The organism is Bradyrhizobium sp. JR4.3 (assembly GCF_040547695.1).
Taxonomy (GTDB): domain Bacteria; phylum Pseudomonadota; class Alphaproteobacteria; order Rhizobiales; family Xanthobacteraceae; genus Bradyrhizobium; species Bradyrhizobium canariense.
The window spans coordinates 111,353-169,023 of the sequence record NZ_JBEPQF010000012.1; the positions used below are offsets into that span (position 1 = coordinate 111,353).

The 57,671-nt window shown below is 61.4% G+C and carries 50 protein-coding genes and 1 pseudogene (2 of these 51 running past the window's edge); 41 read left to right on the top strand and 10 right to left on the bottom strand.

The features are described 5' to 3' along the window. From trbE to ABIB91_RS20455, 8 genes are all read left to right on the top strand, one after another. Positions 1 to 80, top strand: the final stretch of a protein-coding gene (trbE, locus tag ABIB91_RS20420; protein ID WP_354164950.1) for a conjugal transfer protein TrbE. 2,362 nt of this gene lie to the left of the window's left edge; 80 of the gene's 2,442 nt are visible here — the last part of the coding sequence; its start codon lies beyond the left edge, outside the window; its stop codon occupies positions 78 to 80. Further along, positions 77 to 808, top strand: a complete 732-nt coding sequence (trbJ, locus tag ABIB91_RS20425; RefSeq protein ID WP_354164953.1) for a P-type conjugative transfer protein TrbJ — start codon at positions 77 to 79, stop codon at positions 806 to 808. The genes trbE and trbJ overlap by 4 nt, the downstream gene beginning before the upstream one ends. Further along, the gene (gene trbK-alt / locus ABIB91_RS20430; protein WP_354164956.1) at positions 808 to 1,164 is read left to right on the top strand and encodes a putative entry exclusion protein TrbK-alt; all 357 of its coding nucleotides are present in this window, start codon (positions 808 to 810) and stop codon (positions 1,162 to 1,164) included. Before trbJ ends, trbK-alt begins: the two co-directional genes overlap by 1 nt. After that, positions 1,161 to 2,390: a P-type conjugative transfer protein TrbL gene (trbL, locus tag ABIB91_RS20435; protein ID WP_354164959.1), complete on the top strand. Its 1,230-nt coding sequence runs from the start codon at positions 1,161 to 1,163 to the stop codon at positions 2,388 to 2,390. Before trbK-alt ends, trbL begins: the two co-directional genes overlap by 4 nt. 100 nt (positions 2,391 to 2,490) lie before the next feature. After that, the gene (trbF, locus tag ABIB91_RS20440; protein WP_354165209.1) at positions 2,491 to 3,174 is read left to right on the top strand and encodes a conjugal transfer protein TrbF; all 684 of its coding nucleotides are present in this window, start codon (positions 2,491 to 2,493) and stop codon (positions 3,172 to 3,174) included. Beyond that, complete coding sequence (gene trbG / locus ABIB91_RS20445; protein WP_502917000.1) at positions 3,171 to 4,205, top strand: P-type conjugative transfer protein TrbG; 1,035 nt, start codon at positions 3,171 to 3,173, stop codon at positions 4,203 to 4,205. Before trbF ends, trbG begins: the two co-directional genes overlap by 4 nt. After that, complete coding sequence (locus tag ABIB91_RS20450) at positions 4,202 to 5,413, top strand: TraB/TrbI/VirB10 family type IV secretion system protein (RefSeq protein WP_354164962.1); 1,212 nt, start codon at positions 4,202 to 4,204, stop codon at positions 5,411 to 5,413. Before trbG ends, ABIB91_RS20450 begins: the two co-directional genes overlap by 4 nt. Positions 5,414 to 5,416: 3 nt before the next feature. Beyond that, the gene (locus tag ABIB91_RS20455) at positions 5,417 to 5,662 is read left to right on the top strand and encodes a DUF2274 domain-containing protein (RefSeq protein ID WP_007594481.1); all 246 of its coding nucleotides are present in this window, start codon (positions 5,417 to 5,419) and stop codon (positions 5,660 to 5,662) included. On the opposite strand, the gene ABIB91_RS20460 is transcribed toward ABIB91_RS20455, so the two are convergent. The 3 genes from ABIB91_RS20460 to ABIB91_RS20470 form a co-directional block, all read right to left on the bottom strand. Continuing rightward, positions 5,629 to 6,588 (bottom strand): LysR family transcriptional regulator, encoded by a 960-nt coding sequence (locus ABIB91_RS20460; protein ID WP_354164965.1) that lies wholly within the window; start codon positions 6,586 to 6,588, stop codon positions 5,629 to 5,631. The genes ABIB91_RS20455 and ABIB91_RS20460 overlap by 34 nt on opposite strands. A gap of 84 nt (positions 6,589 to 6,672) precedes the next feature. After that, entirely contained in the window at positions 6,673 to 7,305 is a 633-nt protein-coding gene (locus ABIB91_RS20465; RefSeq protein ID WP_354164968.1) for an acyl-homoserine-lactone synthase, read from the bottom strand. 87 nt (positions 7,306 to 7,392) lie between these two features. Continuing rightward, positions 7,393 to 8,121 carry a LuxR family transcriptional regulator gene (locus ABIB91_RS20470; RefSeq protein ID WP_354165215.1) on the bottom strand — a complete coding sequence of 243 codons (729 nt, stop codon included), beginning with the start codon at positions 8,119 to 8,121 and terminating at the stop codon, positions 7,393 to 7,395. Positions 8,122 to 8,432: 311 nt separating this feature from the next. Here ABIB91_RS20470 and ABIB91_RS20475 point away from each other — a divergent pair. Continuing rightward, positions 8,433 to 8,681: pseudogene (locus ABIB91_RS20475) on the top strand (oxidoreductase dimerization domain-containing protein); the annotation flags it as partial. Between the two features lie 1,047 nt (positions 8,682 to 9,728). Here ABIB91_RS20475 and ABIB91_RS20480 read toward each other — a convergent pair. From ABIB91_RS20480 to ABIB91_RS20490, 3 genes are read right to left on the bottom strand one after another with little or no spacing between them, the layout of a single operon-like run. After that, positions 9,729 to 10,631, bottom strand: a complete 903-nt coding sequence (locus tag ABIB91_RS20480; RefSeq protein ID WP_007594476.1) for an efflux RND transporter periplasmic adaptor subunit — start codon at positions 10,629 to 10,631, stop codon at positions 9,729 to 9,731. Then, positions 10,628 to 10,846, bottom strand: a complete 219-nt coding sequence (locus tag ABIB91_RS20485) for a DUF1656 domain-containing protein (protein WP_219679320.1) — start codon at positions 10,844 to 10,846, stop codon at positions 10,628 to 10,630. The genes ABIB91_RS20480 and ABIB91_RS20485 overlap by 4 nt, the downstream gene beginning before the upstream one ends. Then, the gene (locus ABIB91_RS20490; RefSeq protein ID WP_354164973.1) at positions 10,843 to 12,912 is read right to left on the bottom strand and encodes an FUSC family protein; all 2,070 of its coding nucleotides are present in this window, start codon (positions 12,910 to 12,912) and stop codon (positions 10,843 to 10,845) included. Before ABIB91_RS20490 ends, ABIB91_RS20485 begins: the two co-directional genes overlap by 4 nt. A 90-nt stretch (positions 12,913 to 13,002) precedes the next feature. Between ABIB91_RS20490 and ABIB91_RS20495 the strand changes: the two genes are divergently transcribed. Next, on the top strand, positions 13,003 to 13,941 hold the full coding sequence (locus ABIB91_RS20495) for an AraC family transcriptional regulator (RefSeq protein ID WP_148754953.1): 939 nt from the start codon (positions 13,003 to 13,005) through the stop codon (positions 13,939 to 13,941). On the opposite strand, the gene ribB is transcribed toward ABIB91_RS20495, so the two are convergent. Both ribB and ABIB91_RS20505 read right to left on the bottom strand, forming a co-directional pair. Further along, entirely contained in the window at positions 13,900 to 14,976 is a 1,077-nt protein-coding gene (gene ribB / locus ABIB91_RS20500) for a 3,4-dihydroxy-2-butanone-4-phosphate synthase (protein ID WP_354165218.1), read from the bottom strand. The two genes, ABIB91_RS20495 and ribB, sit on opposite strands and share 42 nt — an antisense overlap. Before the next feature lie 142 nt (positions 14,977 to 15,118). Then, positions 15,119 to 15,742, bottom strand: coding sequence for an Lrp/AsnC family transcriptional regulator (locus ABIB91_RS20505; RefSeq protein WP_007594470.1), 624 nt, complete (start codon positions 15,740 to 15,742; stop codon positions 15,119 to 15,121). Between the two features lie 610 nt (positions 15,743 to 16,352). Between ABIB91_RS20505 and ABIB91_RS20510 the strand changes: the two genes are divergently transcribed. The 12 genes from ABIB91_RS20510 (at position 16,353) to ABIB91_RS20565 (ending at position 27,682) form a co-directional block, all read left to right on the top strand. Continuing rightward, entirely contained in the window at positions 16,353 to 16,706 is a 354-nt protein-coding gene (locus ABIB91_RS20510; RefSeq protein WP_007594462.1) for a VOC family protein, read from the top strand. Positions 16,707 to 16,862: 156 nt separating this feature from the next. Further along, a complete protein-coding gene (locus ABIB91_RS20515) occupies positions 16,863 to 17,321 on the top strand; it encodes a flavin reductase family protein (protein ID WP_246648545.1) in 459 nt (152 codons plus the stop codon). 113 nt (positions 17,322 to 17,434) lie between these two features. Next, positions 17,435 to 18,304, top strand: a complete 870-nt coding sequence (locus ABIB91_RS20520) for a branched-chain amino acid ABC transporter permease (RefSeq protein WP_148754989.1) — start codon at positions 17,435 to 17,437, stop codon at positions 18,302 to 18,304. Further along, positions 18,288 to 19,319, top strand: a complete 1,032-nt coding sequence (locus tag ABIB91_RS20525; RefSeq protein ID WP_354164981.1) for a branched-chain amino acid ABC transporter permease — start codon at positions 18,288 to 18,290, stop codon at positions 19,317 to 19,319. Before ABIB91_RS20520 ends, ABIB91_RS20525 begins: the two co-directional genes overlap by 17 nt. Next, positions 19,316 to 20,041 carry an ABC transporter ATP-binding protein gene (locus ABIB91_RS20530; RefSeq protein ID WP_007594457.1) on the top strand — a complete coding sequence of 242 codons (726 nt, stop codon included), beginning with the start codon at positions 19,316 to 19,318 and terminating at the stop codon, positions 20,039 to 20,041. The genes ABIB91_RS20525 and ABIB91_RS20530 overlap by 4 nt, the downstream gene beginning before the upstream one ends. After that, positions 20,034 to 20,753 (top strand): ABC transporter ATP-binding protein, encoded by a 720-nt coding sequence (locus ABIB91_RS20535; protein ID WP_007594456.1) that lies wholly within the window; start codon positions 20,034 to 20,036, stop codon positions 20,751 to 20,753. The genes ABIB91_RS20530 and ABIB91_RS20535 overlap by 8 nt, the downstream gene beginning before the upstream one ends. Positions 20,754 to 20,858: 105 nt before the next feature. After that, entirely contained in the window at positions 20,859 to 21,623 is a 765-nt protein-coding gene (locus ABIB91_RS20540) for an enoyl-CoA hydratase/isomerase family protein (protein ID WP_148754957.1), read from the top strand. Positions 21,624 to 21,627: 4 nt separating this feature from the next. Then, positions 21,628 to 22,419: a creatininase family protein gene (locus ABIB91_RS20545; RefSeq protein WP_007594454.1), complete on the top strand. Its 792-nt coding sequence runs from the start codon at positions 21,628 to 21,630 to the stop codon at positions 22,417 to 22,419. Between the two features lie 167 nt (positions 22,420 to 22,586). Continuing rightward, positions 22,587 to 23,720, top strand: coding sequence for an LLM class flavin-dependent oxidoreductase (locus tag ABIB91_RS20550; protein WP_354164986.1), 1,134 nt, complete (start codon positions 22,587 to 22,589; stop codon positions 23,718 to 23,720). A gap of 16 nt (positions 23,721 to 23,736) precedes the next feature. Then, positions 23,737 to 24,516, top strand: a complete 780-nt coding sequence (locus ABIB91_RS20555) for an enoyl-CoA hydratase/isomerase family protein (protein ID WP_007594449.1) — start codon at positions 23,737 to 23,739, stop codon at positions 24,514 to 24,516. A gap of 1 nt (position 24,517) precedes the next feature. Next, the gene (locus ABIB91_RS20560) at positions 24,518 to 26,383 is read left to right on the top strand and encodes an AMP-dependent synthetase/ligase (protein ID WP_007594447.1); all 1,866 of its coding nucleotides are present in this window, start codon (positions 24,518 to 24,520) and stop codon (positions 26,381 to 26,383) included. Between the two features lie 75 nt (positions 26,384 to 26,458). Next, a complete protein-coding gene (locus ABIB91_RS20565; RefSeq protein ID WP_354164989.1) occupies positions 26,459 to 27,682 on the top strand; it encodes an ABC transporter substrate-binding protein in 1,224 nt (407 codons plus the stop codon). Positions 27,683 to 27,754: 72 nt separating this feature from the next. Here ABIB91_RS20565 and ABIB91_RS20570 read toward each other — a convergent pair whose 3' ends face one another. Further along, positions 27,755 to 28,576 carry an AraC family transcriptional regulator gene (locus ABIB91_RS20570; protein ID WP_148754990.1) on the bottom strand — a complete coding sequence of 274 codons (822 nt, stop codon included), beginning with the start codon at positions 28,574 to 28,576 and terminating at the stop codon, positions 27,755 to 27,757. Positions 28,577 to 28,986: 410 nt separating this feature from the next. Between ABIB91_RS20570 and mdeB the strand changes: the two genes are divergently transcribed. The 8 genes from mdeB to ABIB91_RS20610 all read left to right on the top strand — a co-directional run bounded on the left by mdeB (position 28,987) and on the right by ABIB91_RS20610 (position 43,151). Next, on the top strand, positions 28,987 to 31,665 hold the full coding sequence (mdeB, locus tag ABIB91_RS20575) for an alpha-ketoglutarate dehydrogenase (protein ID WP_354164992.1): 2,679 nt from the start codon (positions 28,987 to 28,989) through the stop codon (positions 31,663 to 31,665). A gap of 17 nt (positions 31,666 to 31,682) precedes the next feature. Next, entirely contained in the window at positions 31,683 to 32,963 is a 1,281-nt protein-coding gene (locus tag ABIB91_RS20580; RefSeq protein WP_354164995.1) for a 2-oxo acid dehydrogenase subunit E2, read from the top strand. A gap of 8 nt (positions 32,964 to 32,971) precedes the next feature. Beyond that, complete coding sequence (gene lpdA / locus ABIB91_RS20585; RefSeq protein WP_354164998.1) at positions 32,972 to 34,684, top strand: dihydrolipoyl dehydrogenase; 1,713 nt, start codon at positions 32,972 to 32,974, stop codon at positions 34,682 to 34,684. A 17-nt stretch (positions 34,685 to 34,701) separates the two neighbouring features. Further along, positions 34,702 to 36,231, top strand: a complete 1,530-nt coding sequence (locus tag ABIB91_RS20590; RefSeq protein ID WP_354165001.1) for an acyl-CoA carboxylase subunit beta — start codon at positions 34,702 to 34,704, stop codon at positions 36,229 to 36,231. Between the two features lie 8 nt (positions 36,232 to 36,239). Beyond that, positions 36,240 to 38,255, top strand: coding sequence for an acetyl-CoA carboxylase biotin carboxylase subunit (locus tag ABIB91_RS20595; RefSeq protein WP_354165004.1), 2,016 nt, complete (start codon positions 36,240 to 36,242; stop codon positions 38,253 to 38,255). A 110-nt stretch (positions 38,256 to 38,365) separates the two neighbouring features. Continuing rightward, positions 38,366 to 40,243 (top strand): methylmalonyl-CoA mutase family protein, encoded by a 1,878-nt coding sequence (locus ABIB91_RS20600; protein ID WP_354165007.1) that lies wholly within the window; start codon positions 38,366 to 38,368, stop codon positions 40,241 to 40,243. 34 nt (positions 40,244 to 40,277) lie between these two features. Further along, a complete protein-coding gene (gene scpA, locus ABIB91_RS20605) occupies positions 40,278 to 42,452 on the top strand; it encodes a methylmalonyl-CoA mutase (RefSeq protein WP_354165221.1) in 2,175 nt (724 codons plus the stop codon). A 123-nt stretch (positions 42,453 to 42,575) separates the two neighbouring features. Beyond that, positions 42,576 to 43,151 (top strand): oxidoreductase dimerization domain-containing protein, encoded by a 576-nt coding sequence (locus ABIB91_RS20610; RefSeq protein WP_354165010.1) that lies wholly within the window; start codon positions 42,576 to 42,578, stop codon positions 43,149 to 43,151. Positions 43,152 to 44,028: 877 nt separating this feature from the next. Here the strand turns inward: ABIB91_RS20610 and ABIB91_RS20615 are convergent. Then, complete coding sequence (locus ABIB91_RS20615; protein ID WP_354165013.1) at positions 44,029 to 44,499, bottom strand: MarR family winged helix-turn-helix transcriptional regulator; 471 nt, start codon at positions 44,497 to 44,499, stop codon at positions 44,029 to 44,031. Positions 44,500 to 44,918: 419 nt separating this feature from the next. Here ABIB91_RS20615 and ABIB91_RS20620 point away from each other — a divergent pair, with 419 nt between their 5' ends. From ABIB91_RS20620 to panB, 11 genes are all read left to right on the top strand, one after another. After that, on the top strand, positions 44,919 to 47,177 hold the full coding sequence (locus tag ABIB91_RS20620; RefSeq protein ID WP_354165016.1) for a xanthine dehydrogenase family protein molybdopterin-binding subunit: 2,259 nt from the start codon (positions 44,919 to 44,921) through the stop codon (positions 47,175 to 47,177). A 4-nt stretch (positions 47,178 to 47,181) separates the two neighbouring features. Then, positions 47,182 to 47,631, top strand: a complete 450-nt coding sequence (locus ABIB91_RS20625; RefSeq protein WP_354236287.1) for an SRPBCC family protein — start codon at positions 47,182 to 47,184, stop codon at positions 47,629 to 47,631. 2 nt (positions 47,632 to 47,633) lie between these two features. Further along, complete coding sequence (locus ABIB91_RS20630) at positions 47,634 to 48,503, top strand: FAD binding domain-containing protein (protein WP_007594422.1); 870 nt, start codon at positions 47,634 to 47,636, stop codon at positions 48,501 to 48,503. A gap of 1 nt (position 48,504) precedes the next feature. After that, entirely contained in the window at positions 48,505 to 49,008 is a 504-nt protein-coding gene (locus tag ABIB91_RS20635; RefSeq protein WP_007594419.1) for a (2Fe-2S)-binding protein, read from the top strand. A gap of 22 nt (positions 49,009 to 49,030) precedes the next feature. After that, a complete protein-coding gene (locus ABIB91_RS20640) occupies positions 49,031 to 50,242 on the top strand; it encodes an FAD-dependent monooxygenase (protein ID WP_354165023.1) in 1,212 nt (403 codons plus the stop codon). A 33-nt stretch (positions 50,243 to 50,275) separates the two neighbouring features. Beyond that, on the top strand, positions 50,276 to 50,992 hold the full coding sequence (locus ABIB91_RS20645; RefSeq protein ID WP_247385000.1) for an isochorismatase family protein: 717 nt from the start codon (positions 50,276 to 50,278) through the stop codon (positions 50,990 to 50,992). Next, entirely contained in the window at positions 50,989 to 51,879 is an 891-nt protein-coding gene (locus ABIB91_RS20650) for an alpha/beta fold hydrolase (protein WP_354165026.1), read from the top strand. The genes ABIB91_RS20645 and ABIB91_RS20650 overlap by 4 nt, the downstream gene beginning before the upstream one ends. Continuing rightward, entirely contained in the window at positions 51,860 to 52,912 is a 1,053-nt protein-coding gene (locus ABIB91_RS20655) for a 2,5-dihydroxypyridine 5,6-dioxygenase NicX family protein (RefSeq protein ID WP_247495137.1), read from the top strand. The genes ABIB91_RS20650 and ABIB91_RS20655 overlap by 20 nt, the downstream gene beginning before the upstream one ends. 114 nt (positions 52,913 to 53,026) lie before the next feature. Continuing rightward, the gene (locus ABIB91_RS20660) at positions 53,027 to 54,376 is read left to right on the top strand and encodes an MFS transporter (RefSeq protein WP_354165030.1); all 1,350 of its coding nucleotides are present in this window, start codon (positions 53,027 to 53,029) and stop codon (positions 54,374 to 54,376) included. Positions 54,377 to 54,731: 355 nt separating this feature from the next. Further along, positions 54,732 to 56,420 carry a methyl-accepting chemotaxis protein gene (locus tag ABIB91_RS20665; RefSeq protein ID WP_354165033.1) on the top strand — a complete coding sequence of 563 codons (1,689 nt, stop codon included), beginning with the start codon at positions 54,732 to 54,734 and terminating at the stop codon, positions 56,418 to 56,420. A 386-nt stretch (positions 56,421 to 56,806) separates the two neighbouring features. Next, positions 56,807 to 57,671 carry the 5' portion of a 3-methyl-2-oxobutanoate hydroxymethyltransferase gene (gene panB, locus ABIB91_RS20670; RefSeq protein ID WP_354165036.1) on the top strand. It continues 8 nt past the right edge of the window, so 865 of the gene's 873 nt are visible here — the first part of the coding sequence; its start codon is at positions 56,807 to 56,809; its stop codon lies beyond the right edge, outside the window.

A 57,671-nucleotide genomic window follows, 5' to 3' on the forward strand; every position in this document is an offset into this window, starting at 1 on the left:
CGGCCTGGCTCCAGCACCGCGGCGTCGCCTGGGCCACGGACCTGATTCCCGGCCTCGTCAATCTGGAGAAGTCGCAATGAGGCGCCCTGGTCTATTCGCCGCCGCTGGCAGCATTGCCCTGACCCTTTGCATCGCGGCGCCCGCAGGAGCGCAGTGGATCGTCTTCGATCCCAACAACTACGTCCAGAACGTACTGACCGCCGCGCGCGAGCTGCAGCAGATCAGCAATCAGATCACCTCGTTGCAGAACGAAGCGCAGATGCTGATCAACCAGGCAAGGAATCTGGCAAGCCTGCCGTACTCCTCGCTGCAGCAACTGCAATCCTCGATCCAGCGGACTCAGCAATTGCTGGCCCAGGCCCAGAGGATCGCCTACGACGTCCAGCAGATCGACCGCGCGTTCTCGACCAGCTATGCGCCGGCGAACGGCAGCCAGTCCAGCCAGTTGCTGATCACCAATGCGCAATCGCGGTGGCAGAATTCTGTCGCGGCGTTGCAGGACGCGCTCCGGGTCCAGGCTGGTGTCGTCGGCAACCTCGATACCAACCGCGTCCAGACATCGGCGCTGGTGACGTCGAGCCAGGGTGCCAGCGGCGCCCTCCAGGCGACCCAGGCCGGCAACCAGATCCTCGCGCTCCAGGCGCAGCAGCTTGCCGATCTCACCGCCACTGTCGCGGCACAGGGCAGGGCGCAGAGCCTTGAGGCGGCGCAGCGCGCAGCAGCCCAGGACCAAGGACGAGAACAGCTCCGGCGATTTCTGACGCCAGGGCAGGGCTATCAATCCCAGGACGTGCGGATGTTCCACTGATGACCGATACAGGCCCATTCAAGGCGTTGTCGCTACTCATTTCAGTCGGGGTGCTGGTGGTCGCAGGCTGCGCAATTCACCTCCGTGGCGGGGAAGAGACCTCTGCGTCGCCAACGGCAGAGCAGACCAAAGACATCGATCGTTCCGAGCTTGCGCGCTGCCGCACCGTCTCCTTCGAAGATGCAGCGGACTATCAGCATTGTCAGAAGGTCTGGGCCCAAAACCGCCGTCGCTTCTTTGTCAGGCGGGACGGTGCTGCCGCTGTAGAAACCGGCGTGACAGCGGTGCCGAAAGATCAGAGCCGGATGCCACAAGGATATCCGCCCGCCCGGGTGCCCGAGGAAGGTAAGCCATGAGCGGCACCGGCATCATCGACCAGTTCCTCGAGACATTCACCCGCTACATCGACAACGGCTTCGGGCTTTTGGGTGGTGAGGTCGGGTATCTCGCGACAACGCTTGCCGCCATCGACATCACGCTTGCCGCCTTATTCTGGAGTTGGGGGCCGGACGAGGACATCATCGCGCGTCTCGTCAAGAAAACGCTCTTCGTTGGCGTCTTTGCGTATCTGATTGGCAATTGGAACAACCTCGCAAGGATCGTCTTCGAGAGCTTTGCCGGGCTTGGTTTGAAAGCGTCCGGTTCAAGCCTCTCCGCATCAGACTTCCTGCGACCGGGAAAGATCGCTCAGGTCGGGCTCGATGCTGGAAGGCCGATGCTCGATTCGATCTCTAACCTGATGGGCTACATCAGCTTCTTCGAGAATTTCGTTCAGATTGTCGTTCTCTTGTTCGCGTGGGTCGTGGTGCTGCTCGCCTTCTTTATTTTAGCGATCCAGCTCTTTGTCACGCTGATCGAGTTCAAGCTCACGACGTTGGCCGGCTTCGTGCTCATTCCCTTTGGCCTGTTTGGCAAGACGGCCTTCGCGGCAGAACGGGTCCTCGGCAACGTCATATCCTCTGGGATCAAGGTTTTGGTCCTGGCCGTCATCGTCGGCATTGGCTCAACCTTGTTCTCACAGTTCACGGCGGGTTTTGGCGGCGCGCAGCCAACAATCGAAGATGCGATGACGCTGGTGCTTGCGGCGCTCTCCCTGCTGGGCCTCGGTATCTTCGGACCGGGAATCGCAAACGGGCTAGTGTCAGGCGGACCGCAGCTCGGCGCCGGCGCCGCAATTGGAACAGGCCTTGCTGCCGGCGGCGTCATTGCGGCAGGTGCCGGCCTTGCCGCCGGTGGCGCTGGTCTGGCTGGTGGTGCGTTTGCAGGCGCGGGGCGCGGTGGAGCTGCCATCGTGAGCGGCACATCCGCGGCGTATCGAACCGGCGGTCTTGCTGGTGTCGCCGAGGCGGGTGGCTCGACGCTCATGAGCCCGTTACGTCGAGCCGCGGCCGCATTCGCCGGCAGCGGGCAGGCGAGCGATCCGGCTGCGAGCACGTCCGCAGAGGGGCAGCCCGATTGGGCGCGGCGCATGAAGCGAGCCCAGACCATTCGGCACGGCGCGTCGGCGGCCGGCCAGGCAGTGCGCTCTGGTGATCATGGCGGCAGCGGCTCTTCTGTCGATCTCTCAGAAGGGGAGCGCTGAGAGCCAGCCAACCGCCAATCTACCGCCCGCCGTCAGCAGGGCCTCAAACGGCACGCCGCACCAGTTCAAGCCAATCACTCGATCTCAGGGGCAACTATCCATGTTCAGACGACCTTCCGTTCACTACGGGCGCATGCCCGAACCTGTCACGCCCTACCAAAAGGCAGCGCAGGTCTGGGACGAACGCATTGGATCGGCGCGCGTGCAGGCCAGGAATTGGCGCTTGATGGCCTTTGGTTGCCTCATGCTCTCGGGCGGCCTGGCCGGTGGACTTGTTTGGCAGTCAGCACAGGGATCGATCACGCCTTGGGTGGTTGAGGTTGATCGCCTGGGCCAGGCCCAACGTGTCGCGCCAGCCAACATCGATTACCAGCCCACAGATGCTCAGATCGCCTATCACCTGGCGCGCTTTATCGAGGACGTCAGAGGCTTGCCGGCCGACGGCATCGTTCTGCGCCAGAATTGGCTTAGGGCGTATGACTTTACGACCGATCGTGGCGCGGCCGCGCTCAACGATTTTGCACGCAACAATGACCCCTTTGCCAAGCTGGGCAAGGCGCAGATCTCCGTCGATGTGTCGAGCGTCATCCGTGCGTCTTCAGAGAGCTTCCGGGTCGCATGGACCCAACGCATCTACGAGAATGGCTCGCTGAGTGCGACCGAGCGCTGGACCGCGATTCTCACGGTGGCAATCGAGACGCCGCGCGATGCCGAACGCCTGCGCAAGAATCCCCTTGGCGTCTATGTCCGCGCCATCAACTGGTCGAAGGAGCTGGGGCAGTGATCAAGACGACGCGTGACATGAGTTCAAAAGGTCCGATCCAATACCGCAGGTTCAGCTCGCGCAGGTGCAAGCTCGCGGGTTTGAGGCGAGCCCTTTTACCAGCCCTGCTGCTTGGCACATCAGCCCTCGCTGGATGTGCCACCTACATTCCGCCGGAAATCAGCTATGACGCCGAGGTCCCGCCATTGCCGGCGCCTCCAGTGGCGCTCGAAGACCGATCTCGCCCGCTTCACGTTCCGCCGCTCTGGAAACCCGTTCCCGGCGGTAAATCAGGGGCCAAGGAAGACGTTGAACCCGTGAGCCGGGTTGAGACCGCAAACAGCGCGGCGCGCGTGGAGCCGCGCAAAAAAGGGTACTTCAACGCGGCGCAGATTTACGCCTTCAGCCCTGGGGCGCTCTACCAGGTCTACGCCGCTCCCGGACAGATCACGGACATCGCTCTGGAAGAGGGAGAGCAATTGACGGGATCTGGACCGATCGCGGCCGGAGATACCGTGCGCTGGGTCGTAGGCGATACGGAAAGTGGTAGCGGCGACACCCGTCGCGTCCACATCCTGGTCAAGCCGACCCGGGCGTCGATCGAAACCAATCTTGTCGTCAATACCGACCGGCGCACCTACCTGATCGAGCTCCGCTCTCGCGAGCGGCCGTACATGCCGTCTGTCGCCTGGTACTATCCGGAAACCGTTCGCGAACGATCGCGCTCAGTCGCCCTCAGACCCGCAATTCCAGATCCGGCGCAGCGTGTGTTTCGTTACGCGATCGAGGGCGACAGTCCACCCTGGCGGCCGCTCGCGGCGTATGACGACGGCCGAAAGGTCTATATCGAATTCCCGCAAGGGATCGTGCAGGGCGAGATGCCACCGTTGTTCGTCATCGGCCCGGACGGCAAGACCGAGCTCGTCAATTATCGCGCCTACGGCAATGTGCTGATTGTGGACCGGCTGTTTGCAGCCGCAGAACTGCGGCTCGGCGGTGAGCACCAGCAGAAGGTCAGAATTGTCAGGACTGACGGGAGGCCGTCATCATGAACACGCAGGATGAAAACAATCGGGACGGGTCTAATCCCCCGCAAACACCGGAGGAGCAATCCAGGAGCTTCCGCCTGCGCGCCGAACCTCCGCGGGTCACGCGACTGTCCCGCAAAGTTCTCGCCGGCGGCAGCGCTGTCGCCTTGCTTGTCGTCGGCGGAGCCGTGTTGTGGTCGCTCCAGAGCAATCGCCCACGCAACCAGACGACCGACGAGCTCTATAGCACGGATCATCACAATCTTGCCGATGGAGTCGAGGCGCTGCCGAAGGACTACACGGGCGCTTCACGCCAAACCGTGCCGCAGCTTGGTCCGCCGCTCCCAGGCGACCTCGGTCGACCGATCCTGGCCGCTCAAGGCCAGTCGCCGACAATCGGTGGTGATCCGGAACAGCAACGCCGGGATCAAGAGAGCGAGGCGGCCCGCATCAGCCATCTGTTCGCTCCGAGCAACGGGAGAGAGGTGCGTCCACCCGCCGCTACGGCAGCCGGAGGCGAGCGCTTCCTGCCGCCGAATGCATCGAGCACCAGCGAGGATGGATCTGCGCAAAACGCGCAGGACCGAAAAATTGCGTTTGTGAACGGTTCTGTGGATCGCCGCACGGTAAGCCCTGACCGCGTCAGCAGGCCCGCTTCACCATACATTGTGCAGGCTGGGACGGTGATTCCAGGAGCGTTGATCACCGGGATTAGGTCAGACCTTCCCGGCCAAGTCACGGCGCAAGTGACGGAGAATTTATACGACACTCCGACCGGACGCTTTTTGCTCGTGCCACAAGGAGCGAAGCTAATTGGCAGTTATGACAGCCAGGTTTCGTTCGGCCAGTCCCGCGTTCTGCTGGTCTGGACGCGGCTGATCATGCCGAACGGCCGCTCAATTGTTCTGGAGCGGCAGCCTGGTGCAGACGCCTCAGGCTACGCCGGGCTCGAAGACCAGGTCGACAATCATTGGGGTGAACTGTTCAAGGCCGCGGCACTATCGACCTTCTTGGCGGTCGGGACTGAACTTGGCGCCGGTTCGGACACCAACAGCAGCGACAGCGCAATTATCCAGGCATTGCGCCACGGCGCCTCGGATTCACTGAACCAAACCGGGCAGCAGGTAGTTCGGCGCAGCCTCAACATTCAGCCTACTCTTACCGTGCGACCCGGCTTCCCAGTTCGCGTTGTCGTCAATCGTGACCTTATACTTGCGCCTTACGGAGGGTAGGAGATGCCAAAGCTTAGAATAGGAGCGCTGCCCGACGACAAACCGGTCAAGGTCACCACTGAACTTCCGGCATCAGTGCATCGGGATCTTGTCGCCTATGCGGAGGCCATGGCGCGCGAAAGCGGGCAGCGGATCGATCCGGCAAAGCTTGTCGCGCCGATGCTGGCCCGCTTCATGGCCACGGACCGCGGATTTGCAAAAGCGAGACGGGCCGGTCACGCCCCGGGTGTTGGCGGAGGCGAGGGATAGCGTTCTGCCAACAGATTGAGGAAACGCTTCAGAGCCGGATTCTGATTGTCTTCGCGCCAATGCGCATAGAAGTCCACCCGGCTTGGTCCCGTTCCGTCCTGCAACTCTCGGTACACAACGCCAGCGAAGCTTGTGCCAATATCCGATTCCATAGCCAGACTGAGCCCCATGCCCATACTCGTAAGACTCTTGATAATGCCGCGGCTTACGTCATGGCGCTCTACCTTGGGCCGATCGTCGGGTAGTACGAGCTTCGAAATCAAAAGATCCTCGAGCTCTCGTCCTGGATCATACTCACTTAGAAGGATCTTTTCGTTACGCAAATCTGTCCAATAGACGATCTCGCGTGCCGCCAAGACATGATCCTGCGGCAGCGAGATCAGGATGCGTTCGCTCCAGAGCAATAGTGATCTTGTGTCCTTTGAAGCCGGACGTCCAGGGCTAACGACAACGTCGACGGTTCCGTTACCGAGGGCAGTCATCAAACGAAAGCGTGAGCGTTCCATCGTTGCCAGTTCAAGCCCTGGTAGCAGCTTCTTGAGCTCACCTATCGTCGCTCGCAAATTGCCGGTGGACATGGATGTGAAGAAACCGACGACAAGATGGCCAGTATCGCCGCGGCCACCGGACCTTCCGGCATCAACGAGCATGTCGACCTGCTCCAGTATTAGCCGTGCAATGCGCAAAATTGCGCATCCGGTCAACGTAGGCTTGATACCCCCGCTTGAGCGCTCAAACAGTGAAGTGCCCACGAGGTGCTCGAGCTGACCGATAGCACGGCTGAACGCGGTGTGCTTGATTGAAAGCGCTTCCGCGGCTCGTCGAAAGCTACCGTAGTCACAAGCGGCGACCGCGAGTCGAAGCTGTTGCAGGTCAATAGCTCTCGCTGCGTTTCGCTGGTCGTTCCTGGTCTCAATTTCCGCCATGTTCATAGCTCGGTAAGCGAACCGCAAGATACCCGTCCCCGCTCTAGGCGGGGACGGGCATATCGTTTGTTGGCCTGGATCGTCCTATGCGGCCGCGGAGATTACTGGCGTCCAAAGGGCCGGTGCCGAAAGCCCGCCGGCTTTACGAAGGCTGGCCAGAGTATCGCGCGAAATCTCGAGGTAACCGGCCACGGCTAAGGTGTTGCCAATGGCGGAAGGATTGCCAATGCGCCGCAGGGGCCAACTGGCTCGTCGAAGGATTCGCTCAATACGGACGTCCGTGACGGTAACGATGTCAGTGAGTTGTCTTGAGAGTCCGAACTCGACCATTCCCGCAAATAGCTCGTAAGCAGCACGAGTAAGACCGTGATCTCCCTTCGGAGCATCGGCAGCAACATCGATTGCGAATCTACTACTTTCCCAAACGAGAGGAGTTGACGGCGCGGGTTGGTTTTCAAGAAGCGTAGGAAAGGTTTCGCAAAGCATGGTCGGGCCGAGTGTGGGGAGGAGGCGTACGGAACCTTGCACCTGCCCGTTGTCACATAGCTGGACTAGGTAAGCGGGATGCAGTGCATCGAAATCGTCGATCTCCATGTCGCCGCTGGTCTGAACGTCCCATGCCATGCGATTTTTGAAAACGCGATATCGTAACCGATGCATTTCGGCGAGAGTTTCGGCGAACTGGCCATACAAGGACGGTGTGATTAGCTGAATCATAGTCCCTCCAAGGGGTGTGTACATCGTCACCTTTGGAGCGGATCACGGGTCTTAAGTCATTACCTGTAGTTGTAGGGGGCTGCGCCCCTAATTTTGCCCTTTTCTTTTCACGGCGGCTAAGCGGGCTACCGCTTGCACAATCGTCCGAACACCGAGTTTTTTCTTCGCGCCTTCTAGGTAGAAGGCAACCGTGTTGCGCGAGATGCCGAGAATGCATCCAATCTCCCAAGCGCTCTTGCCCCGAGCTGCCCACTCCAAGCATTCGAACTCGCGCGGGGATAGGCATGCCCCCTCTATTTCGTGTACATTTGCTAGCTTTCGGCGGGTATGAGCATGGAAATACATCGCCATAAGCTGAAGAACGCGTCCATGCGATTCAATGAACCGTTCGAATTGTGGGCGGCTCTGGTCAACGGCAAAGGTCAATGCAGCGATGGGGCCGTGGCCATCGTGAATGGGCACCGTAAAGCCAAACCGAATTCCGAATTCCGCGGCCTCTTCGAAAAGCCGATGCTGTGCTTTCGATGTGAACTTCGAGTTGAAATTAACCCCCCATCGAAAGGGCTCGGGGTTTCGAAGAGCTTCTCCGATGACGGGATCAAGCACTTGATAATTGCTTCGTAGATAGTGTGCTACCCACCGCGATGGATATGTAGAGATTAGGCGCGGTTTGCCTTTGCTTGAGTGCTGGAGAGCTAGATAGGCAAAACACGATAGGTCCAAAGCGGTCGCTGTGTCCGCCATGGCTTTGGAGAAGTCTTGGAGATCTTCTGCGGTCGCTAGGAGATCAATGAAATTTTGAAAGATGCGGTGCATCGCTGCCAAGCAAGCCGTGCATGGTGCGAGAGCAGAGATCTCGCCCAATTCGTTGATTGTGCCCACAACAAGTGACCAAAGAGCCGCGCTTCGCGGCCAGTGAAGTCAGGGCAAAACGCTCTTGTACCAAACACCACAACGTCGTGTCTCGTACAGTTTGTCTTTGCCTATTCTCATAACGACCCCGGCATTTTGTGCCGAAATCGCATCCGTCACCCCCAAAGCGCCGAATGTGATGCGGCTATGCAACTGGCCAGGGGCCTGCATGTGCCGGGACACTGCGTTGACCGGCCAGAAAGGCCAGTTTGCCGACCAAGCTGATCATCGACCAAGAGACTCGCCGGATCATCGACGGTGTGATCGTTGGCCCGCAGGCTGGCGACATGATCGGAGAATCTGTCCGGCGATCGAGATGGGCGCCGATGCAATTGATATCAGCAAAACCATTCATCCGCATCCGACGTTCGGAGAAACAATAGGCCTTGCTGCCGAAGTACGAAGGTGTTTGCACGGATGTGTTGCCGGGAGCGAAGAGGTCGACCAAGCGCGCGAGCCACTAGAAATTCAAAACATGAGCCTGCATCAGGTGTCTCGCTGCCGATCGTTCATATGGGACCCGAATATGGCGGGAACTTCTCGGAGGGAGGTCAAGGTACCTTTGAGCGTTCAGGAGGAGGAATTTGCCGCGGCATGTCGATACGTCGTTCTGGAGAGAAGACCTGATCTAGCAGCATCCATCGTCATTGCAGACAGCCAGCTCAGGATTGGGAATGATCCGCATGTTCGGTCGCATTTGTAGAACTCGGTCTTGCCAGATTGGTGCGAGTTCTACATCTCGCAATCGAAGGCAAGGCGATGGCGCTGGAAAAAGTGCCTAGGCTCCTGTTCGACCTGTCGAGCTTCAGAAGAAAGACGCTCCGCGCGCTAGGTAGAGACGATCGAGGACAGTACCTCGGGAAATAGGCGCGATTTCGTCAGCGCGCGATTTAAAGGAATGGACACTCATCATCGCAACGCGAACCCAGGCAGTCATCCTCGGCAGAACCCTCGGCGATTGGGAGCTCTGAATTGCAAAAGCAGGTATGGCGGCGCGGGCATTGCGAGATCTGAGCCGGGCGATGAAATGAGCTGTTCTGGACGTGCGGAGCCTGGTGATCGGGACCCTTCAAGTTTCGCGCGCGCTTTTTGGTGCAGTCGAAATCGTACCTCGCGTCAAATGCCGAAAATGGCGCTGAGAGCTGCGGACTTCAGCACAAAATGCGGTCTGATGTGCACGATAGTAGGCTGCCCGATGTCGTTCGTTAGATTTCCGCGATCGAATTCTGCATTCGGCGTTTGCGAAAGATATCCGATCTGTCGTTTCCTCCCTCTACTTGGCCCGGCGCGATCGGCGGGCCCTTTCTCAAGGTCTGGCTACATCTGGTGCCGCGGCCAAACGGCGCTATTTCGCGATTCTTGCTTGCGCTTACGGTAACAAACGCTAGTTGTTTCTATGCTCCGGACCAGACTACGAATCTAAGGGGCGGACGTTCGAATCGTTCCGGGCGCGCCATTCAGCTTTGCTTTCATTAGATTTTCTTGGCTCCGGCTGAACGCGTTACCGAGCGTTACCGTAGAACGTCCATGGTGTTTGGCGGTGCGTTGCGGTTTCCAACATTGACTTGCACCGTCGCAGTCGTTCCGACGATCAGGCGATCGACATCTTTGCGCGGGATGCGGACCCGAACCGGAATGCGCTGGGCGAGCCTGACCCAGGAGAACGATGGATTGACGCTGGCGAGCAGGCTTGACCCCAAACTTCGATCGCGGTCCTCGATTCCGCCAGCGATACTCTCGACCCGACCGCTCAGCGTCGTTCCGCTCATCAGCTTCACGTCAACGGCGTCACCGACGTGGATCCGCGGGATCTTGGTCTCCTCGAAATAGCCTTCGACACGCACGGTGTCGATGTCGATCAGCGCCATGATGCCGCGCCCCGCGGCGAGATAGGTGCCGGGCCGTAAATCAAAATTGGTCACGCGGCCGTTCGCGGGCGCCCGGATTTCGGATCGATCGAGATCGAGCCGCGCGATCTGAAGGTCGGCCACGGCCTCACCATAAAGCGCCTTGGCTTGCAAATCCGTAGCGCGGATCGTCTCGCGCTGTTGCTGCGACACGACACCTTCGCTCAGCTTCTCGTATCGTGCGCGGTCGCTCGCTGCCTTCTCCGCGGCGGCTTCGCGGTTGGCCAGAGACGCCTCTGCTTGTTGGACGGCGAGGCGGAAACGGTCGGGATTCAGCCGCAGCAAGATATCGCCCTTGCGGACGACCTGATTGTCCCGGACCAGCACCTCGTCGACCAGCCCGGAGACATCGGCGGCAACGGCGATGATGTCGGCGCGGACGCGGCCGTCCCGTGTCCATGGCGCCGCCTCATAATGCTCCCACATGCCGATGCCGACCGGTGCCGCGACGCTCACCATCAGGACAGTGAGCATCATGCGGGGAAACATCGAACTCATCGTTGTCATAGCGGCAGCTTTCCCAGAACAGCGTAGAAGATCTTGGTCAGAATGACGAAGACGGCGAAGTCGAACAGCGCGGGGTGCCACGCATACCTTCGAATATGGACGCCGATGAATTTGCGGTTGGCCGCGGAGGCGATAAAGCAGGCCGCGAGCGCACAAGCACAGGCCAGCGCAAACGTCGGAACGTAGGCGCCGGCAATGGCGATTTCCTCGTTCATGGCATGGCCTTTCTGGACAAAGCATGAGCATCCGGAAACATCGTCCGACGCAGGCCGATCAGCGCGAGCGTTCGCTGCTGGCAGGCGGTCGTGTCTTTGCGCGTGTCGCACAGCGCGTTGTCGATCGCGGCCAGAAGGGCGCGCGCATCGTCAGGCTTCAGTTTCGCGTTGCCGCGGGCCAGCCAGCGGAATGCCTGCGACAGCATCGGCAGAAGCTGCTGGAGGCCAGGGTCGCTGCGCTCGTCCTCGTGCACTGCGGCTTGCCTGAGCGCGAGCAGATCGAGGCCGATTTGCAGCGCGGCCAAAGGACGGGCTTCCACCGCGATGTCCGTCGTCGCGCCAGCCAGCCGAGGGATCACCATGCCGAATCGATCAAGCATGATGCTGGTCCATCTGGCGCGGCTCATCGGCCGCCGTGCAGCAGCCAGCCTCGCCAGATCGGACCAGCCGTGGCGCAGCAGACGCTGCGCCGCTCCCGATGCCGACAGTGAACGCAGCAATCGAATTGCGATGAACGCTGTGAGAAGTCCGATCATCGCAGCCGCATTGCTATTGATGAACAGAGCGAAGTCGGCGCTGAATTTGTTCTGGAGGTCGAGCGCGCTGATCAGTCCGAGACCGAGCGCCAGCGCCTTGATGAAATGCCGGGGATTGGCCTGCAGATAGCCGATCACCAGAAAGGTCGGCGCCAGCGAGAACACCAGCATCGGAAAGCCGGTGATGGCCGGGAAGATCACGAACAGGTAGATCGCGGCGATCGGCAGGCAGGCCAGCGTCCAGAGCGCGGAGCAAATCAGCGTTGGCGCGGGATCGTCGAGGCTGCTGTAGAGCGCCGCGGCGATGGCGGCGATTTGCGTGGCGACGCCGCCTTCCGGCCAGGCCGTCGTGATCCAGACCGTGCAGCAGCCGAGCACGGCGACGCCAAGAGCGACGACCGACAGAACGGCAAGGCCGGGATCGCTGTGCAGGCGTCGTCTCACGTGTCGATCCCGCAGGCCAGCTTGGCTCCAAATGGCAGGGTGAGCACCGCTGTGCAATGCGCGCGACAGGTTTCGCGCGGCAGCCAGCGCTTCGATCAGCGTGGCCAATCTGGCCGCGGTTCCGGCCTCGATCAGCCGATCCCATTCGCTGCGATCGTTGCAACAGGTCGCTTCGAACGATGTGCACTTTCTGATCAGTTCGTCGGAAGTGGCCGGTGATCGCTCTGGCGCACGTGTCCAGTCGGCGAGTTCAGACAGCAGGTGGTTCAACTCGGCCGAGCGCCGCTCTCCCAAGGCGGCGAGTCCGTCCTCCACCGACAGCAGCATCGGCAAGACCAATGCGAGCTGGTCCTGCACGGCACCGATGGCGCGCAGGTCCGGCTTGCTCGCGGCGGTGTCGTAGCGCAGTTGCGTCGACAGGATCTCGATTTGCGTGATGCCCGCAGCGAGCTTCCAGCGCCCCGTATTCGGTGCCTTGTCGACGCGCGCGCAGAGCACATCGGTGGTCCGGGCGAAGGCGTCCGACAATGCGGCGCAGAGGGATTTCAGCACAGGAGTAGTGACGTCGCGCGGGAACAGCAGGGTGTGCACCAGGGTCGCACAGCCGATGCCGAGCAGGATCTCCTCGACACGCGACAGCGCGGTCACAAATACCATCGCCGGAACGTGGACGCTCGAGAACGCGATTGTCGTCGCGGTGTAGCCTGCCAGCAGGAAAGCATAGCTGCGCGGCGTGCGGTCCTGCAAGGAGATATAGAGGCAGAGTCCGGCCCATGCGGTAACGGCAACCGACAATAACGCGGGTTGATCGACCAGGATCGGGACCAGCGCCAGCGCCGCGCAGGCGCCCAGCAATGTCCCGACAAAGCGGTAGACGGCGCGTGACCGAACCGCGCCGGCGAACGGCTGTGCGGTCAGATAGACCGTGAGCATCGCCCAATACGGCCGCTCCAATCCGAGCCGGAAGGCAAAATAGATCGCGAGTATTGCCGCGATGAAGGAGTTCGCCGAGAACAGCGCCCATTTCGGATCGAGCCGGCCGGGCGCTGCTGCTGCGAGAAGCCGAGACAGAAATGGTGAAGGCATGATGTGATCGTCCGTGAAGCACGGAGACCATAGGCGTTGCTGCGTCGAGAGAATTTCGTTATTCTGCCAATTAATTGCTAAAGGATGACAATGCGCGGCACGCTCTATCAGCACTATCGGCGGTTCGATCCTGACATTTTGGACCGTCCGATCGTGGCCGGCATGGTGGATACCCGGGAGCAGGAGGACGAACTGCCGGTTCATATCCATCGCAAGGGACAGCTCGTCCTCGCCCAGCGCGGCGGTGTGACGTGCGAAGTGCCGAGCGGCCTGTGGATGGTCCCGCCGCGCTGCGGCGTCTGGATTCCCGGCGGTATGCCCCACAGCAATCGCGTCAGCGGCAACGCCAGCCTGCTGTTTCTCTATGTGGACATGGATGCGGCGAGCGTGCCGCAGGAATGCTGCACGCTGTCGATCTCACCGCTGTTGCACGAGCTGATCCATCGGATGGCGACGCTGCCCCCGCTCTACGATCCCGACGGCCCGCCCGCGCAGATCGCCGCGGTGCTCCTCAACGAGTTGATCGCCATGCCGACCGAACGGCTGCATCTTCCGATCACGCGGAGTTCGAAACTGCGTATGATCGCCGATGCCTTGATGGACAATCCGGCCGACCGTAGGACCGTGGCGGAGTGGGCGCAAGCCGTCGCGCTCGGCGAGCGGACGCTGATGCGCATTGTGCTCGCCGAGACCGGCATGACCTTCAGTCGCTGGCGTCAGCAGCTTCAGATCATCGTCGCCATCCAGAAATTGTCTGCTGGCAACACGGTTCAGTCCGTGTCCGAGGCGCTCGGCTACGAGTCGGTGAGTGCGTTCATCACCATGTTCAAGAAGGCGCTTGGCAAATCGCCGGCGCGCTACTTCTCCGAGCGCGAGGCCGGCCAGGCTGGCCCGGGGGAGACCTGCCGCGAGACGAACTGCAAGCTTCGCCGGATGCCTGAGGTGCGGGACGCGCTTAATGGACTTTCGCAACGCGGATGGCTGGAGTTAGAGCGCTTCGTTTCGGACGATCTCGATGCCGAAGCCTGACAGTCCCTTGAAGTGATGCGTCGACGACGTGAGGTGACGGATGGAGCTGATCTTGAGATCCCGCAGGATCTGGGCGCCGACGCCGATCTCGCGCCATTGCCGATTACGGTCGTCTTCGCGCGAACTGATCGGGCCTAGCGGCGCAGGCGGAACGCCCGCCGCGCCGTCGCGCAGATAGACGAGCACGCCGCTGCCATTATCCTTGAAGCGTTGCAGAATGACGTTCATCTTGGCCTGTTCCTGACCCGAGAACAAATCGCGCAGGATGTTGGGTTTGTAGAAGCGCGTAAGGACGTTGGTGCCGTCGCCCAGTTCTCCGTAGATATAGGCGACGTGATGAATTGGGTCGAACGGCGAGCGATACGAATAGCCCTGGAGCGGGCCGATCGGGCTCTCCGCCGTGACGCTCGAGACGCGCTCGATCAGCGTTTCGCGGGCCTGCCGGAAGCTGATGAGGTCTGCGATGGTGACCTGTTTCAGCTTGTGCTTGTCGGCGAACGCCGCGACTTGCGGCCCGTTCATCACCGAGCCATCGTCGTTCATCAGTTCGCTGATGACGCCGACCGGCTCGAGACCTGCCAGTCTGCACAGGTCGACGGCGGCCTCGGTGTGACCCGAGCGCATGAGTACGCCCCCTTCTTTTGCGATCAGCGGGAAGACGTGTCCCGGCCGGCAAAAATCGCCGGCGCCGGCGTTGGGGTTGGCGAGTGCACGGCAGCACGAGGCCCGCTCTTCGGCCGAGATGCCCGTACCGTTATCCGGCCGGTAGTCCACTGACACGGTGAACGCCGTGGTGTGAGCCGAGTCGTTGTTGACAACCATCGGGTCAAGCCGCAGGCGTCTCGCGTCTTCGAGGGTAATCGGAGCGCAGACGATTCCCGATGTATGGCGAATGATGAAGGCCATCTTCTCAGCGGTACACCGCGAGGCGGCAACGATGAGGTCCCCTTCGCCCTCGCGATCGTCGTCGTCGGTGACCACGACGATTTCGCCGTCGGCGAGCGCCTGCAGGGCCGCTTCGATCACACCCGTCATCTCGGTCGCTCTGCTCGCTGGAACCGACGGGTGCTCGCGTTGGGTCTTGTGCGGATTGTCAGGCTCGCAGCGCCGCTCGAGCACTCTGCCGATCTTAACTTCACCATTATTGTCAACTGGCCGGAGCGCATGGCGGGGCGCCTCATAGTCTTTCCACGCTGTAGCTGGGACGATTGGTGTCCAGCCCGATCGGCGCATCGGACAGCAAAGGACCAGTTGGGTCGTATCGGGGTCTTGGTGAGCGCTCCAGAGGGCGCGAGGGGTTGGCGCAAGCCTTGACGGTGACCGGCCGATTGGTGTCGATCGGCAGCACGGTCTTGTACGAAATGCGCTTGAGGGCCAGATTTGATCGAATGCTGCTGACGCCGGGGATGCGGGATAGTTTGTTGACAATCAGGTCTTCGAGATCTTCGATGTCGGCCGCCATGACGCGGAGCATGTAGTCGCTCTCACCGGTCATGAGATAGCATTCCATTACCTGGGCCAGCCGGTCGATGGATCGTGTGAAATTCTCGAGGGACGTCTGGACCTGCTTTTCCAGCTTGATCTGGATGAAAGCCGTTACACCAATGCCGAGCACGGCGGGATCGAGAAGGGCGATCCGTCGATCGATCACACCGAGCTTTTCGAGTGTTCTGACGCGTGCCAGACACGGCGACGGCGAGAGATTCACGCGTGATGCGAGCTCGACATTGGTCAAGCTCGCATTCTGCTGGAGCTCGTTGAGGATCTTGATATCTATTCTGTCGAGAGAGGTCGTTGACATCGCGTATCTCCCAATTATGGCAGTCTTCTGCAGCGCGTATCACCGTCGTTTGCGGGGTGATGACAATCGCGTGGTAAAAGCTAACCGCAATTGCGCTTGTGGGATTTCGACAAATCATCGACTTATATTGAAAAACCGTCAACCTTCGCATTGTGCATTGCGATCAGGAGGTTAGTTGCCTACTTCTGATACATTTTTTGCCTATGCGATATGCAGGCCGACGTTGATCCGCGGATTCGGTCAAGATGTAATGCCCGCCGCTCCATCGATTGGCTCCCCATGTCACTTGACGGGATGTGCAGCAGAGCTCGATGTCGAGAGCTGCCCTGTTTCGTACAACCGCCTGTCGTCGCGTGTGGCCCTGGTCCCACTTCGCTGACCACGCCGCGGGCGTTGCGTGAGACAAAAGGTTCGGCAGCAACGACGCCCACCCTCGTCAACCAGAAAATGGCAAAGATCGGCCGGATGCAGAGTTGGATCTAGCGACTCGACAAGTTGTTACAGCATAAAATGCTGATGAAGCTTCTGTGACAGGCGTTGTTCAAGCAGTAATGCTGAGAGGCTCGGGCGACTATCCACCCACGATCGCACTTGGGTAGCGACGGTTTGGATGTCGAGCGTGAAACTGAAGCAAGTCTATTTGACAGCGAACGATCCTGGACGCCTGGCCGAGTTCTACGAAGGCCTGGGTCTGAAGGTGCGCTTCGCTGACCCCGGCAAGTGGATCCAGTTCGTGAGCGATGCGGCTGCGTTCTGCGTCGCCGGACCGACGGAGTCGGTCTCGGACCAGCTGCAAGATGCCGTTCTTGTCTTCGATGTCGATGACCTCGAGGCCGCCATGGAGCGTGCCGCAGCCATGGGGGCGCAAGTCGGCGCAGTTCGGGACATGGCCAGTCACGGCCGTGCGGTGAAGGTGCGGGATCCGGGCGGCAACGTCATCCAGTTCTATCAAGCAGCCGGATAGCTCAGACGTTCACCGGGGCAGCGCTGCATGCCCGGACTCACAACCAGACAAAGAGGGCGCATCCATCCCATGAATCCAAGGGTCGTAGCCATGCCGTCCGCAACACCGCCGCTGTCCGAAACGAGCCCACTCGATGCCGCAGCATTCCGCGCTGCAATGCGCAGCGTGCCGGGCACCGTGTCGATCGTCACGGCAGGCCGGGCGCCGAACCGCCATGGTCTGACACTGACGGCGGGCTGCTCACTGTCGGCGGCTCCGCCCAGCGTGCTGGTTTGCGTCAATCGATCTGCCGGTGCGCACGACACCATTCTCAGCAGTCGGTCGTTCTGCTGGAATATTCTGGGGGTCGAGCATCGCGATCTGGCGCTCAAGTTTTCCGGGCAGGACGGCAGCAAGGGCGATATCCGCTTCGGCGACGGTTTGTGGTGCGATCTCAAAACCGGAGCACCGAGTCTGGTCGGCGCGGTCTGCAGCTTCGATTGCCGCGTGGTGAATGCTTACAGCGACAGTAGTCACACCATTTTCACCGGAGAAGTGGTGGCTCAGACCACGAGAGCCGGATGTGAGTCGCTCGTCTACATCGACGGATGTTTCGCCGCGCCAAAGGCGGTCTGAAACACAGACGACGTCAGGCGCCGCTACGTTTCCGCTACAGCCAAGATGGAACCGATCAGCATGCAAGGAAGACGAAGACTTTCCATCGCGCATCCATCAGCGGTCGGTCGCTGATGCTGTCGCTCTGGCTCAATGTCATCGCCGGCGGGGTGCTCATCGGACTGGTTTACGGGCTCGTCGCGCTCGGTCTCACGATCATCTTCGGCGTCATGCGCGTGGTCAATTTCGCTCATGGCGAGATGGTCGTGTTCGGGATCTACATCGGATACTGGACCGTTCGAATTTGGGACGTCCCGATCTTTCTAGCCGCTGCGGTCGCCGCGGTCGTCATGTTCGTGTTCGGCTATCTGCTGGAGACGCTCGTCGTGAAGCGGTTCGTCAACCGGCCGCATCATTATCAGTTTATCGTCTTCATCGGCCTCTCACTGCTTTTCAGCGGCGTATTGCTGATGTCGTTCGGTCCGGATCCGCGGCCGACGGCGTCTCAGCTGTCCTTCCAGACCGTGAGCGTGGGACCGCTCACCTTGGATTGGGCCCGCATCCAGGCGGCCGCTACGGCCGGCCTGCTAATCGCCGCACTGGGAGCCTATCTGAAGTACTCCGCATTCGGCCGATCGCTGCGGGGCGCCGCCAATAATCGACTCGGCGGACTGGTGGTCGGGCTTAATATCCCTCGGGTCTATGCGGTGACCTTCGGCATCGGAGCCGCCTGCGCTGGCGTCGCCGGCGCATTGATCTCGCCGCTGTTCGATGCGCAACCCTATCTCGCCGTCGACTTCACGCTGCTGGCCTTCGTGACGGTGATCGTCGGCGGTCTCGGCAGCTTCGGCGGCGCTCTTCTGGGCGGCCTGACGATCGGAGTCGCCGAAGCGATCGCGGCCTTGATGTTCACGCCGTCGATGAAAACTGCACTCCCTTACGCGCTCCTGATAATCATCCTGATTTTACGTCCGAGGGGGTTTTTCGGTGCAAAGGACATCTGATCAAGCCAGCGACAGCAAGCGTTGGGGCGCCGGCGCTCTGGTCTTCGCCGCCCTGGCCATGGTGGGTGGCATGTCCAACGCCTACGTCATCTCGCTTCTGACGATCGTCCTGTTGTTCACCTTCCTGGGACAATCGTGGAACCTGATGCTCGGGATCGGCGGGCAGCTATCCATCGGTCACGCGCTGTTCGTTGGAATCGGTGCGTATGCGGTGGCGATCCTGAACATCAAATACGGCGTCACCCCGTGGATCGGTCTGCTGCTGGGCGCGGTGATTGCGGGCTTCGTCGGCGCGGTGCTGGCGTGGCTGAGCTTCCGCTTCGAGGTCCGTGGCATCTATTTCGCGCTGCTCACGATCGCAGCCGCCGAATTCGCCCGGATCATGTTCGGCGGGTGGGACTATGTCGGCGGCATGCAGGGCCTGTTCTATCAGGCGCCGAGCGGCACGATGGACCTCGGGATGCTGCGCGGTGACGCGCGGTTTTACTACTTCGTCGCGCTCGCGCTTGCGGCCATCGGCGTCGCGGGAACGGAGCTGATCTCGCGGTCCTATTGGGGCTATGTCTGGCGGGCGATGCGGGACGACGACGAGGCCGCCCGCGCGCTGGGGGTGCGGACGTTTCGCCACAAGGTGCTGGTGGTCTCGATATCGGCCGCGACGGCCGCGATCGGCGGCGGCGTCCTGGGCCTGGTGCAGGGCGCGATCTTTCCGGATTCGATCATGGGCATGGCGATCTCGGTCGATGTCCTGATCGGCCCCGTGGTTGGCGGATTGGGCACTGCATTCGGCCCGCTGGTCGGCTCGATGGCCGCGATCCCGCTGCATCACGCCATGGGGGCGCTCGGCGACAGCCTGGGGCTCCCCGGACTGAACAGCGTCGCCTACGGGGCGGTGCTGATCCTGGTCGTGTGGTTTCTGCCCGACGGCATCTGGCCGGCGATCGTCCGGCTCTACGGGGCGATCCAGCTGCCGGCGCGCGGCCGGATCTCACAACTGCGGAAGGCCGAGGAATGACCGCGCTGCTCGAAGTGAAGAACTTGACCAAAGCGTTCGTTGGATTGGTCGCGGTCAATGACGTCAGCTTCTCACTGCAGGCAGGCCGCATCACCGCCCTGATCGGGCCGAACGGCGCCGGCAAGACCACCTGCTTCAATCTCGTCGCCGGGGCGCTGAGACCGACCGCCGGGCAGGTGTTGTTCGAGGGGTGTTCGCTCGAGCGCGAGCCGCCCGAAGCGGTGTGCCGCATGGGCATTGCGCGCACCTTCCAGATCGTCCGGCCGATGAAAGATATGTCGGTGCTCGAGAATGCCATGGTGGGCGCCTTCAGTTGGACGACGAACGTCAAGGAGGCGCGGGACAAGGCGTATGAGTCGCTCGAAAATGTCGGGCTCGCCGGCAAGGCGAATGCCCGGACGGATCAGTTGACGTTGCCCGATCGCAAGATGCTCGAGATGGCGAAGGCGCTCTCGACTCGCCCTAAGTTGCTGCTGCTCGACGAAGTGATGGCGGGGCTGCGTCCGACCGAAGCGGCCGGCGTCGTCGGCGTGCTGCACCGGCTCGCCGAGAGTGGACTGACGATCCTACTGGTCGAGCACGTGATGCGGATCGTGATGGAAGTGGCGTCGACCGTGGTGGTGCTTCACCACGGCGTCAAGATCGCCGAGGGCAAGCCGTCAGAGGTGGTAGCGGATCCTGCGGTGCTGGAAAGTTATCTGGGAGCCGGTTTCCATGCCTGACGACGCGCTTCTCGAAATCGACGACCTGTGCGTGGCTTATGACGGCTCCAATGCGCTGAACGGCGTGTCGCTCCGCATCGGCAAGGGTGAACTGATCTGCGTGGTCGGCGCCAACGGCGCCGGCAAGACCTCTCTGATCCGATCAATCGCGGGGATCGTGCCGTCGTCGCGCGGTTCCGTCAGGATCAACGGAGTCGAAATCTCGCGGCGACCGCCGTGGGACATCTGCGAAATGGGCATCGCTCAGGTCGCCGAGGGCCGCCAGATCTTCAGTGCGCTTTCCGTCGAGGACAATCTGCTGATCGGCGGCTCGCTGAAGCGGGCCAGGCACGACCTGGCAAATACGCTTGATTCCGTCTATCAGCTGTTCGGGCGACTTCGCGAGCGCCGCGACCAGCTCGCCGGCACGCTGTCCGGCGGCGAGCAACAGATGCTGGCGATCGGTCGGGCGATCATGTCGAAGCCAGAAATCGTGATGTTCGACGAGCCGTCGATCGGACTGTCGCCGGCGCTGACCGATGTGATGTTCGGCGTCGTCAAATCCCTTAACGAGCAGGGCATCACGGTCCTTCTCGTCGAGCAGAATGTCGCCAAGTCGCTCGCGATGAGCAGCCGCGGCTATGTGCTCGAGAACGGCTCCGTGGTGTTGCATGGATCTAGCCGCGATCTGCTCGAGAACCCCGATGTCCAGCGCGCCTATCTGGGATTGTGAGGCGCGCCGTCTCGGCGAGGCGTCGGGCGTTGCGGCTCTCGTCGCGCCGCCGTTCGGTCCACCGCTCCCCGGCTGTTGCAGCCGCCTCTCGCTTGGGTCTCATTGATGAACACTGCCACTTCTCTCCTGATCGAGCGTGATCAAGACCTGGTCACGATCACAATGAACCGGCCGCCGGCCAATGCGCTGAATGCGCAACTCATCGTCGAGTTGCTGGAGGCGATCCGGCGCCTTGCCGACGACGAGAATCCGCCCGGCATCGTGCTCACCGGAAGCGGCGACCGCTTCTTCAGCGCAGGCGGCGACATCAAGGAAGTCGTCGGGATCGACGTCGCGAGGCCGCGCATCCGGTTCTTCCACGAACTCCTCGTGGCGATGGAGAACTATCCGGGCCCGATCGTCTGCGCCGTCCGCGGCTATGCGGTCGGAGGCGCCCTGGAGTTTCTGCTGCATGCGGACTATGTTGTGGCCGATGCGGTGTGCAAGATTGGATTTCCGGAAATCAACCATGGCCTGCTGCCGGTGACCAAAGGCATGCGCCGGGCCGTCGAGAAGCTCGGCGTGCGGGCGGCGCAAGAGCTGCTCTACTGGGGCGAGCTCGTCGGCGCGGAGCGCGCCGTGGCGATCGGCGCCGTGAATGAGATCGTCCCGACCGAGGAGGTCGCGTCCCGTGCGCGAGACGTGTGCGGCGTGTTGCGGCAGAAAGACCGCAAGCTGTTCCATGCCATCAAGCGATCGCTCAACCTCACCGCGCAAATGAGCGATCAGGCGCTCGAAAAAATGACCGTGGCCGACCTCGATGCCTATGTCACAGCCGAGAGCTCAACCAACGCGCGTGCGAGATTTTTGTCGAAGAACAGTAAGGGCTGAGCCGATGACGCGCGGATATCCCGATCAGATCTATCTGGAGCAGATGAGCCACGAGGAAGTCGCCGCGGCGCTGGCCGATGGGTGCACGACGGTAGTGATCCCGCTGGGGGCCGTCGAGCAGCATGGGCCGCATTTGTCTTTGGGCATGGATGCGGATCATGCCGATGCTCTGGCCGAGCGGATCGCGCGCAGCCGCGGCAACACGCTGGTGGCGCCGACCATCACGGTCGGCTGCTCGTCTCACCATCTGCCATTCGCGGGTACGATCTCGCTACGGCCGGAGACGCTGGAAGCGATTTGTGTCGATTATTGCACAAGCCTGGCGCGGCACGGCTTCAAGCGTATCCTGATTCACTCGGGTCACATTGGCAATTTTCCGGTCCTGAAGGACATGCTCGGTCGCTTGCGCGAGGCCGTCCCCTCGGATGTCGAGATCCTGGCGTTCTTCGACTCGACGAAATGGATCGACACGTGGCGCGATGCGGTGCGCGAAGCCGGAGGAGACGTGTCGGCCGTCGGCGGGCACGCCGACATCGCCGAGACGTCGCTGATGATGGTCATTAGGCCCGACAGCGTCAGACCGGACCGCTTCGAGGTGGGCCATCTTGGCGGCTTGTCGGAGGCTGATCTCGAGCTGATGTGGAAGAACGGCATCCGATCGGTTTCGCAGAACGGCGTGATCGGAAGTCCGATCGGCTCGAGCTACGCCATCGGCGAAGCGTGCCTCGCGGCGGTCGCCGAGTTGCTGATCAAGACCTTCGATAGCGAGGCCGGAGCCGCTAGCGCCCGCCGTTGACGGTCAGCCCGTCCGCTGCGTGGCGAAGCTTCCCGGGGCGTCTGCCATGTTGCGAATGCTGACAGCATAAAATTCGGAAAGCGTTACTACGCAACGCGGCTTTCGGGCGAAAATATCGCCACGCCTATGAAACCCTGTGCCATCTCGCAAGCTAAAAGGATTGAGACATGGCACTTACGTTTGGGTTCTGGTCTGAACAGGAAACCCAGGTCGGCCACAGTTACTCGCGCAGGCTTCACGAACTGGTCGACGAAGTCCGTCTGGCCGAGAAGGTCGGCTTCGACTGCGTCGCGCTCTCCGAGCAGCACGTGGCACTGGGCGGGATCTCGAGCTCGGCGCCCGAAGTGGTGTTCGGCTATCTGGCCGCGGTGACGTCGCGCGTCAAGCTGCGCGCGGCGGTGACGCTGATGCCGCAGCGCATCAATCACGCCTTGCGTTCGGCCGAGCGGCTTGCCGTGACCGACATCCTGTCCAACGGCCGCATGGAATTCTACGGCGGCCGCGCCAACACCACCATCGCGATGCGGGCGTTCAACGTCGATCCGAATGAAACGCTGGCGCAGATGGAAGAAGGACTGGCGCTGCTGAAAACGGCGATGCGCCAGGACATTTTCACGTTTGACGGCAAGTACTACCAGATCCCTCCGCGCCAGCTGGTTCCGAAGCCGCTGCAGAAGCCGCATCCGGTGATCGGGATCGCGGCGACCAGCGAGCGCAGTCATCTCTGGGCGGCCTCGCAGGGCTTCGCCGTGATGAGCAGCAACATCTATCAGGGCTGGGAAGCTCAGCAGAAGCTGATCGACGCCTATCAAAAGAACTGGAAGTGCGACGCGGAGGGACCGCTGCCGCGTCCGCGTATCGGCATTCCGCTGTTCATCGGCATCGGGAAAACGGACGAGCAGGCCAAGGCAGATTATGCCGGCCCGCTAATGCACTATGCCAAGATCTCGACCGATGCCTATCCGCGTCTCGCGGCGATTGCCGACGACTACAAATACATGGGGGAGAGCGTGCCGTCGATGGAGCGCGCCGCCAACGACTGGGACTATCTGGTCAACGAGTCGGCCACGACGGTGTGCGGCAGCCCCGATACGGTCATTCGTCAGATCGAGAAGTTCGAGGCCATGGGTATCGACGAGGTGCTGCTGCACATGGACTCTGTCCCGCACGAAAAGATCATGGAGGCGATCGACATGGTCGGTCGCTACGTCATCCCGCATTTCAACGACGGGAACAATGTCGTGCGGCCGACCGAGGAGATCCTCGGGCAGATCCGGCTGATGCGGACCCAGAAGCAGTAATCGAACGGTGAAATCAATGTCGCAATACGGCTACAAGTACCTGATCGTCGAGCAGCGCGCCACTGGCGTCGCGATCGTCACGATGAACCGCCCGGAGATCCTCAACGCGATCAACTGGGAGATGCACGAGGAGCTCGAAGACGTCTTCGTCAAGCTGGATCACGACAGTTCTGTCAACGCGATCGTTCTCACCGGTGCGGGCCGCGGATTTTGCTCTGGTGGCGATCAGAAGTCGCTGGATAAGGGAACGCTGCCGTCCCCGACGCGCAGCGGTCGCCACCTCATCCGCAACATGTTGGAAGTCGAAGTGCCGATCGTCGCGGCCGTCAACGGTGTCGCGGTCGGCCTGGGTGCCACGCTCGCGCTGTTCTGCGACGTGATCTATGCGAGCTCGACAGCCCGTTTCGCCGACACGCACGTCAATGCCGGCGTCGTCGCGGGCGATGGCGGCGCGGTGATCTGGCCGCTGCTGATGGGGCCGGTACGCGCGAAGCACTATCTGATGACCGGCGAATTCATCTCCGCCGAGAAAGCGGCTGCTATCGGCATGATCAACGAGGTGGTCGCAGACGGCAACGTTCTCGATGCCGCGATCGAATACGCCGAACTGCTGGCAAGCGGGCCGAAGGAATCGATCGTGTGGACCAAGTACAGCGTCAACAAGATCATCAAGCAGTACGCCCACCTGCTGCTCGACACCTCTGCGGCGCTGGAGATGTTGACGTTCAAGTCGCCCGAGCGGGCCGAGGCGGTTGCCGCATTCGCAGCCAAGCGCAAGCGTTTCGCGGAGCGCTGAGATGAACGTCGCTGAGATGACATCCGGCGCCCAGTTGGCGGATACGACCGTCGTGCAGCTTTTGGCCGCGCGACTCGCGGAGCGGCCCGACAAGATCGCCTTGCAACAAAAGCGTCACGGCGCCTGGACCGCCATGACGTGGGGCGCCTATGCGCAGCGTGTCGTGAACCTGGCCAGCGCGCTGCGGCGTGCTGGTCTCGAGCGCGGCGATCGGGTCGCGATCATGGGCGATTCGTCCGAGGAATGGCTGATCGCGGACATGGCCACGATGTGCGCCGGCGGCGTCATGGTGGGCGTGTACTTCACCTCGTCACCCGAAGAAGTGGCTTACTGCTTCACGGATTCAGGCGCGAAGTTCGCGTTCGTCGGCGGGGAGCCGCAGCTTCGCATCGTGCTCGCCTCCGGTCGGGCCGAGCAGCTCCGCGGCATCATCGTGCTCGACCTGGATTGGACCGGCGAGGCCTCGGCGTCGATCAAGTCGCTGGCCGACTTTGTTGGAGCACTCGATGTCGATGCGCATGACTATCTGCAGAAGGAGAGCGCGACAGCAAAGGCGTCCGATGTCGTCAGCATCGGCTATACGTCCGGGACGACCGGAAACCCCAAAGGCGCCATGCTGACGCACCTTTCCATTCTCGCCGGCGTTCATTGCATCACCCTGTTCGGCCCCAGCATGCGCGAAGAGGAGCACCGGGTGGTCGTGCATTTGCCGATGTCGCACACCGTGGCGCGCGGGCAGGCGACCACGTTGCCGCTGATCGCCGACGCAGTTCCATATTTCGGCGAGACGACCGCGGATTTCGCCCAGACGATCAAAGAGGTGAAGCCGACCTACTATATGGCGCCGCCGCGGTTCTACCAGCGCTTTGCGACACAGATCCTCAGCAAGGTGCATCCCGCCGGGGAAGCAGGAGATCAGAACTACACGCTCGCCATGACGATCGCGCGCAGGGCGCTCGAAGACCGTCAGCGCGGCCACGAGGATGCCTTCGTCTCGAAACTGTTCGCGGCCTGCCGCGAGCAAGTGTTCCTACCGCTGCTCGCGGAGGTCGGTTTCGACGAGCTGAAGGTCGCGTTCACCTCGTCGGCGGCGATGCCGTCCGAGCTGATGTCGCTGTGGCAGTTGTGGGGCTTGCAGCTCAAGGAGTGCTACGGCCAGACCGAACTGGTCGGTGCCAATCTGGTGCAGATGGCGGAGTGGCCGAAGGCCGGCAACGTCGGGGTCCCTCTGCCGGATCCGGCCTGGGAAACCGCCGTGCTCCAGGACGGCGAGATGATCGTCCGTGGACCGGGATTGTTCGCGGGCTATTGGAACAAGCCGGACGAGACGAAAGCGGCGCTTCGCGACGGCTGGCTCTACACCGGCGACATCGTCGAAGTGTCGCCGGAAGGAACCTTCAAGCTTGTCGACCGGAAGAAGGAGATCATCAACACGTCGAACGGCAAATCGATCAGCCCGACTCAGATCGAAAACGAGCTGAGGCACAGCCCGTTCATCTCCGAGGCGGCTGTGATCGGCGAGGGGCGAAAATATCTCACCGCCCTGATCGAAGTGGATGCCACCGCCACAATGGACTGGGCGAAGTCGCGCGACGACAAGATCGCGAGTTACGCGGACCTGGCAGGCTCCGAGATCGTCAACCGGCTGATCGAGGCGGAGATCGGCAAGGCCAACGGAAGGCTGGCGCGAGCCGAGCAGATCAAGGCGTTCCGCATTCTGCCGGAGGAGCTGTCGCTCGAGAACGGCGTGATGACGCCGACGCGGAAGAAGCGTCGCAAGCAGATCAACGAGCGCTATCAGTCGCTGATCGCGTCGCTCTACGACGAATCCGAGGAGAAATTGATCAAGGCGGAGATGGGCCTTTGACGTCGGCGGTCGCTCCTCAAACGTACGAAACCACTAGTCGAGAAAGATTTCACCCCTTAGCAACAGGACATTGAGATGACCAAGCGAAGCGGAATCACGCGGCGGACGATTGTAGGAAGCGGATTGGGAATTGCGGCAGGCCTGGTATCTAGGCCATCGTTTGCGGCGAACACGAAGGTGAAGGTGGGAGCGATCATGCCCAGCAGCGGCGTGCTGGCGTTTCCCGGTCAAGCCTGCGTGCGCGGCATCGATCTCGGCGTCAAATTCGCGCGTGAGAAGTTCGGGCTCGACATCGAGATCGTTCACGCCGATACGCAAAGCCGTCCGGAGAACGGTCGGATTGCCGCCGAGAGCCTGATCCGGCAGGGCTGCACCGTGCTGATCGGCGCGTGGGATTCCGGCGCCACCATTTCGGCGTTGCAGGCCTGCGAGGCCGCCAAGGTGCCCATGGTGGTCCACATCGCGAGCGCTACCCAGGTGACTTCGCAGGGCTTCACCCAGGTGTTCCGCTATTATCCCACGTCGCTGACCATCGTGCGGCAATCGCTGACCGAGCTGAAGTCCGTGCTCGGCACGCTGAAGGATCCGCCGAGCAGCGCGGTCGTTCTCCATCTCAACAACACGATGGGGCAGTCGACGGCGGCCAGCATCGATCAGGCGTGGAAGGAAGTGGATGTTCCGCTCAAGATCGCGCAGTACATTGCCTATGACGAGAAAGCGAAGGATCTGTCGGTAGAGGTCGCCAAGGCGAAAGCGTCGGGTGCCGATGCTTTGATCTCGGTCACGCGCGTCAACGACGCGATCATGATCGCGCGCGAATGCATCAAGCAGGGCTGGGACCCAAAGATGGTGTTTTCGCCCAACTCCAACGGCGTGTCGGACAAGGCGTATCACGACGCGCTCGGAAAGTATGGTGACGGTCCGATTCTGTCGGCGTTGTGGCTCAATCCCAAGGGCGCCGAGACCGACAAGATCGTGAAGATGTTCGCGGCCGACTACCCGAATGACTGGTTCGATGCCAATGCGGGCTGCGCGTTCGAGGCGGTGCAGATCGTCGCAGACGCCGTGACGCGGGCGGCGTCGCCGGAGTCGGCGGCGATTCACGGCGCGCTCAAGAAGACCGACATGAAGCCGATCCTGATGTACGGCGACAACACCAAGTTCGACGAGACCGGCCAGAACATCCACTGTTCGATGGTGATGCTGCAGGGTTTGAAAGGCAGGCCGCGGGTGGTGGCTCCAAAGGCCATTGCGGAAGTGTCGCTCGAGTATCCGCTTGCGCCTTACAGCAAACGTTGACGTCGTTACGGGCGGCCCCACGAAAGCGTCGTGGGGTCGCGGTCGTCAAAGGCTCAGGCAGGGACGTGCGAACTAGGGCAAACCGTCCGAATTGATCAGGCGCGACCGCTCGGCAAGGAAGCGGCGGGGGCTCTTTCCCATCGTCTTCTTGAACATCGTGATGAATGCGCTGGGCGTTTCGTAGCCCAGTTCGAGCGACACAGCCTGGACCGAAGTGCCCGCCGTGAGGCGTTGCATGGCGATCAGAATGTGGAGACGCTGGCGCCAGCGCCCGAAGGTCATCCCTGTTTCCTTGGCGATGAAGCGTGCGAACGTACTCTCGCTCATCGCGTAGCGCGAGGCGACTTCGTCCATCGTGCTGCGGTCGCCCGGATTATTCAACAAGGAGGTCGCGAGGTGTTGAAGACGGGCGTCGGGGGAGATCGGCAGATACATTTCATCCGTTGTCGACATCTGCACGAGTTCGTCGAGCAAAACGCGGCCGAGACGGCTGGTTGGTCCTTCCAGCGGATAGAGCGGTGGGAACACCGAGAGACGGTGGATCAATTCGCGCACCAGCGACGTGATCATCAGCGTGCAGCAGGTCCGCGGCAGCATGCTGACCTGCGGATCGATGAACACGGTGTAGAGTTTGCCGAAATCGGCCACGCAATTGCTGTGCTGCACGCCGGCCGGGATCCATACCGCGCCTTGCGGAGGCACGATCCACAAGCCGCCAGGCGCCCGGCACATCACCGAGCCATGAGATGCGACGACCAATTGGCCTTTGCGGTGTGAGTGCAGCGGCAGATCGTCGTTGTCTTTGCTGGTTTCGAGACAGAATGAAGTGACGGGACGATCGAACTGATCCGGATCGACAGGATCATAGTTGATCCGAAGATCGGGCAGATCCATTCGCGCAAATTCGCGATCGAACTCGGTCTCGGGCGGCATTTCAATCCTGCCAATTCGTCAAGTCGGTCAAGCTTTGATGCAGATCCTGCTGCTAGCCGAGGTTAGCTGTTTTGAAAGGTCAGGTCACTAGTCGCGGCGAGCCGTCGAGTTCGCTGATCTGCGACAAGATGCCCGCTACTGCGGCGTGAGCGCTGAGCGATGCGGCATGCTGCGCCGTGACCAAGCGGGAGCACCTGTCAGGCGGCCGACGGCTCGATCACTCGCCCGATTAAACCAACAGCAGAGAATGCTGCAATGCGAGCCTCGGCGTCCCGCCGGAGCCGGGCAATCTGTCGGAACGCGGCCGTATTCAGCAGCACGTGCCATAGCACCCGATGCTACCAAGTGCGGGCTTTCGAGGAGCCCGACGCATGACTGCACACATCGATCCGCCACGCAAGGCCGTCAACGCCGATCAGGATGCGGTCGAAACCGCCGATTGGCTCGCCTCGCTTGGATCGCTCCACCACAGCGCCGGTGCCGAGCGCGTGCGATACATCCTGGCTGCGCTCGATCGGCGCGCGAAGGAGCTCGGCGTTCTGCTGGACTCTCCGCCGTTCTCGCCCTATCGAAATTCGATTCCGCTTGAGCAGCAGAAGCCCTACCCCGGCGACATCGCGATCGAGACCCGTCTGACGGCAATCATTCGCTGGAACGCGCTCGCGATGGTGGTCCGTGCCAACAAGGCCTATGGGGAACTCGGCGGGCACGTCGCCAGCTACGCCTCGGCGGCAGAGATCTTCGAAGTCGGTTTCAATCATTTCTTTCGCGCGTCAAGCTCCGAGTCGGAGGGGGACTTGGTGTATTTCCAGCCGCATTCGTCTCCTGGAGTCTATGCACGAGCGTATCTCGAAGGCCGATTGTCGGACGAAAATTTGAAGCTGTATCGCCAGGAACTGAGTGGCCCCGGTCTGTCGTCCTATCCGCATCCCTGGCTGATGCCAGAGTTCTGGCAGGTGCCGTCGGCGTCGATGGGCCTCGGCCCGATCAGCGCGATCTACCAGGCGCGGTTCATGAAGTATCTGCAGCATCGCGGCCTGGTGCAGACGGCTGGTCGTCACGTCTGGGGTGTGTTCGGCGACGGCGAGATGGACGAGCCGGAATCGATCGCCGGGCTCGCCCTGGCGGCACGGGAAAATCTCGACAACCTCACCTTCGTCGTCAATTGCAACCTGCAGCGCCTGGATGGGCCGGTCCGCGGCAACGGGCAGGTGATTCAGGAACTCGAATCACTTTTCCAGGGCGCCGGCTGGAACGTCATCAAGGTGCTGTGGGGATCGGACTGGGACGATATCTTCGCGCGCGATATCAAGCATGCGCTGCTGCGCAAATTCGCCGACACCGTCGATGGCAAATATCAGACGCTCGGCGCCAAGGATGGGGCCTACAACCTCGCCAACTTCTTCAGCGAGGATCCCGAGGTCCGGGCGCTAGTTGCGCACATGTCGGACGCGGATATCGACGGCCTGAAGCGCGGTGGCCACGACTTCAAAAAGCTGTTCGCGGCCTTTGCCGCCGCGAAGGACATTAAGGGTTGGCCGACCGTCATTCTGGCGAAGACCAAGAAGGGCTACGGCATGGGCGGCGCCGGCGAGTCGCGCATGACGTCGCACCAGGCCAAGAAGCTCGACGTCGACGCGCTGTATGCGTTCCGCGACCGGTTCGCCCTGCCGCTCAGCAACAAACAAGTCGAGGATCTGGAATTCTTCAGGCCTGCGGAAGACAGCGCGGAAATTCAGTACCTACGCGCCCGTCGCGCGGCACTCGGTGGGTACATGCCGGCGCGGCGACGCGCTTCGGCGGCGCTGCCAGTGCCGCCGCTGCAAACCTACGCGGAGTTCGCGCTGCGCGGCGACGGCAAGGAGACGTCGACCACGATGGCGATCGTGCGGCTGTTCACCAATTTGCTGAAGGACAAAACGCTCGGCCCGCGCATCGTTCCGATCGTCGCCGACGAAGCCCGCACTTTCGGAATGGCGAACCTGTTCAGACAGGTCGGCATCTACTCGCCGGCGGGACAGCTCTACGAGCCGGAAGATGCCGGTTCGATGCTGTACTACAAGGAAGCGATCGACGGTCAATTGCTGGAGGAGGGGATCACCGAGGCGGGGGCGATTTCGTCATGGACCGCGGCGGCGACCTCCTACAGCATCCATAACTTCCCGTTGCTGCCGTTCTATATCTACTATTCGATGTTCGGCTTTCAGCGGGTCGGCGATCTGATCTGGGCGGCGGCGGACCAGCGCGCGCGTGGCTTTTTGATCGGGGCGACGGCCGGCCGGACGACGCTCGGCGGCGAAGGCTTGCAGCATCAGGACGGGTCCAGCCATCTGATGGCGGCGACCGTTCCGAACTGCCGGGCCTACGATCCGGCATTCTCCTACGAGGTGGCCGTCATCGTGGATCACGGGATGCGGTCGATGCTCGAGCAGGGCAACGACGAGTTCTATTACCTCACGGCGATGAACGAGAACTATGCGCAGCCCTCGATGCCCGACGATGCACGCGACGGCATCATCAAGGGTCTCTATCGGGTTCTGCCGAGCGCTGACGGGCCGGCGAAGATCAGGCTGGTCGGCTCGGGCGCCATTCTCCCGGAGGCGCTCGCCGCCGCAGCGATGCTGCAAAGCGAATGGAAAGTGGCCTGTGAAGTCTGGTCGGCAACGAGCTTTTCCGAGCTGGCGCGGGAGGCGCGCGATGTGGAGCGAACTAATCGGCTCTCGCCGCTGTCGACCCCGGTCGAGAGCCACGTCGTACAATGCCTCGGCGGCAAGGTGCCGATCGTCGCGGCATCGGATTATGTCCGGGCGTATCCGCAACTGATCGGTTCTTACATCGAGGCGCCCTATACGGTGCTGGGCACCGACGGCTTCGGGCGCAGCGATACACGCGCCGCGCTGAGATCGTTCTTCGAGGTCGATCGCAAGCAGATCGTCGTTGCGGCGCTGTCGGCACTGGCAAAATTGGGTCAAGTGGCGCGTGAGCAGGTCGCCGAAGCCATCGCCAGCTACGAATTGCCGACCGGCGATGCATCGCCTTGGTCGCGCTGAGAGAGGGCGAAGCGCGCATGTCTCGTTCAATTGAAGTCGTTCTGCCAGATATTGGGGACTACAAGGATGTCCCGGTAGTCGAAATCAATGTGTCGGTCGGCGACGAGGTCACGATCGACATGCCGTTGCTGTCGATCGAGTCCGACAAGGCGACGATGGAGGTGCCATCCCCAGCCGCAGGCACGGTGGCCAAACTGATGATCGACGTCGGGGTGCGGGTTTCTCAAGGTTCGGTTCTGATGGTCCTCGAAGGTCGCGGCGAATCCACCGCGCCTCCGCCGGCGACTGCGTCGGCACCGCTGGTGGAGCAACGGATCTCGCAGCAGGAGGCGCTGTCACGGCCGGCGCCCGCGGCTCCAGTCGATGACTCGCGAGCACGTGCACAGCAGCCGCAGCCTAGCGGGGCGGCGCATGCATCGCCGTCGGTCCGCACTTTGGCGCGTGAGCTCGGCGTGACGCTGGACTCTGTCGTGCCCACAGGCCCCAAGGGCCGGATTTTGCGCGAGGATGTGGCGGCCTTCGTCAACGGACTGGGGCGATCGAGACCGGCGATGGCGCCTGAGCCCGGCGCCCCGGTCGATTGGCCCAAGGTGGATTTCGAGAGGTACGGCGCGGTCGAGCGCCTGCCGCTGACACGGATCCAGAAGCTGACCGGTACGAACCTCTCGCGCAACTGGAGCGTCATTCCCCATGTAACGAATATCGACAGAGCGGATGTGACCGACGCCGAAGCCTTTCGTCAGCTCGCCAATGCCGAGGCCGCGAAGGACACGGCGAAGCTCACCATGGTGTCGCTGCTGATCAAGGCCGCGGCCTTGGCGCTGCAGAAATACCCGCGCTTCAATTCGTCGCTCGATGGCGATGAGTTGATCCTCAAGCACTACGTCCACATCGGCGTCGCTGTCGACACGCCGAGAGGTCTGGTCGTGCCGGTGATCCGGGACTGCGATAAGAAGGGCCTTCGGCAGATTGCCGCGGAGATGCGCTCGCTCGCCGACAAGGCGCACGCGGGGCAGCTCGCGTCGGGCGACATGCAGGGCGGCTGTTTCTCGGTGTCGTCTCTCGGCGGCATCGGCGGTCAGGGATTTACGCCCATTATCAACGCGCCCGAGGTGGCGATCCTCGGCGCCGGGCGGGCCGCCACCGAGGCGGTCTGGAACGGCCGCGAGTTTGAACCGCGCCTCATCCTTCCGATGAGTCTGTCGTGGGATCACCGGGTCGTCGACGGCGTGGCTGGGGCCCGGTTCCTGGGCTTCGTCGCGTCGGTGCTCTCCGATCTGCGGCGCTTCGCATTGTGAGGACGCAGATGCGGACAGAGGAAATCCGGGTCCCCGACATCGGGGATTTCCGAGACGTCGAAGTCGTCGAGGTCCACGTCAGGGCGGGCGACGTCGTCGTGCGGGAACAGGCGTTGATCACAGTGGAATCCGACAAGGCCACGCTGGAGATTCCGTCGCCGATCGCAGGGGTGATCACGAGCATGTCGCTGCGTGTTGGAGACAAGGTGTCTCAAGGCTCCATGATTGGCACGGCGTCGGCGTCGGACGAAGCGGGCGCGCAAGGCCAGACGATCTCGGCGGATCAGGATGTTGGCCAGCGCGCAACAGATTATACGCGCTACGATCTTGTCGTGATCGGAGGCGGGCCGGGCGGCTATTCAGCAGCGTTTCGGGCCGCAGACCTTGGACTGAACACCGCGATCGTCGAACGATACGGCACCTTGGGCGGAGTTTGCCTGAACGTTGGATGTATCCCGTCGAAGGCGCTGCTTCATGTTGCGGCCGTCAAGGAGGAAGCCGAACGGATCGCGGACAAGGGCATTCGCTTCGCCGCGCCGCAGATCGATCTGCAGGAGCTGCGCGCCTTCAAGCACGGCACCGTCAAGAAGCTGACGGATGGGCTGAGCCAGATGGCGGCAGCGCGCCGCGTCACGGTGATCCGCGGCATCGCGAAATTCGCCTCCGCCATGCGGCTCGAGATTGTCGGTGAGGGGGCAGGCTCGCAGCAAATTGAATTTGGTCAATGCATCATCGCCACGGGCTCGCGCGCGGTGCAGCTGGCGGTGCTTCCCAAGGACGAGCGGGTGGTGACCTCGACCGGCGCGCTCGCGCTGCGAAGCATTCCGGGCCGCATGCTCGTGATCGGAGCGGGGATCATCGGGCTGGAGATGGCGACCGTCTACAGCTCGCTCGGCGCCAAGATCAATCTTGTCGAAAGGCTTCCCGATATCCTGGCGGGCGTGGATGCCGACGCGGTGAAGATCTGGCGTTCGCGCAACGCGCATCGCTTCGAGCATATCGACGTCGCAAGCAGCGTATCAACCGCCGAAATCACGCCGGACGGCGTGAGGGTCGGTACCACAGGCGCATCGGTACGGACACGATCGTACGATTTGGTGTTGCAATCGGCCGGCCGTGTTCCCAACAGTAGCGAGCTCGGCCTCGAACGGATCGACGTTGCCATCGATTCGAACGGCTTCATTCAGGTCGACGAGCAGATGAGAACGACGGCGCGCAACGTCTTCGCCATCGGCGACGTCGTCGGCGGTTCGATGCTGGCGCACAAGGCCGTTCACGAGGGGCACGTCGCCGCGGAAGTAGCTGCCGGGAAGCCGGCGGCCTTTACCGCGAAGATCGTCCCCAATGTCGCCTACACCGATCCTGAGATCGCCTGGGTCGGCAAGTCCGAGCGTGATGTCGCCGAATCCGGACGGAAGATCCGTTCGGCAAAATTCCCATGGGCCGCGTCCGGCCGGGCCATCGCGTCGGGCGCGTCCTATGGCATGACGAAGCTGCTGTTCGACGCCGAAACCGGTCGCATCGTCGGGGGCGTGATCGTCGGACCGCATGCCGGCGATATGATCGGGGAAATCTGTCTCGCTATCGAAATGGGGGCTGACGCGATCGATATCGGAAAGACCATTCACCCGCATCCGACCCTCGGCGAGACGATCGGCATGGCTGCCGAAGTCCATGAGGGCATTTGCACCGACCTGCCTCCAATCGCCAGAAAGCGGTAGATCAGTTGGCCCAATCGATGTCCGTTATCGAGGCCCTTGAACAACGTCGCGCCGGCGCCAAGCTCGGCGGCGGCGAGAAGCGCATCGACGCGCAGCATGCGCGCGGCCGCCTCACCGCGCGGGAGCGGATCGATCTACTGCTCGACAAGCATTCGTTCGAGGAGATGGACATGTTCGTCCAGCACCGCTCGACCGAATTCGGGATGGAGAAGACCAAGATTCCGGGAGACGGCGTGGTCACCGGCTGGGGCACCGTCAACGGCCGCAAAACCTTTGTCTTCGCCAAAGACTTCACGGTGTTCGGCGGTTCGCTGTCGGAGACCCACGCTCTGAAAATTACAAAATTGCAGGACATGGCGATGAAGGCGCGCGCGCCCATCATCGGCCTCTACGACGCGGGCGGCGCCCGCATCCAGGAGGGCGTCGCCGCGCTCGCCGGCTATTCCTACGTGTTTCGCCGCAACGTGCTCGCCTCGGGCGTGATCCCGCAGATCTCCGTCATCATGGGCCCCTGCGCCGGCGGCGACGTCTATTCGCCGGCGATGACCGACTTCATCTTCATGGTGAAGAACACCAGCTACATGTTCGTCACCGGCCCCGACGTGGTGAAGACGGTGACCAACGAGGTCGTCACCGCCGAAGAGCTCGGCGGCGCTTCCGTGCATGCCACGCGCTCCTCGATTGCGGACGGCGCTTTCGAGAACGACGTCGAGACGCTGTTGCAGATGCGGCGCCTGATCGACTTCCTGCCGTCCAACAATACCGACGGCGTGCCGGAATGGCCGAGTTTTGACGACATCGGCCGCGTCGACATGTCGCTCGACACGCTGATCCCCGACAATCCGAACAAGCCCTACGACATGAAGGAGCTGATCCTGAAGGTCGTGGACGAGGGTGACTTCTTCGAGATCGCGGATGCCTTCGCCAAGAACATCGTCACCGGCTTCGGTCGCATTGCGGGCCGCACCGTCGGCTTCGTCGCCAACCAGCCGATGGTGCTGGCCGGCGTGCTCGACAGCGATGCATCGCGGAAAGCGGCGCGCTTCGTTCGTTTTTGCGATGCCTTCAACATCCCGATCGTCACCTTCGTCGACGTGCCGGGCTTCCTGCCGGGCACCGCGCAGGAATATGGCGGCCTGATCAAGCACGGCGCAAAACTGCTGTTCGCCTATTCGCAGTGCACCGTGCCGCTGGTCACCATCATCACCCGCAAGGCCTATGGCGGCGCCTTCGACGTCATGGCCTCCAAGGAGATCGGAGCCGACATGAACTACGCCTGGCCGACCGCGCAGATCGCGGTGATGGGCGCCAAGGGCGCGGTCGAGATCATCTTCCGCGGCGACATCGGCGATGCCGACAAGATCGCCGCCCGCACCAAGGAATACGAAGACCGCTTCCTGTCTCCCTTCATCGCCGCCGAGCGCGGCTATATCGACGACGTCATCATGCCGCATGCAACGAGGCGCCGCATCGCACGGGCGCTGGCCATGCTGGGTGACAAGAAGATGGAAATTCCGGCCAAGAAGCACGACAACATTCCGTTGTAGGAAGAGCTGTGTTCAAGAAGATTCTGATCGCCAATCGCGGCGAAATCGCCTGCCGGGTCATCAAGACCGCGCGCCGCATGGGAATTGAGACGGTTGCGGTCTATTCCGAAGCCGACCGCGACGCCCTCCATGTCGAGATGGCCGACGAGGCCGTGCTGATCGGTCCGCCGGCCGCGGCGGAGAGCTACCTGGTCATCGAGAAGATCGTCGAGGCCTGCCGCAAGACGGGCGCGCAGGCCGTGCATCCCGGCTACGGCTTCCTGTCCGAGCGCGAGGCGTTTCCGCGCGCGCTGGAGGCGGCCGGCATCGTCTTCATCGGCCCGAACCCGGGCGCGATCGCGGCGATGGGCGACAAGATCGAGTCGAAGAAGGCGGCAGCCAAGGCCAAGGTCTCGACCGTGCCGGGCTATCTCGGCGTCATCGAGGACGACAAGCACGCGGTCAAGATCGCCGACGAGATCGGCTATCCCGTGATGATCAAGGCATCCGCCGGCGGTGGCGGCAAGGGCATGCGCATCGCGCATTCGACCTCGGAGGTCGCGGAAGGTTTCAACCTCGCCAAGGCCGAGGCCAAGGCCTCGTTCGGCGACGACCGCGTCTTCGTCGAGAAGTTCATCGTCGATCCCCGTCACATCGAGATCCAGGTGCTGGGCGACAAGCACGGCAATGTCGTCTATCTCGGCGAGCGCGAATGCTCGATCCAGCGCCGCAACCAGAAGGTCATTGAGGAGGCGCCGTCGCCGCTGCTCGACGAAGCCACCCGGCGAAAGATGGGCGAGCAGGCGGTCGCGCTGGCCAAGGCCGTGAACTACGATTCCGCCGGCACCGTCGAGTTCGTCGCGGGCCAGGACAAGAGCTTCTACTTCCTGGAGATGAACACGCGTCTCCAGGTCGAGCATCCCGTCACCGAGCTCGTCACCGGCGTCGACCTCGTCGAGCAGATGATCCGCGTCGCCGCCGGCGAAAAGCTCGCGCTGACGCAGAAGGACGTCACGCTGACCGGCTGGGCGGTGGAATCGCGCCTCTATGCCGAAGACCCGTTCCGTAACTTCCTGCCCTCGATCGGGCGGCTGGTGAAGTATCGGCCGCCGGCGGAAGTGAGCAAGGACGGCATCACCGTGCGCAACGACACCGGCGTGCAGGAGGGCGGCGAGATCTCGATCCATTACGATCCGATGATCGCAAAGCTCGTCACCCATGCGCCGTCGCGCGCGGCCGCGATCGAGGCGCAGGCGACCGCGCTGGACTCGTTCTACGTCGACGGCATCCGCCACAATATCCCGTTCCTGTCGGCGCTGATGCATCATCCGCGCTGGCGCGAAGGGCGGCTGTCGACCGGCTTCATTGCCGAGGAATTCCCCAAGGGCTTTGCGGTGCGCGTACCCGAAGGCGAGGTCGCCCGGCGCATCGCCGCGGTCGGCGCCGCCATCGATCACGTGCTGGGTGAGCGCAAGCGGCAGATCTCGGGGCAGATGGGCGGCCGCGTCGTGCAGCGCGAGCGTCGCCGCGCGGTCTGGCTCGACCGTCAGGAGATCCAGCTCGAGGTCGCTCGCGAGGGCGACGCGATCGCGGTGCGCTTCGTCGACGCCGAGGGTAAGGCCGGCAATTCGCATCTGTTGGCCTCGCCGTGGAAACCGGGCGATCCGGTCTGGCAGGGCACCATCGATGGCCACTTCGTCGCGGTGCAGGCGCGCCCGATCGCCAACGGCATCCGCCTCGCGCATCAGGGCGTCGAGGTGCCGGTCTATGTCTGGACCGAAGCGGAAGCGACCTCGGCGCGGCTGATGCCGGTGGCGACGGCCGCCGATACCGGCAAGAAGCTGCTTTGTCCGATGCCCGGGCTGATCGTCTCGATCGCGGTAACGGAGGGGCAGGAGGTCAAGGCCGGCGAGACGCTCGCGGTGGTCGAAGCCATGAAGATGCAGAACGTGCTCCGCGCCGAGCAGGACGGCACCGTGAAGAAGATCCACGCCAGTGCCGGTGCGACGCTCGCGGTCGACGCGCTGATTTTGGAGTTTTCCTGAATACCGCAAGAGGCGACCTGAGATGGGCAGCCTGACTGCAGGAATTCCGGTTACTTCCAGGCAGAAGTGATGTTGGGCAGCTCGGCGTCACTTGGGATTAGGTGGACTTGATGAAAACCGAACGGTTGGCATTGGCATCGGGCTTTGCGCCTGCTTCACGCCAGGACTGGCACAAGCTGGTTGATGGCGTGCTAAAGGGAGCGCCGTTCGAAAAGCTGATTGGTAGGACGTACGACGACTTGAGAATCGAGCCGATTTATCTCCGCGCGAAAGACATTGCACTAGTCGACGGGCGGGCACCCGCGGCGCCTTGGCAGATCATGCAGCGCATCGATCATCCAGACGCGGTGACGGCCAATAGGCAGGCCCTTCACGATCTGGAGAATGGGGCGACGGGCCTGGCGCTCGTCTTTGCCGGCGCCAACAGCAGCCGCGGGTTCGGTCTCGATCAAACGGCAGGTACCGTCGCCAAAGCTTTAAAGGACGTCCACCTTGATGCCGGCATCGGGATTGAACTCCAAATTGGTACAGACGGGCGTAAGACCGCGATCCATGTTGCGGAATATGTGAAGTCGGTCGGTCTCGATCCTGCCGTCTGCGACATTCGATTTGGGCTCGATCCGCTGGGCGCGTGCGCCCTAAGCGGACGCAGTCCATACACTTGGGAAGAAATCGCACGGAACGTTGCCAGCACGATCAAAGGGCTTGTAACGCTGGGGTTCAAGGGGCCGTTTGCCGCGAGCGACGGGCGTATCGTTCATGACGCCGGCGGCTCAGAAGTGCAGGAGCTTGCCTTTGTGCTCGCCTGCGGCGTGGCATATCTGCACGCTATGGAGGCAGCGCGCATTCCGCTGGATCAAGCGCGAAGTATGATCTATGCGCGACTCACTGCTGACGCCGACCAGTTTTTGACTATGGCTAAATTCCGCGCGTTGCGACTCCTCTGGGCGCGCATCGAATCGGTGTGCGATGTGGCGCCGAGGCCGCTGTTCATTGCGGCTGACACGTCCTGGCGCATGTTGACCCGGCGCGATCCCTACGTAAACATGTTGCGCGCTACCTTGGCTACATTCTCTGCGGGAATCGCCGGTGCCAATGCGATCACAGTCCTGCCGCACACGTTGGCGCTCGGCCTTCCAGACTCGTTTGCCCGGCGCGTGGCCCGCAACACGCAGCTTCTGCTGCTGGAGGAAAGCAATCTTGCCAAGGTTAGCGATCCTGCCGCAGGTGCTGGCGGCATTGAGGCGCTAACAACGGAGCTTTGCGAGGCGGCCTGGAGGAGTTTTCAAGAGACTGAAAATGCGGGCGGCATTTTTGCCGCTCTACAGCAAGGAACGCTTCAGGCGAAGATCACAGCTACACGCACAGCGCGCTGTGCAAATCTCGCGAAACGCAGCGACCCGCTGACCGGAGTGAGCGAGTTCGCAAACCTTGGCGAAGGCGCAGCGGCGGTACTAAGCGTAAGACCGATGGCTCTTCCGCTTAGCTTTGATCAGAAGTTCGTATTCGACCCACTGCCGCCGATCCGGCTTGCGGAACCGTTCGAATCGCTCCGCGATAAGTCCGATGCGATATTGAAGCTACTCGGCGCGCGGCCGCGAGTGTTTCTTGCTAATCTCGGCACACCGACCGACTTTACGGCCCGCGCGACATTCGCCAAGAGCTTCTTCGAAGCGGGAGGAATTGAGGCTATCGACGGCGCCGGCTTCGCCGACCCAGCCGAGCTTGCCCTCGCATTCACGGGCTCTGGTGCCGAACTTGCCTGCCTTTGCTCCAGCGATAAGATTTATGCGGAGTGCGCCGAAATCTCCGCCCACGCGCTTCAGCAAGTCGGAGCTAGGCACATCTATTTGGCGGGACTTCCCTCTCTATCCGAGCCCGCGTTTCCGCGGGCTGGCATCTGCAGCTTTATTCACGTCAGTTGCGACGCCTTGGCAACGCTAAATGCCGCTTACAACCGGATCCAAAACCCGAAGGTTTCCGGATAATCGACAATCGAACGCGAACACTCAGATGTCATCCATCAGCGTTATCCCGAATTTTGCAAGTATTGCTTTCGAAAGGTGCTCGGTCGCCGCTTCTTCCGTTTCCGTCGATCCGTGGGTGACTCCGGAGGGCATTCCGGTCAAGTCGGCATACGGAGAAGCAGATATCGCCGGGCTCGATTTCCTTGAGACCTGGCCAGGCATCGCGCCGTTCCTGCGCGGTCCCTACCCGACCATGTATGTCAACCAGCCCTGGACTGTGCGGCAATATGCCGGCTTCTCCACGGCGGAGGATTCCAACGCGTTCTACCGCCGCAATCTCGCTGCCGGACAGAAGGGCCTCTCGGTCGCCTTCGATCTCGCCACCCACCGCGGCTATGACTCCGATCATCCGCGCGTCGGCGGCGACGTCGGCATGGCCGGCGTCGCCATCGATTCCGTCTACGACATGCGCACGCTGTTCGCAGGGATTCCGCTCGACCAGATGAGCGTGTCCATGACCATGAACGGCGCAGTGCTGCCGATCCTCGCGCTCTATGTCGCCGCCGCCGAGGAACAGGGCGTGCCGCCGGAGAAGCTGTCGGGCACCATTCAGAACGACATTCTGAAAGAGTTCATGGTGCGCAACACCTATATCTATCCGCCGGCGCCCTCGATGCGGATCATTTCGGACATCTTTGCCTACACCTCACAAAGGATGCCGAAATACAATTCGATCTCGATCTCCGGCTATCACATGCAGGAGGCCGGCGCGACGCAGGACCTCGAGCTAGCCTATACGCTCGCCGACGGCGTCGAATATCTGCGCGCCGGCCTCGCCGCCGGTCTCGACGTCGACCGCTTCGCGCCGCGGCTGTCGTTCTTCTGGGCGATCGGCATGAACTTCTTCATGGAGGTCGCCAAGCTGCGCGCCGCGCGCCTGCTCTGGGCCAAGCTGCTGAAGCCGTTCAATCCCAAAGATCCTCGCTCGCTATCGCTGCGCACGCATAGCCAGACCTCGGGCTGGTCGTTGACCGCACAGGATGTCTTCAACAACGTGATGCGCACCACCGTGGAGGCGATGGCGGCGACCCAAGGCCACACCCAGTCGCTGCACACCAACGCGCTCGACGAGGCTTTGGCGCTGCCGACCGATTTCTCGGCGCGCATCGCCCGCAACACCCAGCTGTTCCTGCAACAGGAGAGCGGCACCACCCGCATCATCGATCCCTGGGGCGGCTCGTATTACGTCGAGCGGCTGACGCGCGACCTCGCGGCCAAGGCGTGGGGCCACATCCAGGAGGTTGAGGAACTCGGCGGCATGGCCAAGGCGATCGAGGCCGGCCTGCCGAAGCTGCGCATCGAGGAAGCCTCGGCCAAAACCCAGGCCCGCATCGATGCCGGCAAGCAGGCGGTGATTGGCGTCAACAAGTACAAGCCGACCGACGAGACGCCGATCGACATTCTCAAGGTCGACAACACCAATGTCCGCCGCCTGCAGATCGACAAGCTGACGCGACTGAAATCCGAGCGCAACCAGAAGGACGTCGAAGCCGCGCTCGCCGCGATCACGCGTTCGGCCGGGGAAGGCAACGGCAACCTGCTGGCGCTGGCGATCGACGCGGCGCGTGCGAAGGCAACCGTCGGCGAAATTTCGGACGCGATGGAGAAAGTGTTCGGGCGGCACCGCGCCGAGATCAAATCCATCACCGGCGTCTACAAGCGGGAGGCGTCCAGCATGGGCAACCAGGTCGAGAAGGTTCAGGCGCTGATCGACGCGTTCGAGGAAGCGGAAGGCCGCCGTCCGCGCATCCTGGTCGCCAAGATCGGCCAGGACGGCCACGACCGCGGCCAGAAGGTGATTGCGTCGGCGTTCGCCGATATCGGCTTCGACGTCGACATCGGGCCGCTGTTTGCGACAGCCGACGAGGCCGCGCGGCAGGCGGTCGAGAACGACGTCCACATCCTCGGCGTCTCCTCGCTCGCGGCCGCGCACCTCACCGCGGTGCCGGAGCTGAAGGCCGCGCTGAAGAAGCAAGGCCGCGAGGACATCATGATCATCATCGGCGGCGTGGTGCCGCCGCAGGACTATGATGAGCTCTACGCCGCCGGTGCCGAAGCCATCTTCCCGCCCGGTACCGTGATCGTAGACGCCGCGGATCAGCTGATCCAGAAGCTCAATGCTCGGCTCGGGCACAGTGAGGCGGCATATAGTAAGCGCCACGGCAGATAGTAACGGCGTATCGGTCCAGATTGAAAGCTCAAAGCCGGGGCGTCGAACGTACGATTTGATCCTGCAGTCCGCAGGCAAAGTGCCTAACAGCGCAAATCTGGGCTTGGAGAAGATTGGTGTAAGATGCGACGCAAAGGTTTCGTTGCAGTCAATAGGCAAATGCGGACGAATTTGCCTCATATTTTCGCGATCGGCGATGTCGCGGGTAACCCGATGCTCGCCCATAAGGCGGTTCACGAGGGGCATGTCGCGGCAGAAGCGGCTGCCGGGCTCAAGAGCTTCTTTGACGCGAAGATCGTCCCGAACGTCGCCTACACTGATCCTGAGGTGGCCTGGGTTGGCATCATGGAACATGAAGCGGCCTCCTCAGGCAGGCACGTTAGATCCGCGAAGTTTCCGTGGGCTGCCTCGGGCAGAGCGATCGCCTCGGGCGCGTCTTATGGCATGAACAAGCTGATCATCGACCAAGAGACGCACCGCATCATCGGCGGTGTGAACGTTGGCCCGCACGCTGGCGACATGATTGGAGAAATCTGCCTGGCGATCGAGATGGGCGCCGATGCAATTGATCTCAGCAAGACCATCCATCCGCATCCGACGTTCGGAGAGACAATAGGCCTGGCTGGCGAAGTGTATGAAGGTGTTTGCACGGATGTGTTGCCGGGTCCGAAGAGATCGACCAAGCGCGCGAGCCACTAGAAATCCAAAAACCTGAGCCGGCATCAGGTGCCTCGCTGCCGTTCGTTCATAGGGGACCCGAATATGGCGGGGAGTTCTCGCAGGGAAGTAAAGGTACCTTTGAGCGTTCAAGAGGAGGAATTTGCCGCGGCATGTCGAGACTTCGTTCTGGAGACGAAACCTGATCTCGCGGCATCCATCGTCATTGTAGACAACCAGCTCAGGATTGTGAACGATCCGCATGTTCGGCTCGCGTTTGTAGAACTTGGTCTTGCCAGATTGGTACGAGTTCTACATCTCGCAATCGAGGGCAAGGCGATTGCGCTCAAAAGAGTGCCAAGACTCCTGTTCGACCTGGCGAGCTATAGAAGGAAGATACTCCGCGCGCTAGGTAGGGACGATTGAGGACAGCCCCTCGGGTCACTAGCACGATTCATTCAGCGCGCAGAGTCATGGAATAGATACTCATCGACGCAACGGGGACCGGCAGTCATCCCTTGGCAGGAGATTCGGATCTCTGAATTGCAAAGGCGGGTACGGCGGTGCGGGCATTGCGAGATCGGAGCCGGGCGATGAAATGAACCGGACGCGTGGAGCCTGGTGATCGGGACCTTCCAAGTCTCGCGCGCGCTCTTTGTCGTGCTGTCGAAATCGTACGACCCGTCAAATGCCGGAAACGGTGCGGAGAGATGCCGACTTCAGCACAAAATGCGGTCTGACATGTACGATAGTATTGCTGCCGGAGGTCGTTCGTTGGGTTTCTACGATCGAATTCCGCATTCGGCGTCTGCGAAAGATTTGCGATCTTTCGTTTTCCTCCCTCTACTCGGCCCGGCGCGATCGCCGGGCCCTTTTTCTCGGCTGCTGACGATATCTAGTGCCGCTCGAAGCCGGTTGATCAGCGTCGTATGATCTTCTTCAAGATTTCGGTGAGCGCTCGAAATTCATCTTGGGTCAGCGGAGCGAATGTCTCGCCGGAAATCTCGCCAATAGTTTCAATCGCTGCGTCCGCTATCCGTCTTCCCTTCTCGGTCAAATCTATCTCGCGTCGCCGCGGATCCAGAGGGTCTTTGGAGCTCTTGATGAGGCCGCGAGATTTCAGGCGATTGATAACGCCGGTGATGGTCGCCGAATCATAATGAATTAGCCGTCCTAAGTGGTTTTGCGAGCAAGGGCCTACCTCCTTCAATTTCGCTAGCGTCGAGAATTGGGGCCCCGTTAATTCTTCAACCATCTTAGCGGCAAAGATGGACGTGTGAGTACGGAGCGCGACTCGCAACAAAAAGCCCGGTGCGTCATCCAGCCGGTACGAATCTATAGCTTCTTTCACTTTCCCGGCCGCGCGCGGCTTTGTCTTGGGTTGCACCACTTTTTGCTTCCTTGCCGTAGGTTGCCTCAGTTCAAAAAATACAGGCCTCAAGCTCCGAAGGTCTCCGGTGCCGGCCGATTGTCTACATTTCCCGACCTAGGAAATCCATCTTTGTTCGACTTCATTCTGTTTAATGCGATTTGCTTCGTTGAGAGCCCCGGAAGTGGCTCGCTTCGATGCGTCCGTCGTTCGCATATCGAAATCCGCTCCGCCTAAGAGGCAAACCCATTCTCGCACGCGCTGGGCTAGACCGATTCGCTCCGGCTTGCCTCCGATCACGGGAAGAGAACATCTAATACTTGCAAGCAAGTGCAGCACTTGCATACAAGTGATAAATGTTGTAGTGTCCTAAGATTGCTCCCCGGACCTTGGCTTCACGCCTTACGGACCGGCGCACCAAAGTACCATCGGATTTGCGTATGTCGGCGATTGACAACATGAGTTCCGTTCGGCCCGACCTGATCGAAAAGGTTACGGGCCGCGCCGAGTACGTTACCGACCTGACGGTTCCGGGGATGCTGCATGGGTTTGTGGTTCGCTCGCCAGCCATTCATGCCCGCATCGCTTCTATCGATTCGAGCGTTGCACGGGCCATGGACGGCGTTGTGGACGTGCTGATCGGCGAAGACGTCGCCTCGTTCGGTAACTGGGGCGTTGTGCTTAAAGACCGGCCGATCATTGCGACCGACCGCGTGAGATATGTGGGCGAACCCGTCGCCGTGGTGATCGCGGAGACAATCGAGATTGCAGAAAACGCCGCAGAACTAGTCGATGTGGGATACGATGACCTTCCGCGCGCAACGACCATCCAGGAAGCCCTGGCGGAAGAAGCGCCGCTCATCCACGAGCGCCATGAAAATCTGGAAGACTTTTATTTCAAGGGCGGCGCCCGGCCGACCCAGAACACCAACATTTTCCACACTTACCGGAACAACGTCGGAGACGTTGACGCGGCGGAGGCGACCGCAGCGTATATCCACGAAGATCGCTTCACTTTCCCGGCCACTTCTCACTTCGCAATGGAGCCGCATGCGGTCATTGCGGATTTCCAGCGGGACTCTCTGACGGTTTGGGCAGGTGCACAAACGCCGACCGCTGTTCAGAAAGTGCTATCGCGCCTCTTCGGGCTGCAACTGGCCAAGGTCCGGGTGATCGTTCCGTTTGTCGGCGGAGGGTTTGGCGGCAAGGCCTCGGTGAAGATTGAGCCTTTGGTCGCCGCTGCTTCGTGGAAGGTGCAACGCCCGGTCCGGATTGCCCAATCCATAGCTGAATCGATGCTCACGTGCAGAAGGTTGGGCGCCGACATCACGATTCGAACGGCTGTGGACGCCAACGGACGGATCCTCGCCAAGAGCGCCAAACTGCTGCTCGATGGCGGGGCATATTCCGACACAGGCTCGGCCGTCGCCACTAAAGCGGCAAATCGCATCATGGGCCCCTACGCGGTGCCCAATCTGCGTCTTGAGGCCTGCGCGGTCTACACGAACACCGTTCCAGGTGCGGCGTTCCGCTCGATCGGGGGGCCGCAAGCTGTTTGGGCCAAAGAATCGCACATGGATAATGTCGCGGCGGCAATCGGCATGGATCCGTCCGAGTTTCGGTTGCGGAATTTGGCGTCCCGCGGTGAGCGCATCCGCCCCGATTTGCGGGCGTTCGATATGGATATGAGTGAGCTGATGGGTCGAGTGACCCAGTCGTTCGCATCGGAGGTGAAGGCCTCCAACCGGCAAGCGCGCGGATTGGCAGTCGCCGCGACCGATCCGGCCAATACGCCGATTAGTAACGCGATCGTACGTCTCAAGATCGACGGGTCGATCCTCGTTTCGGTCTCCAGCATTGAAGTCGGCCAGGGCGCGCACGCGACCATGGCGCGCATCGCATCGCAGACCTTGAAGCAGCCAGCCTCCGCGGTAACCGTCTTGCGCACCGATACGGCCGTCGCCCCTTACGACTGGGGCACAGGCGCAAGCCGATCGACCGTGGTCGTCGGCCTTTCCGTCGAGAATGCCGCACTCGACGCAGCCGATCAGATACTCGAAATGGTTGCTGATGTTTGGGAGCTTCCCCGGGAGAACCTCTCGCTTGTTGAGGGCGGTGTCACGACCGGATCCGAGGTTCTCACTTTCCACCAGATTTTTCACCGCACGCTGGGTGTCGATTCGGGAGAGGTCATCGGCCGCGGCGCGATTACGCCACGCTCGAAGAAGGGTGCCCTGGTTGAGTCCCCTCTGTTCTGGGAGACTTCCGCGGGCCTCGCTGAAATCATTGTCGATGAAGACACCGGCGAGATCCATGTCACCCGATATGCCAGCGCCGCTGACGTCGGCCGCGTGATCAATCGCGTTGCGGCGGAAGGGCAGGACGAGGGGGCTGCAATCATGGGCCTCGGACACGCACTTTATGAAGTGCTGGAGTTCGAGGATGGCCAGCCGGTCAATGCGACGCCGATCGATTATTCGATACCGCGCATCTCCGACGTTCCCCCCGTGTTTGACACCATCCTTGTCGAAAACGGCGACGGTCCCGGTCCAGGCGGCGCCAAGGGAATGGGCGAGGGAGCGATCCTTCCGGTCGCGCCCGCGATCGCCAATGCGCTGTTCTCCGCCTACGGCATTCGGATCACCGAGCTGCCAATGACGCCCGAAAAGGTATGGCGCGCCCTGCAGAAGAGGAACTGAATTCATGGAATTCAATATGTCGATGGTGGTGCCCGCGACGCCGGCGGAGCTTTGGAGCACGCTGATCGACGTCCCTCGCATATCGGGTTGCATCCCCGGCTGCGAAAATGTCGAGGAAATCGAGCGGCTTGCAACTTACAAAGCGACCGTCAAACAGAAGATCGGCCCGTTCAAAGTCGAGGTCCCGGCCGACATCATCGTTGAATCGATAACGGAGCCGTTTCACGTCCGCACGCGCGCCACGGGCCGCGACAAGATCACCGGGACGAGGCTGGCGGTTGTTCTCGACGTGACTGTGACGCCGGAAGGGGCGGGGTCCACATTCGCCGTGGACGCGAAGGTCGACGTGCAAGGTCGCCTCGCGACTATGGGGTTCGGCGTCATCAAGCGTCGCGTCGATCAGAACTTCGAGGAGTTCGAGAAGCGGCTCAAAGAAATGTTGGGCGCGACCTGATCATGCTGCCTTCACCCTTCGCATTCGAGAGGCCTTCGACGATTGCCGGCGCCGTACGTGCGGTCGGAAAGTCCGGTGACGGCATGTTCTACTCCGGCGGAACTGAATTGCTACTGGCGTTGAAGTTGCGCGTCATCCATACGGACCGGCTCATCGACATTAAGGGAATCAACGGACTTGACCGCATTGCTCTGAACGATGCGAATGACATCGAACTCGGTGCGCGCTGTACGCACAACAAGATCGCCAATGATCCTGTTATTCGCGCGCATGTGCCGGCGCTGTCCTCGCTCTGTGCCAACGTTGCGAACATCAGGATCCGCAGCGTTGGAACGATCGGAGGCAATCTGTGCTTCGGAGAGCCCCACGCCGATCCGCTGACTATGCTCGCGGCCTTGGACGCACGGCTGGTGCTTATTGGCCCCAGCGGTACGCGTGTCGTTCACGCTGACGATTTCATCCGAAGTGAGCTGGAAACGGTGCGGGAGCCGGATGAGCTTCTGACAGTCATTGCGTTTTCGCGCCCTACCGGACCGGTGACCTATCGGCGGTTCAAGCATGGTGAGAGGCCCTCGGTGAATGTCGCGATGGCTTGGTCGCTGGGCCCCAGCGGAAGGACGATCAGAAGCGCCCGCGTGCGGGTCGGAGCGCTCGGTTCGCGACCTCAGCCTTTGAAGGCCATCGAAGATGTCCTCCAAGGCATATCCGTCGCTGAAGTCCGCCCGGCGATCGAGGCGGTGCTCCCGACGGCGCTGGGCGAGTTGGAAGTCAACGAGGATCGGCATGGCGGCGCCGAATATAAGCGGCACCTTGCAGGTGTCTTGCTTCTGCGAAACGCGGACGAGGCGATCGCCGCAGCCGGGAGCGCGTGAAATGACACATGTGCTGCCCATTTCGTTCTCGCTGAACGGCCAGGCGATCGCGATCGACGTTCCTGCCCATACGCTATTGATCGACCTGATCCGGGATCGCCTTGGCCTGAAGGGGACGAAGCGCTCCTGTGACATGGAGGTGTGCGGCGCCTGCACCGTTCTGCTCGACGGTGAGCCGATCTCGAGTTGCACCACGCTCGCCGTCGATGTCGATCAGCGGGAGGTCACGACGATCGAGGGCGTAACGCCGCCCGAGGGCCTATCGCGGATTCAGAAGGCGTTCGTGCTTCACGGCGGCCTTCAGTGCGGCTTCTGCACGCCGGGCTTCATTATGGCTGTCACAGCGTTGCTGAAGGCGACGCCGCACCCGACTGACGAAGAAATCCGTCACTACCTGCACGGCAACCTCTGCCGCTGCACCGGATACACCAAGATTGTCGAGGCCGTAAGGAGCCTTGCCGCCGAGCAAGTCTCCGAAGACGCCGCCGAGCCCGTCGCAAGATAGCGCAATGTCGTTTGGAGATATCATGATTCTTGAACAGGTCAGTAAATCGAGTGTCCTCATTGCCGGCGCCGGCATCGGCGGCTTGGCGATGGCGCTTTCGCTGCTTCGTCGCGGCATCGATTGTGACGTATTTGAGCAAGCGTCCGAGTTGCGCGAGGTCGGAGCCGGCCTTTGGATCTCCATGAACGGCGTGCGCGTTCTTCGGGATCTCGGCCTCACCGAACAGGTCGAGCAGAACTGCATCGCGGCCGAGCGACGCTCGATCCGGCTCTGGAACACCGGTGATAGGTGGCCCCTCTACAACCGCAGCTCCGACGCGGCGCGCAATCAGCCCTATCTGCTGCTCCGTGCTCACCTGCTGAAGATTCTCGTCGACGGCGTGCGCGAGTTGAAGCCGGGCGCCATTCATCTGAGCGCCCACGTTGTCGGGTTCAGTCAAGACGACGAAGGGGTTCGGGCCAAGCTTGCTGATGGCTCCGAAGTCGAAGGACGCGCGCTGATCGGCGCTGACGGTGCGCATTCGAAGGTCCGCCTTGGCCTCATCGGCAACATCGAGAGCGAGTACACGAAGGCCATCGCCTGGCGTGGTCTCGTGCCCGTCGACCGCCTTGCGCGGCATCAGCGCGAACCCGAGGTGGCAACCTGGATCGGACCCACCGCTCATGTCACTGCCTATCCGGTCCGTTGGCAGAACACCGTCATGATGACCTTTTCGGGCCAGGTCGACCATGACCACTGGCTCCTCGAATCCTGGTCGGAGAAGGGTTCTGTCGAGGAATGCCTGAAGGACTTCAAGGGCTGGCATCCGGACATCATCGAACTGGTCGGGAATGTGGATACCCTGAACAAGTGGGGACTGTTCGTGCGGCCGTCGCTGGGTACGTGGTCGAAGGGGTGCGTCACCCTGCTCGGCGACGCCTGCCATTCGATGCTGCCGTACCTCGGGCAGGGCGTGAACATGGCCCTGGAGGATGCATCCGTCCTCGCCCGTTGCTTCGAGGAGAATCCCGATGACATCGCGGCGGTATTCAAGACGTATCAGGGCCTGCGGCTCGATCGCACCACCAAGGTCGCAAAGTCGGCGGCCGGCATGCTGCCGATCTTTCATAACCAGGCGCTGTGCAAGCCGGAGACAGCGGGTGACTACATCAAGACCCAGTGGGCACCGGACGCGACGGCTGCGCGATACGATTGGATCTACCAGTACGACGCGGCCACCGCGCCGCTTCACTGACATGCTCACGATTGTGACCTCTGGAGCGCAACAGTGACTGGCACCAGGCACCCCTGGGACGACGTGATACCGCTGGACGAGCGCGAAACCTATGCCCTCGCAGGGCTGGGTGGTGCGGCGGGATTCGGCAGACGACCGGCGTTGCTGGTCATCGACGTGCAGTATCGTTCGGTCGGCGACCGGCCGATGCCGATCCGCGACGCGATCAAGCAATACCCCACCAGCTGCGGCGAGGCCGGTTGGCATGCGATCGCACACATCGCCGAATTGGTGCTGCTGTTTCGCGAGAAAGAACGGCCGGTGATTTTCCCGCATGTCGCGCGGAAGGTAGGCCAGGACCAGGGCGCGTTCTCCGCGAAGATCCCGGGTATCATGCGGATCCCGTCCGAGGGCTACGACTTCGTCCGAGAGGTGGCTCCGGAGCCCGGCGAGTTGCTGCTGCCGAAAACTCAGGCAAGCGCGTTCTTCGGCACTCCGCTTGCGACTTATCTGATCGGTGCCGGCGTCGACTCGCTGGTGGTGACCGGCTGCACGACCAGCGGCTGCGTGCGGGCTTCGGTTGTGGATGCGTGCGCGCTGAACTTCAAGTCAATTGTGCCGAGCGATGCGGTCTACGACCGCTCGCCCACGTCTCACGCCGTCAACCTGTTCGATATCGCCAGCAAATACGCGGATGTCATGCCGACGCAGGTCGCCATCGAGCGGCTTCGCGCGCTGTCGGATGACCACACAAAGGATCAGCAGACGTGAGCGGCGCCGCGGCATCCGGATTGCTTTACGGCGCCAATGTGCACGCCAACGGCATTCGGCAGCATTATTTGCGGTTCGGCGGGACCGGGCCGGAGATCATCATTGTCCCTGGCATCTCGACGACTGCGGCGCAATGGGCCTTCATCGCAGAACGCCTGTGCTCCGGACACGACGTTTTCGTGCTCGATCTCCGCGGTCGCGGCCTTTCCGAAAGCGGCCCGCATCTCAATTATTCGCTCGACGCATGCGCATCCGACCTCATCGGGTTCGCTGAAGCGCTTGGAATGGGCCCTTATACGCTGCTGGGCCACTCGATGGGCGGCCGCATCGGAATCCGCGCCGCGCGTTGGCGGCCATCGTCCATGGACCAACTGATACTGGTCGATCCGCCGGTCTCCGGTCCCGGACGCCGCGCCTATCCGATTCCGGTCGAACCGCTTCTCAAATTGCTTCAAAGCGCGAAGCGCGGAGAAGCCGACGCGGCGCTGCGAAGCCCCTCTGCTCCGCGGTGGCCCGAGCTGCACATCCGCACTCGGGCCGAGTGGATGCATACCTGCGACGAGCGTGCTCTCATCGAGAGTCATAAAGGCTTTCATGACGATGATATCCACCGCGACCTCGCCCATCTCGGCGTTCCCACCGCATTGATCGTCGCCGGGCGCGGAGGGGTCATTCGACCCGAAGATGAAGCGGAAATTCGCGGATTGCTGCCGCCGATCGCGATCAGGACGCTGGAAAGCGCGGGTCACCAAATGCAGATCGACGATACCGAGGGCTTCCTTTCGATCGTCGAAGAGCTTCTAGCGCGACCACGCGATCGGTTCGACGGCCGCGTGTCTACGTTCGGCAAACAGGAGATCAGTGAAGATGTCCCGACAAATCGTTGATGTTGAAATGCTCGAGCTCTTCAAGGCCGAGCTGACACTCTGCAAGGTGAAGAAGGGCGAAGTCGTTGCGGTCCTGAGCGGCGGCGAGGATCAGCAGGAATACGCCCAGGCCTTCATGCTGGCCGCGCAGAGCCTCGGCGCAACGACCTTTCATCTCAACGTGCCCAAATACGGCCAGGGCAAGGTCGCAGGCCTGCAGGGCCGGCATGCGCTCACGGGCAACCAGCCGGCGATCGATACGCTCAAGCGCGTGGACATGGTGATCGATCTCCTGGGGTTGCTGTTCTCTCGCGAGCAAGCCGAAATTCAGGAAGCGGGCACGCGCATCTTGCGCGTGATGGAGCCGTTCCACATCCTCAAGAAGATGTTCCCGACCGAAGATCTGCGCCGGCGAACGGAGCTTTCTCGAACCCTCCTCCAGTCGGCCAGCAAAATGCGGATCACGTCGCCCGGCGGAACGGACGTAACTTATGGCCTGAAGCAATACCCGGTCATTTCCGAATACGGATACACGGATGAGCCCGGGCGCTGGGATCATTTCCCGTCAGGCTTTGCCTTCACTCAGGCGACCGATGGCGACGTCAACGGTACGGTCGTGCTGATGCCCGGTGACATCCTCTGCGCGTTCAAGCGTTACATCCAGTCGCCGGTCACGCTGACCGTGAAGGGCGGTTATATCGTCGACCTCAAGGGCGAGGGCACCGACGCGCTCCTCATCAAAAACTATATCGACAGTTTCGGCGATCCGCGCGGCTGGGCGATCTCGCATATCGGCTGGGGATCGAACGAGCGTGCTACCTGGCACCACATCGCGGCCTCCCAGGTAGTCGCGTCGGAGCACATCATGAATGCGCTTTCCTTCTACGGGAACGTCCTGTTTTCGACGGGTCCGAACACAGAGCTCGGCGGTACGAATGACACGCCGTGTCATTTGGACATCCCGCTTCGCGGCTGCAGCCTGTGGCTCGACGATATCCACATCCTCGACAAGGGCGACTTTGCTTATCCGGAATTGAGAGCGCCGGGCCGCTAGGCCCCCGCGCATCAAAATCGGTGCCCGGAGCCGCATTTGCGACTCCCAACGACGCGGAAAGCGTTTCGATAACGACCATCAATTGTCCAGTTCTCTCAACGGGAAGCGCACCACATGTCTACGGCGATCGGAACTTCGGAAGATTACACGGCGAGGCAACGGTATTCGATTATGATCTCGGCGATGCTGGGCTACATTCTCGACTTCTACGACGTTCTGATCTTTCCGTTTCTTTTGCCCGCGATCCAACGGTCGATGTCGCTATCGTTGGCCGAGGTCGGTTCACTGCAAGCTCTGACATTGTTCGGATCGGCCATTGGCGGCGCGCTGTTTGGCATCGTTGGTGATCGACTTGGCCGAAAGACCTCGCTTCAACTCACAATCGCGCTGTTCTCGGTTGCCGCGATCATTTCGGCCTTCGCATGGAATTACTGGTCGCTTGCCGTGCTGCGGTTGATCACCGGCATCGGTCTTGGCGGCGAGTATGGCGTAGGCATGGTGCTCTTCAACGAGGCCTGGAAAAAAGGCAGCCGAGGTTTGGGGGCGGCCGCGCTTCAAGGCTGTGCCGTGATCGCGTCATCCACGGCTTCAATCGTTGGCATTTGGCTTATTGCGACGTTCAGCGACGAATGGAGCTGGCGCATCGGCCTGCTGAGTGGCGGCGTACCCATTCTGCTGATTATCTTCATTCGTTTCTTCATGCCTGAATCCAAGATTTGGCTGGAGTATGAGGCCCAACGCAAGGTCGGTCAGGTCACCGGAGAAGCTCGCACACTTCCCCTTGCGGACCTTTTCCGCAATGGGCTAGCACGGCAGACCGTCATCGCGTTCGTATGGCTGATGAGCTACATGCTCTGCTATTACAGCGTCGTCTCCTTTATTCCGACGCTGCTGCTGCGGGATATGCATACACCGGGTGATATCGTTCGCACGACAGCCGTTCTGCTCTCGGTGGTCAGCGGCATTTGCTACCTCGCGAACGGATATTTCAACGACAGGGCTGGCCGCCGCTTCGGAGCCCTCGTGCCCGCGCTTTTTTGGGTCGGGTCTTTGGTCGGTATGGCCATGTGGGGCAGCCAGCTCTACGCCGGATCGAAAGCCGAATGGCCGATGTTCTGGCTCTACATTTGCTTCGGCATTGGCAACGTAGCGCTGGGTGTGACCGGCGTCTGGATCTCTGAACTCTATCCGGTCAACCTGCGGGCGACGGCGGTGTCTACATTCTATATGGGAGGGCGCGGGCTCGGCAGCATAGCCCCTGTGATTGTGCCTCTCGCGGCCGCCCATTTCGGCGGAAGCTTGCTCAACGGCATGGTTGCGGTGGCCCTTCCCGCTGCAGCGATCTTCATTCTCGCCTCTCTTCTGCTTCCCGAAACCCTTGGTCGGGATTTATCCGCGAAGGGTTTTAAAGTCGGCACGGAAACGGAGGCCACGATGAAGGCAGCTTCGGTGTCGAGCGTTTGACGCTGGTGGAAGGACATTGACCGGCGAGATGAGGGCTGTCGCCGTGCTCATCTCGTCGATGCATGCGTAGGTAAAGGAGTTGGCACTCCGTCGTCCGAGCTTGGTCAAAGATGCCTGCCAGACTCTCTGACATCGACGTCCTCGTCGTACCGTAACGTTGATCGGGCGACGCGCGAGCGTTCGACAGCCATTGTGAGAGATAATCTAGCACCGCTTTTGAACGCGGTAAGCCGCCGGCCCGTCGGGGCGCAAGTGTTGTCCGATCTGTGGGGGTAACGAAACCTAAACATATCACTTGTACACGAGCGATAATCTCTGTGCCCGTGCCTGCCGGCAATTGCCTTGGAGACGTTCCTTGAAACCACTCAATAATCTGCCGATCACTCCCAAGATCAGCATTCTGGTTGCGGTCTCTATGCTGGGCCTCTTCTCGGCTGGACTGCTTGCGGGCTATTTGATGCAGAAGGAAATGATCAATTCTCGGGTCGAGCAGACCCGCGCGATCGTCGATATCGCCAAGAACGTTGCGTTGGGCTTGCAGAAGCAGGTTGACGCGGGCCAACTCACCAAAGAGGCCGCAATCGCGGAATTCTCACATCGGGTTCAGACGATGACGTATGACAAGGGTGCGGGATATATTTTCGCAAATACGATGGATGGTGTCGCGGTTGCCTCCCAGGATCCGAAGACAATCGGGGTCAATCGTCTCGACGGTAAGACAAACGGTCGTGCGCTGATCCGGGAACTGCGCGACGGCGTGGCAGCGAACGGTGATGTTGTGCTGCGTTACGAATTTATGCGGCCCGGTGAAAAGGAGCCGATCAGGAAGTTGTCCTACGCAGTAGGCATTCCTGGATGGGACATGTTTGTCGGTTCCGGCGCGTATCTGGATGATCTTGATGCCAAGCTACAACCGATCATGTGGTCGCTTGGCGGGGCTATCATCGTAATCGGATTGGTCTCGGGTGTCATTGCCTGGTTCCTAGGCCGCACCATCACTAAACCATTGGCAGCGCTTGGCACTTGCATGAAGCGGCTCGCTGACGGCGAGCTCGAACAAGACATTCCAGGCGTGGGTCGGAAAGATGAGATTGGCGCAATGGCCGCTACCGTCCAAGTGTTCAAAGACAACGCAATTCGTATTCGGGGGCTAGAGCAAGTCGAGGCCGAAACTCAACGGCGCGCCGCTGCTGAGCGCCGTGCCACATTAGAGAGCATTGCGAATGATTTTGAGCAAAGCGTCGATGGCATTGTTCGTGTGGTCGCCGCCTCGACCGCCGATATGCAGGGCACGGCGGGTATGATGACGATGACCGCCAGCGATGCCAGTATGCGCGCGGCCACCGTCGACGCTGCGTCAGAAAAAGCGTCTGGGAACGTTGAAATGGTAGCCGCCGCCGCCGAAGAATTATCTGCGTCGGTAAGAGAGATATCGCAACAGGTGTTGCAGTCGACTGAGGTCGCACGCCAAGCCGTTGGTGACGCTGACCGCACAAACGATACGGTGCAGGTCCTATCAAGTGGGGCCGAAAAGATCGGTGAAGTTGTCCAACTCATCCATAGTATCGCCACGCAGACCAATCTCCTGGCCCTCAACGCAACTATCGAAGCGGCACGTGCGGGCGACGCCGGACGCGGATTTGCAGTGGTGGCCGCGGAAGTTAAGGCGCTTGCTAATCAGACAGCAAAGGCAACGGAAGAAATCGCCGGGCAAGTTGAGACTATGCAAGCAACTACGAATGACGCGGTTCTCGCCATTAACGGAATTTCGCAGACGATCGCTAGGATGAGTGATATCACGTTAAGCATTTCCTCGGCGATCGAGGAGCAAAGTGCTGCGACGAGCGAAATTGCGCGCAATATCCAGTCCGTCGCCGCGAGCTCCAGCGAAATCAGAGTACATATAGGCAGCGTCAGCACCGCGGCGGCCGCCACAGGTACAGCAGCGGGCGAGGTTCTCACTAACGTGCGTGGGTTGGAGAATCAGTCGAATAACCTGCGTGTGGCGGTAGACCAATTTCTGACCAAAATGCGGGCGGCCTGACCGGACGTTCCTGCCGGCGGCGCATCGCTCGTGGCCGTGCTGACGTCACTGTCCCGAGTGCGCAGCGTCTCGGAAGTTGACGAGGCTGCCTGTGTGGTTTTCGAGAGAAGGACACGGCTTATGATGAATGCTGCTTGGCGATCTATACGGGCTTTCAAATGGCTGTCGATGCGCAGTGTGCCTTAACTCCACCTTCCATGGGACGAGGTAGGAAGTTCTTGCGCGATGATCGCGCGAGCATTGGAAGAATTCATGCGTTTGACCGCTATTTCTGAGAAAGGCGTTTCTTTTTCTCGCTCGCGGTTGACAGTTTTATCTTGCGCTCAACCTATGCCGCTTCGATCGGCGGAATCGAACTAGGGCTGGCTGACGAGATAGGAGCGGGAATGAGCCACACTTCGGAAGCCACGGGCGAGCGGGTCACGCTTCCAAGGCTGCAACGGTGCAAAGAGGAGGGGCGGCGGCTCGTGATGACGACCGCCTATGATGCAGTCACCGCCCGTATTGCGGATTCCATCGTGGATATGATCCTTGTCGGAGACAGCGTCGGCAACGTCTGCCTCGGATTCGACAATACGCTTCCGGTCAGCGTGGCGATGATGAATCACCATCTCGAGGCGGTTGCGCGCACAAAACCTCGGGCCTTGCTCGTGGCCGATATGCCATTTCTGAGCTTTCACTTAAGTCCGGAGAACACGATACGCAACGCCGGCGGCTTCTTGCAGCGTGGCGCTGACGCCATCAAGCTCGAGGGCGGATCCAAACGGGTCGAAATGATACGGGCTCTGGTCGAGTGCGAGATTCCGGTGATGGGTCATCTCGGCCTGACCCCGCAGAGCGTGAATGTCATGGGTGGATTCAAAGTGCAGGGGCGCAAGGCCGATGACGCCTTGCGCCTGCTCGACGACGCCCATCGTTTGCAGGAGGCCGGCTGTTTCGCGCTGGTTCTCGAAGGTATTCCGGCCGAGCTCGCCGCGCGAGCGACAGAAACGCTGACGATACCGACGATCGGGATTGGCGCAGGTCCCGGTTGTTCGGGACAGGTGTTGGTGTTCCACGACGTGCTTGGCTTGATAGAAGGCCGTGTCCCAACATTCGTTCGGACCTACACCGACGGCTTTCGGGTGTTGCAGGAGGCGCTGTCGCATTGGGTTGCCGATGTTCGAAACGGTACATTCCCGGCAGCGCAAGAGTCGTATGGGCTTCCCGAAGGCATAAGTGAGACAATCGCAAATTGGACGCCTTCCAATC

What these genes read in the sequence shown, in the direction of transcription:
- ABIB91_RS20580 (WP_354164995.1), top strand. Translation starts at nt 31,683, where the DNA reads ATGTCTCGTTCAATTGAAGTCGTTCTGCCAGATATTGGGGACTACAAG.
- ABIB91_RS20610 (WP_354165010.1), top strand. Translation starts at nt 42,576, where the DNA reads ATGCGACGCAAAGGTTTCGTTGCAGTCAATAGGCAAATGCGGACGAAT.
- ABIB91_RS20570 (WP_148754990.1), bottom strand. Translation starts at nt 28,576, where the DNA reads ATGGATCTGCCCGATCTTCGGATCAACTATGATCCTGTCGATCCGGAT.
- ABIB91_RS20490 (WP_354164973.1), bottom strand. Translation starts at nt 12,912, where the DNA reads ATGCCTTCACCATTTCTGTCTCGGCTTCTCGCAGCAGCAGCGCCCGGC.
- ABIB91_RS20495 (WP_148754953.1), top strand. Translation starts at nt 13,003, where the DNA reads ATGCGCGGCACGCTCTATCAGCACTATCGGCGGTTCGATCCTGACATT.
- ABIB91_RS20550 (WP_354164986.1), top strand. Translation starts at nt 22,587, where the DNA reads ATGGCACTTACGTTTGGGTTCTGGTCTGAACAGGAAACCCAGGTCGGC.
- ABIB91_RS20640 (WP_354165023.1), top strand. Translation starts at nt 49,031, where the DNA reads ATGATTCTTGAACAGGTCAGTAAATCGAGTGTCCTCATTGCCGGCGCC.
- ABIB91_RS20470 (WP_354165215.1), bottom strand. Translation starts at nt 8,121, where the DNA reads ATGCACCGCATCTTTCAAAATTTCATTGATCTCCTAGCGACCGCAGAA.
- ABIB91_RS20620 (WP_354165016.1), top strand. Translation starts at nt 44,919, where the DNA reads ATGTCGGCGATTGACAACATGAGTTCCGTTCGGCCCGACCTGATCGAA.
- ABIB91_RS20530 (WP_007594457.1), top strand. Translation starts at nt 19,316, where the DNA reads ATGACCGCGCTGCTCGAAGTGAAGAACTTGACCAAAGCGTTCGTTGGA.
- ABIB91_RS20450 (WP_354164962.1), top strand. Translation starts at nt 4,202, where the DNA reads ATGAACACGCAGGATGAAAACAATCGGGACGGGTCTAATCCCCCGCAA.
- ABIB91_RS20505 (WP_007594470.1), bottom strand. Translation starts at nt 15,742, where the DNA reads ATGTCAACGACCTCTCTCGACAGAATAGATATCAAGATCCTCAACGAG.
- ABIB91_RS20485 (WP_219679320.1), bottom strand. Translation starts at nt 10,846, where the DNA reads ATGAACGAGGAAATCGCCATTGCCGGCGCCTACGTTCCGACGTTTGCG.
- ABIB91_RS20655 (WP_247495137.1), top strand. Translation starts at nt 51,860, where the DNA reads ATGTCCCGACAAATCGTTGATGTTGAAATGCTCGAGCTCTTCAAGGCC.
- ABIB91_RS20590 (WP_354165001.1), top strand. Translation starts at nt 34,702, where the DNA reads ATGTCCGTTATCGAGGCCCTTGAACAACGTCGCGCCGGCGCCAAGCTC.
- ABIB91_RS20465 (WP_354164968.1), bottom strand. Translation starts at nt 7,305, where the DNA reads ATGATTCAGCTAATCACACCGTCCTTGTATGGCCAGTTCGCCGAAACT.
- ABIB91_RS20535 (WP_007594456.1), top strand. Translation starts at nt 20,034, where the DNA reads ATGCCTGACGACGCGCTTCTCGAAATCGACGACCTGTGCGTGGCTTAT.
- ABIB91_RS20660 (WP_354165030.1), top strand. Translation starts at nt 53,027, where the DNA reads ATGTCTACGGCGATCGGAACTTCGGAAGATTACACGGCGAGGCAACGG.
- ABIB91_RS20565 (WP_354164989.1), top strand. Translation starts at nt 26,459, where the DNA reads ATGACCAAGCGAAGCGGAATCACGCGGCGGACGATTGTAGGAAGCGGA.
- trbL (WP_354164959.1), top strand. Translation starts at nt 1,161, where the DNA reads ATGAGCGGCACCGGCATCATCGACCAGTTCCTCGAGACATTCACCCGC.
- ribB (WP_354165218.1), bottom strand. Translation starts at nt 14,976, where the DNA reads ATGACGGGTGTGATCGAAGCGGCCCTGCAGGCGCTCGCCGACGGCGAA.
- ABIB91_RS20600 (WP_354165007.1), top strand. Translation starts at nt 38,366, where the DNA reads ATGAAAACCGAACGGTTGGCATTGGCATCGGGCTTTGCGCCTGCTTCA.
- ABIB91_RS20625 (WP_354236287.1), top strand. Translation starts at nt 47,182, where the DNA reads ATGGAATTCAATATGTCGATGGTGGTGCCCGCGACGCCGGCGGAGCTT.
- trbF (WP_354165209.1), top strand. Translation starts at nt 2,491, where the DNA reads ATGTTCAGACGACCTTCCGTTCACTACGGGCGCATGCCCGAACCTGTC.
- ABIB91_RS20510 (WP_007594462.1), top strand. Translation starts at nt 16,353, where the DNA reads ATGTCGAGCGTGAAACTGAAGCAAGTCTATTTGACAGCGAACGATCCT.
- ABIB91_RS20455 (WP_007594481.1), top strand. Translation starts at nt 5,417, where the DNA reads ATGCCAAAGCTTAGAATAGGAGCGCTGCCCGACGACAAACCGGTCAAG.
- ABIB91_RS20460 (WP_354164965.1), bottom strand. Translation starts at nt 6,588, where the DNA reads ATGGCGGAAATTGAGACCAGGAACGACCAGCGAAACGCAGCGAGAGCT.
- ABIB91_RS20545 (WP_007594454.1), top strand. Translation starts at nt 21,628, where the DNA reads ATGACGCGCGGATATCCCGATCAGATCTATCTGGAGCAGATGAGCCAC.
- ABIB91_RS20560 (WP_007594447.1), top strand. Translation starts at nt 24,518, where the DNA reads ATGAACGTCGCTGAGATGACATCCGGCGCCCAGTTGGCGGATACGACC.
- trbJ (WP_354164953.1), top strand. Translation starts at nt 77, where the DNA reads ATGAGGCGCCCTGGTCTATTCGCCGCCGCTGGCAGCATTGCCCTGACC.
- ABIB91_RS20480 (WP_007594476.1), bottom strand. Translation starts at nt 10,631, where the DNA reads ATGACAACGATGAGTTCGATGTTTCCCCGCATGATGCTCACTGTCCTG.
- trbK-alt (WP_354164956.1), top strand. Translation starts at nt 808, where the DNA reads ATGACCGATACAGGCCCATTCAAGGCGTTGTCGCTACTCATTTCAGTC.
- ABIB91_RS20540 (WP_148754957.1), top strand. Translation starts at nt 20,859, where the DNA reads ATGAACACTGCCACTTCTCTCCTGATCGAGCGTGATCAAGACCTGGTC.
- ABIB91_RS20520 (WP_148754989.1), top strand. Translation starts at nt 17,435, where the DNA reads ATGCTGTCGCTCTGGCTCAATGTCATCGCCGGCGGGGTGCTCATCGGA.
- mdeB (WP_354164992.1), top strand. Translation starts at nt 28,987, where the DNA reads ATGACTGCACACATCGATCCGCCACGCAAGGCCGTCAACGCCGATCAG.
- ABIB91_RS20555 (WP_007594449.1), top strand. Translation starts at nt 23,737, where the DNA reads ATGTCGCAATACGGCTACAAGTACCTGATCGTCGAGCAGCGCGCCACT.
- lpdA (WP_354164998.1), top strand. Translation starts at nt 32,972, where the DNA reads ATGCGGACAGAGGAAATCCGGGTCCCCGACATCGGGGATTTCCGAGAC.
- ABIB91_RS20630 (WP_007594422.1), top strand. Translation starts at nt 47,634, where the DNA reads ATGCTGCCTTCACCCTTCGCATTCGAGAGGCCTTCGACGATTGCCGGC.
- ABIB91_RS20635 (WP_007594419.1), top strand. Translation starts at nt 48,505, where the DNA reads ATGACACATGTGCTGCCCATTTCGTTCTCGCTGAACGGCCAGGCGATC.
- ABIB91_RS20515 (WP_246648545.1), top strand. Translation starts at nt 16,863, where the DNA reads ATGCGCAGCGTGCCGGGCACCGTGTCGATCGTCACGGCAGGCCGGGCG.